The organism is Cryobacterium sp. 10C3, from assembly GCF_034314285.1.
Classification (GTDB): domain Bacteria; phylum Actinomycetota; class Actinomycetes; order Actinomycetales; family Microbacteriaceae; genus Cryobacterium; species Cryobacterium glucosi.
Genome location: NZ_JAVIWF010000002.1, coordinates 2235350 through 2291643 on the forward strand (window position 1 = coordinate 2235350; position 56294 = coordinate 2291643).

The window sequence follows — 56294 nt, forward strand, 5'->3', positions numbered from 1 at the left end:
TTCTGGCGGCCGTTCTGGTCGCCCTCGTGCGGCTGGCGGATGGAACCGACGACGGCGTCACCCTTCCGCAGGTTGTACTTCTTGACCTGGCCGAGGGAGACGTACACGTCGCTCGCACCGGGCAGGTAGCCGGAGGTGCGCACGAACGCGTAGTTGTCGAGGACGTCGAGGATGCCGGCGACGGGGATCAGCACGTCGTCGTCGTTCAGCTCGGGCTCGAAGTCGTCGCCGGCGGTGACGCCGCGGCGCTTGCGGTCACGGAACCGGTTGCGGTTGCTGCGGCTGTTCAGGTCGTCGTCCTGGCCACGGTCCTGCTGGTTGCGGTCCTGCTGGCCGCGCTCCTGCTGCTGGGCCTGACGGTCCTGGTTGCGTTCCTGGTTACGTTCCTGGTTGCGCTCCTGCTGGGCCTGGCGGTCCTGCTGGTTGCGGTCCTGCTGCGCCTGGCGGTCCTGGTTGCGGTCCTGCTGGGACTGGTTGTTCCGGTCCTGCTGCGCCGCGTTGTTGCGGTCCTGGTTGCGGTCCTGATTGCGGTCCTGGTTGCGGTCCTGGTTGTCCTGGCCGCGCTCGGCGTTCTGGTTCTGCTGGTTCTGGTTGCGGTTCGACTGGCGGCCGTTCTGCTGACGGGAGTTGTCGTCCTGCTCGCCGCCCGCCTGGTTCTGGTTGCCGCCCCGGTTGCGATTACGGTTGCGACCCTGGCGCGGCTGTTCGGCCTGCTCGGTGGACTCGTCGGAGTCCGTGTCGGTGTCCGTGTCGGCGGTGACCGTCTCGGCGTCCGCCGTGCGGTTGCCGGCGAAGTGGTCGACGGGAGCGTCTGCGGATGCCTCGGCGGTCGCGACGTCCTCATCGGTCGCGACGGGGATGCCCGCCGTGCCCTGTGCGAGTTCGTCGTTCAGGGCGTCGATGCGGCTGCGCGCGTCGATGCTGTTGCGGGCGGAACCGTTGCGTCCGTTGCCGCGGGCACTGCTGCGGCGCGAGCGGCCGGTCGTGACGGGGGCCTCGGTGACCTCGGCGGTCTCGGTGTCGGTCGCTGCGGCATCCGTCGCGGCGGAAGACGCGGGCGCTTCGCTCGTGGGAACCTCGACGACGGGAGCCTCGACGACGGGAGCTTCGGCGGAAGGCGCCTCGGTCGGGGCCTCGGTCGCTGCTGCTTCCGCGGCGGCCTTGACCGACACGGACGTGGCGCGCTTGCGCGCCTGGCGGACCGGCTTCTCGGCGGCGACAGGGGCCTCCGTGGTGCCGGTGCCACCGGCGTAGGTGGTGGGGGCCGTCGTGCGACGGGTCGTCGCGGCGGCGTCCGGGAGGATGAGGCCGATGCCGAGGTCGCCGTCAGCGTTGACGTGCGCGGCGGCGGGGGCAGCGGTCGCGGTGGTGGCGCGGCGCGGCGCACACTTGCGCGGCGGGGCTTCGACGAGAGTCGCGGTCGCGGCTGCTGCCGCGGCCGGCTCGGCGACGGCCGGCTCGGAAACGAGCTGCTCGGAGACGACCGGCTCGGTCGCGGCGAAGGCGGGGATTTCGAGCTCGGGGCTCACGGTGTCGCCACCGGCCTGGACGGCGGTGATGGCGGAGACGAGCTCGCCCTTGCGGAGCTTGGAGGAGCCGGGGATGCCCAGTTCGAGCGCGAGAGCCTGAAGCTCTGCGACACGGAGGGTTCCCAGGCGGGATGAATCCGCGGCACTTGCGCGGAGGTTGACGTCAGTCACGAAAATTTGTCCTTTCCCCCGGCACGAACATTTACGAAAACCGGGGAAGCTGTGGCAACGTCGGAGGCGCTGCGGGTGGTTCAATCCCACAGAAAGTGGATTGAAGTGAACACACACAGCCACGCACAGATGTCGCGATAGCAGTGAGTTACGGGAAATGCACCATCGAAAGGAACCGGTCGTTAGGCGATTTCTTCGGGTACGCCATCGACTCTAGCAGAGCATTCCGAGAACGGATGCCGCGCCATCCCCTGCCGCGGCACCCCCGTTCGCGCGCTTCAGGTCAGGCGGCGACTGCCGCGTCCGTGCGGGTGACGGTCGCGCCCTGGAAGTCCACGGCGAGCATGAGTGCCTGCCAGGGGTCTCCGAGTTCGCGGCGACGAGCTCCGCGGCGACGAGGCGCTGGCCGGGGTCGCTCGCGAGCACGAGGATCGACGGGCCGGCTCCGGAGACGACGGCCGCGAAGCCGTGCTCCCTGAGCAGGGTGATCAACCGGTTGGTCTCGGGCATCGCGGCGGCACGGTAGCTCTGGTGCAGCTTGTCCTCTGTCGCGGCGAGCAGCAGCTCCGGGCTCTGGATGAGCGCGGCGATGAGCAGCGCGGAGCGGGACAGGTTGAAGACGGCGTCCTCGTGCGGCACGGTCTCGGGCTGGAGGCTGCGGGCGAGCGCGGTCGACATGGCCTGCTCAGGCACGAACACGAGCGGCTTCACGCCGCGGTGCACCATCAGCTTCTTGTGCCGGGGGCCCTCCGGGGTCGTCCACGCGATCGTGAGGCCGCCGAAGAGTGCGGGCGCGACGTTGTCCGGGTGCCCCTCCATCTCGGTGGCGAGGGTGAGCAGTGCTTCGGAGTCGATGTCGACGATGCCCTCGAGCAGGCCCTTGGCGGCCATGATCCCGGAGACGATCGCTGCCCCAGAGGATCCCATGCCGCGGCCGTGCGGGATCTTGTTGTGGGCGACGAGCGCGAGGCCCGGCATCCGCTGCCCATAGGCGGCGAAGGTGTGCGCGATGGCCTGCACGACGAGGTTCGTCTCGTCGGTCGGCACCACGCCGGCGCCGACGCCCTGCACGTCGACGAACACGCCGGGTTCCTCACGCACGCTCACGTCGAGGCGGTCGTAGTAGGAGAGGGCGAGGCCGAGGGTGTCGAAGCCGGGGCCGAGGTTCGCGGTCGTCGCGGGAACCTGGACGGTCACCGAACGTCCGGCGAGGAGGGAAGGACCGGACACGGCTTCGGCCAGGGTCACTTCTTGGCCAGACCGAGGACGCTGGCGATTTCGGCGGTGTCGACGGGCACGACGGTCGGAGTGATCTCGGCGCCGTCCGCGGTGCGGAGCGCCCACTGCGGGTCCTTGAGGCCGTGGCCGGTGACCGTGAGCACGACCGTCGCGCCGGCGGGGATGAGCCCGGCTTCGGCACGCTCGAGCAGGCCTGCGACGCTGATCGCGGAGGCGGGTTCGACGAAGATGCCGACCTCTGCGGAGAGGATGCGGTAGGCCTCGAGGATTTTGGCGTCGCTGATCGCGCCGAAGTAGCCGTTCGTGAGCTTCTGCGCCGCGAGGGCGAGGTCCCAGGACGCCGGGTTGCCGATGCGGATGGCGCTCGCGATGGTCTCGGGGTGGTCTACGCGGTGGCCGAGCACGATCGGGGCGCTGCCGGCGGCCTGGAAGCCGAACATGCGCGGGAGCTTCGTGGTCGCGCCGCGCTCGAGTTCTTCGGTGTAGCCGCGGGTGTACGCGGTGTAGTTCCCGGCGTTTCCGACGGGGACGATGTGGATGTCCGGCGCGTCTTCGAGCACCTCGACGACCTCGAAGGCCGCCGTCTTCTGGCCCTCGATGCGGTCGGGGTTGACAGAGTTGACGAGGTGCACCGGGTAGTTGGCCGAGAGGTCGCGGGCGATGTCGAGGCAGTCGTCGAAGTTGCCCTGCACCTGCAGGAGCTGCGCGTTGTGCGCGATGGCCTGGCTGAGCTTGCCGAGGGCGATCTTGCCCTCCGGCACGAGCACGACCGCGAGGATGCCGGCGTGAGTCGCGTATGCGGCGGCCGAGGCAGAGGTGTTGCCGGTCGAGGCGCAGATGACGGCCTTCGCGCCGTCTTCGACGGCCTTCGAGATCGCCATCGTCATGCCGCGGTCCTTGAAGGAGCCGGTCGGGTTCATGCCCTCGTACTTGATCCAGACCTTCGCGCCGGTGCGCTTCGACAGCGCGGGGGCGGGAATCAACGGCGTGCCACCCTCGCCGAGCGTGATGATCGGGGTCGCGTCGGTGATGTTCAGGCGGTCGGCGTATTCACGCAGCACTCCCCGCCACTGACGGGACTGGGTCTTCACGGCCTGCGTGGACTCTCGTTCGCTGGACATCAGGCTCCTTCAACTCTCAAAACGGATGCGACGGTGGTGACAAATCTGTTGGCGGCGAGGTCGGTCACGGTGGCGGCGAGTGCCGCCTCCGTTGCCTCGTGGGTTCCGATCACAAGGGTAGCCGTGGACGGGACGGCCGCGTGACTGGACGTGAGGGGACGTGCGGGGGTCATCGACTGCTCGACGAGGGCCAGCGAGACGCCATGGTCACTGAACACCCCGGCCAGGGTCGCGAGCACGCCCGGCTCGTCGGTCACCTCGAGGGTGACCGCGTAGCGGGTCGTGATGCTGCCGATGTCGAAAACGGGCAGGTCGGCGTGGATCGAGGCCGCGACTCCGGGGCCGCCGGCGATGTGGCGGCGGGCGAGGGAGACCAGGTCGCCGAGCACTGCGGATGCGGTCTCGACTCCCCGGCGCCCGCGCCGTAGAACATCAGGCTGCCCGCGGATTCGGCCTCGACGAAGACGGCGTTGTTCGCTCCGTGCACGGCCGCGAGCGGGTGGCTGCGCGGCACCATCGCGGGGTAGACCCGGGCGGAGACCCCGGCCTGGCCGGTCGCGGCATCCGTGATGCGTTCGCAGATGGCGAGGAGCTTGACCACGTAGCCGGCCTTGCGGGCGGACTCGATCTGCGCGGGCGTGACCTCGGTGATGCCTTCGCGGTAGACGGATGCGAGCGGCACGTGGGTGTGGAAGGCGAGGCTCGCGAGAATGGCCGCCTTCTGCGCCGCGTCGTAGCCGCCGATGTCCGCGGTCGGGTCGGCTTCGGCGTAGCCGAGCTCCGTCGCGGTGGCGAGGGCTTCCTCGAGGCTGTCCCCATCGGTGTCCATCCGGTCGAGGATGAAGTTCGTGGTGCCGTTGACGATGCCGAGGATGCGGTTGATCTGGTCGCCGCCGAGGCTGTCGCGCAAGGGCCGCAGGATCGGGATGGCGCCTGCGACGGCGGCCTCGTAGTTGAGCTGGGCGCCGACCTGGTCTGCGACGGCGAAGAGTTCGGGCCCGTGGGTCGCGAGGAGAGCCTTGTTCGCGGTGACGACATCCGCCCCTGAGTTCATCGCCATCAGGATGTAGCTGCGGGCCGGTTCGATGCCGCCGAGCAGTTCGATGACGACGTCCGCGCCGAGGATGAGGGACTCGGCGTCGGTCGTGAAGAGCTCGTGCGGCAGGTCGACGGTGCGTTCGGCGTTGACGTCGCGCACGAGGATGCCGACGAGTTCGAGGCCGGCGCCGACCCGGTTGGCGAATTCCTCGCTCTGCTCGAGCAGCAGCCGGGCGACCTGGGCGCCGACGTTGCCGCCGCCCAGGAGGGCGACGCGCAGGTTGCGGTATTCGATCATCGGATGGCTTCCTTCGGTTGATCGGTGCCGGCGGGGGCGCGCGACGACGGCGGTGATCCCGGTGATCGCGGGAGAGCAGGTCGGCGATCGTCTCGCCGCGGACGAGCAACCGGGCGGCGCCGTCCAGCACGGCGACGACCGGCGGGCGGCCAAGGTAGTTGTAGTTACTCGCGAGGGAGTAGCAGTACGCACCGGTCGCGGCGACGGCGACGAGGTCGCCGGGGCCGACGTCGCCGGGCAGGTAGTCGGCGTCGACGACGATGTCGCCGCTCTCGCAGTGCTTGCCCGCGACGCGTACGAGCACGGGCTCCGCGGTGCTCGAGCGGCCCGCGAGCCGCACAGAGTAGTCGGCGCCATAGAGCGCCGGCCGGGCGTTGTCGCTCATGCCGCCGTCGATGCTCACGTAGAGCCGCGGCGCACCCGACACGTCGACGGCCTTGGTGGTGCCGACCTCGTACAGGGTGATGCCCGCCGGGCCGATGATGGAGCGGCCGGGCTCGAAGGCGACGATGGGCACCGGGATGCCGCGCGCCGCACACTGTGCCGCGACGATGTCGGCCAGACGGGCGGCGAGTTCGTGGATCGGGGTGGGCGTGTCCGCGTCGGTGTACGCGATGCCGAAGCCGCCGCCGAGGTTGAGCTCGGGAACAGGCCCGCCGACGAGGAGCGCGGCGTGCACGGCGAGCAGGCGGGAGGCGGACTCTGCGAACCCGTCGGCTCCGAAGATCTGGGAACCGATGTGGCAGTGCAGGCCGATGAAGCGCAGGGCCGGCTCCGCACGGATCAGGGCGACGAGGCGCGGGCCATCCTCGAGCGTGATGCCGAACTTCTGGTCCTCGTGCGCGGTGGCGAGGAACTCGTGCGTGTGCGCGTGCACGCCGCTGTTGACCCTGAGCCGCACGTTCTGCACGATGCCGTGCCGGGCCGCTGCCGCGGCGACACGGGAGATCTCGACGGTCGAGTCGATCACGATCGTGCCGACGCCGGTGGCACAGGCCTCGTCGATCTCGGCGAGGGACTTGTTGTTGCCGTGGAAGCCGAGGCGGGCGCCGGGCGCGCCGGCCGCGAGGGCGACGGCGAGTTCCCCGCCGCTGCAGACGTCGATGTTGAGTCCCTCGGCGAGCATCCAGCGGGCGACCTCGCTCGACAGGAAGGCCTTGCCGGCGTAGTAGACCTTGACCGTGGTGCCGATGCGGGAGAATTCTGCCTCGAAGGCGGAACGGAGGGCGGATGCGCGGGCGCGGGCATCCGCTTCGTCGATGACGTAGAGCGGGGTGCCGAACCGGGCGGCCAGGTCAGGCGCGGAGACGCCGCCGATGACGAGGTCGCCGGCAGGCGCGCGGTGCATGGTCGCGGGCCAGAGGCCGGCCGAGAGCGCGTTGGCGTCTCCGGGCAGGACGAGCCAGTCGGGGGCGAGCGGGTTGGTGGCCACGGGTGAAAACCTCACGGGAAAGTCGAGTGGGTGTCTCACTGAGTGGCGAGCGAACCCGGATTGGTCCCTGAAGCCAGTGAAGATTCCGCCGGTATGACAGCGAACCTGCACCGATTCTAGCGAGCAAGGGGTGCGCGCGCCGAATCAGCCGGCGGAGCAGGTGCCGAGGGTGGTCAGCGACTGCGCGGTGAGCGTCAGGGTGCTCGACTCCAGCGTAATGCGCGCCCGCCCCGGTGTGACGTCGACGCCGGCGAGGTTGACGCCCTCGGGGAGGTACCCGGCCACGCACACCCGGACCGGCTGCTGGCCGAGCACGAGCGGCAGGATTGCCGTCGCATCGAGGCTGCCCGCCCCGGTGGTGATCGTCGCATTGCTCGGTGTGAAGAGCAGCGAGTCGGCCGCAGCGGTCGGGGTGGCGGTGGCCTGGTAGCCGATGTCCAGGCCGAAGACGCTCACGCTGCCCTCGTACTGCACGGTGCCGTCGCCGAGCACGAGGTTGGCTGCGGGCGCCCCTTCGGCAGGGCCGCCGCGAGCAGGGTGTTGAGCGCCGCCTGGTCGAGGTCGACCGTTCCGCGCACGTCGCCGACCTGTTTGGCCTGGTCGACGGGCACGTCGGTCGCGACGAGGTGAACGGATGCCGGCACGCCGTTCACCGTGAGGGCGGGAGCGACCAGGGTGACCCGGTCGAAGCTCCCCATCAGGTACTGCGCGATCACGGACAGGCCGCCGATCGAGACGGACACGTCGCCCGTGACCGAATCGGGCAGGTGCGCCGCGATCTCGGCCTTCGCCCGGTTCTCGGCGTAGTTGCGCACGCCGGCATCGGCGACGAAGAAGGCGGCGACGAGGGCGAGCACCACGATCGTCGCGATGATGAAACCACTCAGGCCACGGCGCCTGCGCGTTGCGGCTCCCCTGCCCGTTGCGGCGTCGCGGTCCACGGTCACATCCGCTCGGGAGCAGCCACGCCGAGGAGGCCGAGGCCGTTGCGGATGACCTGGCCGGTCGCGTCGTTGAGCCAGAGGCGCGTGCGGTGCAGTTCCGTGACGGGCTCGTCGCCAAGCGGGATCACCCGGCAGTTGTCGTACCAGCGGTGGTAGTAGCCGGCGACCTCTTCGATGTACCGGGCGATGCGATGCGGCTCGCGCAGTTCGGCGGCGAGGGCGACCATGCGCGGGTATTCCTGGAGCACGCCGAGCAGGGCGGACTCGCTGTCGTGCACGAGCAGCTCAGGGGCGAAGTCGGTGCGTTCGACGCCCGCTGCCGCGGCGTTGCGGGCGACGGAGCAGGTGCGCGCGTGGGCGTACTGCACGTAGAAGACCGGGTTCTCGTTGCTGTGCTTGCCGAGCAGGTCGAGGTCGATGTCGAGCGCGGTGTCGCTCGAGGAGCGCACGAGCGAGTAGCGGCCGGCGTCGACGCCGACGGCGTCGACGAGGTCGTCGAGGGTCACGATCGTGCCGGCGCGCTTGGACATCCGCAACGGTTCGCCGTCCTTGAGCAGGTTGACCATCTGGCCGATCAGAATCTGCAGGTTGACCCCTGGGACGTCACCGAAGGCCTCGACCATGGCCATCATGCGGCCGACGTAGCCGTGGTGGTCTGCACCGAGCATGATCAGGTTCTGGTCGAAGCCGCGCTCGCGCTTGTCGAGGTAGTAGCCGAGGTCGCCGGAGATATAGGCCGGTTCACCGTTCGAGCGGATGATGACCCGGTCACGGTCATCGCCGAAGGTCGTCGTACGGAGCCAGATGGCGCCATCCGCTTCGAAGATGTGGCCGAGGCCGCGCAGGCGCTCGATGGCCCGGTTGACCGCGCCGGACTCGTGCAGCGAGTCCTCGTGGAAGTAGACGTCGAAGTCGACGCCGAAGCCGTGCAGCTTCTCCTTGATCTCGGTGAACATCAGGTCGACGCCGATCGAGCGGAAGGCTTCCTGCTGTTCCTCGCGGGGCAGGTCGGCGATCGGGGTTGTTCCGTCGTACTTCGCGACGACCTGGTCGGCGATGTCGCCGATGTACGCTCCGCCGTAGCCGTCCTCGGGGGTGTGCTCGCCGAGATAGGCGGCCAGGACGCTGCGGGCGAAACGGTCGATCTGCGAACCGTGGTCGTTGAAGTAGTACTCGCGCGTGACATCCGCACCCTCCGCCTGAAGCACCCGGGCGAGGCTGTCGCCCACGGCGGCCCAGCGGACGCCGCCCATGTGGATGGGGCCGGTGGGGTTGGCCGAGACGAACTCGAGGTTGATCTTGATGCCGTCGTAGAGGTGGCCGGTGCCGTATGCCGGGCCGGCTTCGACGATGGTCTTCGCGAGCGCGCCGGCGGATGCCGCTTCGAGGCGGATGTTGATGAAGCCGGGGCCGGCGATTTCGACGGAGGCGACGTCGGGCAGCGCCTCGAGCCCTGCCGCGAGTTCGGTGGCGACCTCGCGCGGCTTGTAGCCGAGCGGCTTGGCGATCTTCATCGCGATGCTCGAGGCCCAGTCGCCGTGGTCGCGGTTGCGCGGGCGTTCGAGGGTGACGTCGCCGGCGTTGGCCAGGACGAGGTCGAGCCCACCGGTGTCGATGCCTTCTGCGCGTCGGCGCTCACCCAACTGCTGGATCAGGGCGAACAGGGATTCGGAAAGCTCGGCGGGGGTCACGGAAACCAAGCTTACCGGCCCGGTTTCGAGGACCTCGCTTGGTAAGGTCAACCCGTGACTCTCTTCGATTCGCCCGCCTCCCCGTCCGCCCGGCGCTTGCGCGCCGGAGTCTTCCTCTGCGTCGGCGCGCTGAGTCTCATTGGCTTGTCCGGCTGCGCAGCGGATGCAGCGCCCTCGGCCTCCGGTTCGGCGAGCGCCCCCGCGACCGGGGGTTCTTCCTCGTCAGCGAGCGCATCGGCCGCCGCGACGGCAACACCGACGCCCACGCCGACCCCGGCAGGGACCGCTGTCGCGATGACGTGCACCGACCTGCTCACCCTGGACGACGTCTACGCGTTCAACCCGAACTACGGCACCGACCCCTCCTACAAGCCGACATCCTCATCGGCCAAGACCGCGGCCTCCTTCCAGGGACTCACGTGCGGCCTGCTCAACCAGTCGAGCGACGGCACAATCGAAATCTCGCTCACCCAGCCCAACGCGCAGCTCATGACGCAGCAGCAGGACAAGGCCGTCGCGTCGTCGAAGATCGTCCCGACCTATGGCACTCCCCCGACCGTCCAGGGCTTCTTCGCCGTGACCAACGGCATCGGCGAGGCTCAGGTCTTCACCGACACGTACTGGCTCACGATCAGCTCATCGAACTTCCTGGAGCCCGGCGACGCCGAGTCCCTCGTCTCCGCGGCCCTCGGCCACCTGAAGTAGCTCGCCCCACCCTGACGAAGAGGGCAAAAATCCCGCGCAACGGCGGAACTCCCGCGCTCGATTCCGCCCGCTGACGGCCGCTGTGCCGAGCGCGGGAGTTGCGCCTCAACGCGGGTGGCATACCACGAGCGCAGCGGCGGAACACCCGCGCCGGATGGCCGCAGCGCTCCCGATTAGGTGCCGGTGCGAACACCGGCCTCCCGGATGCTGGTAACCTAGTGTTTTCCCGGGCCCCCATAGCTCAGGGGATAGAGCACTGCCCTCCGGAGGCAGGGGCGGCAGTTCGAATCTGCCTGGGGGCACACCAATAAAAGTCCAGACCAGCGGCTAATCTGTCTCAGTCCCGAGGTTCTCAAGATCGTCGTGTGACTTCGATTTGACTTCAATTACTTTCACGGCCACCTGATTCAGCGCGACTGCAACACTGTCGAGGTCCGAATCAAAGAGGTCCGCGTAGGTGTCGAGAGTCTCCTTCGCGGAGGCGTGACCCAGCATTCTTTGGAGTGCTTTGACGTTGGCACCGGCCGATACAGCAAGGCTTGCGCATGTATGACGGAGCTCATGCGGAGTCAGGCCCGGGACGCCGATTTCCGCGGCTGCCGCAGTCAGGAAGCCACGGCGGAAGATGCGATTGCGGAGCACACCTCCGCCTCGTTGTCCGACGAAGACGTGGTCGCCTGGCTTCCGGTCCGCGATTGCCTGTTCCAGTCTCAAGAGAATGAATGCGGGAACCGGGATTGATCGCTCCTCATAGTCTTTGGGCGTGGATTCCTCGAGGTAGCCGTTGATCTCGATCATCGTGTGCCGCACCTCGAGCCGGCCGCGCTTTACATCAACATCAGCAACGGTGAGTCCGGCCAGTTCGCCCCAGCGAAGGCCGCAATAGCTCAACACGAGGACCACGAGTCCATATCCAACGCCTCGACCCTCGACGGCTTCCTCGAGGTCATGGACCTGCTCGTGAGTCAAGTACGTCTTGGAAACTTTGGAAACCTTGGGGAGCTTCAGGCGGGCGGCAGGATTCGTAGTGATCCGGCCATCGTCGACGGCCATCTGCAGCGCGCCCCCCAGCGTATTGACGATTTTGCGCACGGACCAAGGCGCTTGGGTTTCAGAGAGCCTTGAGGCCCATTCCTGGACGGTCATCCGTTCCAAGTCGCCGAGGGGAATGCCCCCGAGGTCGGGAGCGATATTGCGCCGGATTATGCCTTGGGCCCTATCGATGGTGGAAGGTCGGAGATCGCTACGCGTCGCGAGCCAGCGATCCATCCACTCGGCCACAGTTACCCGAGAGCGCGTGGGATCTACGTAGGAGCCGCGACTCTTCGACACTTCAACCGAGGCGAGGAACAGCGTTGCTTCCTTCTTCGTTGAGAACCCACGTCTGGTGGTAGAGCTGTGGTCGGGCTTCCGGTACTGAACGCTGTTAACGCCGACCGAAAATAGGGCCAGTATCGCCGATTGAAAACAGGGCCACCGACCATTATGGAAGGTGATCAATATGGATGATTGGGCGAAGATTCGCCAACTGTTTTCCACGGGCCAGCACTCGAAGCGGGAGATCGGCCGGCTCGTCGGGGTGTCTCGGGGAACGGTGGATCGGGCGTTGGAAACGGACCGGCTGCCGAAGTACCAGCGGCCCGCGGTCGGGTCGAGTTTTGACGCGTTCGCCCCGCAGGTTCGGGTGTTGTTGGCCGTGACGCCGACGATGGCCGCGTCAACGCTCGCGGAACGGGTCGGTTGGCTCGGGTCTGCGTCGGTGTTCCGGGACAAAGTCGCTGGGATCCGGCCGGAGTACGTGCCGCCGGACCCCGCGGACCGTCTCGTGCACGAGCCCGGACAGCAGGTCCAGTGCGACTTGTGGTTCCCCCACGAGGACCTCCCGCTCGGCCACGGGCAGCAGGGCACGCCGCCGGTGCTGGTGATGACGTCCACGTTCTCGGGGTTCTTCCAAGCCCTGATGCTGCCGTCTCGGAAGACACCGGATCTGCTCGGCGGGATGTGGTCCCTGCTCCAGGCTGCCCGCGCGGTCCCGCGACGGCTGCTCTGGGACAACGAGTCCGGCATCGGCCGTGGCAAGCTCACCGAGCCTGCGGCCGCGTTCGCGGGCACTCTCGGCACCGAGGTCAAGCTCCTCAAGGCCCGGGACCCGGAGTCCAAGGGCATGGTCGAGCGGCGGAACCGGTTCTTCCGCTCGTCGTTCATGCCGGGCCGAGTGTTCCTGTCGCCGCAGGACTTCAACGAGCAGCTCGCGTCCTGGCTGCCCGTGGCTAACGCGCGTCACTCTCGGTCCCGGCGCGCCCGCCCGGTCGACTTGATCGACCAGGACCGGGCCGCGATGCGGCCGTTGTCGCCGGTGGCGCCAGACGTGTTGTTCCGGAACACGGTGCGTCTGCCCCGGGACTACTACGTCCGGGTGCACTCCAACGACTACTCCGTCGCGCCGGCCCTGATCGGCAGGCTCGTGGACGTGAGCGCTGACCTTGACCAAGTCCACGTCGCCCACAACGGTGTCACCGTGACCTCTCACGACCGGGCCTGGGCCCGTCAGCTGACCATCACCGACCCTGACCATGTCGCCCAGGCCGCCGTGCTCCGGCGCCAGTTCCAGACCCTGCACCGCCATCAACGGCCCCAAGCCCACGTCGCGTTCGTCGAATCGGCGAGCCTGTCGGACTATGACGACGTGTTCGGTGTCGATATCGGGCCCGGCCTGCTCGAGTTGGGGAGGCTCGCGTGAGCGGGGCGGCGTCTCAGATCGAGTACTACGCCCGCGCGCTGCGCGCCCCGAGGATCGGTGACGCGTTCCGGCGCCTGGGCGACCAGGCCCGCGACGCGGGCTGGTCCCACGAGGAATACCTTGCCGCGGTGCTCTCCCGTGAGGTCTCCGAGCGGGAAGCGTCCGGTGCGGCCCTGCGGATCAAAGCGGCCCGGTTCCCCGGCCACAAGACCCTCGAGGACTTCAACTTCGATCACCAGCCCTCCGCGGACAGGAACCTGATCGCCCACCTCGGCACGAGCGTGTTCGCCACCGAGGCGAAGAACATCGTGCTCCTCGGGCCGCCCGGCACGGGCAAAACCCACCTCGCCGTCGCGCTGGGCGTCCAAGCCGCCAAACACGGCCACCGCGTCCTCTTCGACACCGCGACCGGCTGGGTCGCCCGCCTCCAAGAGGCCCATTCCCGCGGCAAGCTCGCCGCGGAACTGATCCGCCTCCGCCGTTACAGCGTGCTGATCTGCGACGAGGTCGGCTACATTCCGTTCGACCAGGACGCGGCGAACCTGTTCTTCCAGCTCGTCGCGAGCCGTTACGAACACGCGTCCTTGATCTTGACGAGCAACCTGTCATTCGGGCGCTGGGGCGAGGTCTTCGGCGACCCCACCGTCGCGTCCGCGATGATCGACCGCATCGTCCACCACGCCGACGTCCTCAGCCTCAAAGGCAACAGCTACCGGCTCAAAAGCCACCAGCCCGCCGCCGATACGGCATAGTAGAAACACACATAGTGGTCCTGTTTTCAAACGGCACTATTGGCCCTGTTTTGGGTCGGCGTCAACAAACGCGATATTTCTTTCCCGACGCAGTCGTGTATGAAGTCACACTTCCCACGTTCGCAACCCCTCTCCCAACAGATGTCGAAATCATTTTCTTCGAGGAATGCCCAGACGGTGATACCGCCTGGGCATCAAAAATGTTGCTCTTCAGCTGCTCGACAATGGTCGTCCTATTTTGCGAGCGATAGCGCCTGCGCCATGACGGAATCGGAAATCGCCAGATTCCCACCGAGGATCACGATCTTCGTTGGCTTCAACCGCGTTAGCTCGGCGCCGATCACTGCGGGAATACCGTTCGGCTGGACGAGGAGCACTGGACCGCCATTCACGACCGCTGCAGACCCGCCCGAAAGAGCATCCTGGTAGGTGGCCCCAGTTGCGAGGTACACCACCGGAACCCCGGTTGCAAAGGTTCCGGCCGATACGGCCGCTGACGTTCCGTACGCATCAGGTCCCCAAAGTCTGGTCGTCGGTGCGATTCCTGCCAGCGCCGCCGCAACACCGTCTGAAATGGCCAGGTTTCCACCCAAGATGATTATCCGTGCGGGACGAAGCCGGGCCAGCTCAGTTGCGATCACGCCTGGAATTCCGTTCGGTTGAACCAGCAGGACCGGCCCCTTGTTTATGCCAGCCGCGGGCGCGCCCGACAGGGCATCCTGGTAGGTGTCCCCAGTGGCGATGTAGGCGACCGGCACGCCGGGGGCGAACGTACCTGCCGATACCGCGGCTGACGTGCCGTAGGCGTCAGGACCCCACAATCTGGTCGTCGGCGCAAGCCCTGAAAGGGTCGCGAACACTCCGTCCGAGACGGCAAGGTTTCCGCCGAGCACGACGATGCGAGCCGGTCGGAGTCGCGCCAGCTCCGCGGCGATCACGCCCGGGATCCCGTTCTGTTGAACGAGAAGGACAGGCCCTTTGTTCACCCCCGCCGCAGGCGCACCAGACAGCGCGTCCTGGTAGGTTTCTCCGGTTGCTACGTACGCCACGGGAACCCCCGCGGCAAATGAACCCGCGGACACGGCCGCCGAGGTTCCGTAAGCGTCAGGACCCCACAACCGTGCGACGGTGGCCGCGGCAGCCGGGGCAACCGGGGTAGTCGCAGGGCTCGATGCTGCCACCGAGGGCAGGCCCGTCTGCGAGCCCGTGATCGTTACGGTCACCGCCTTGCCGACATCCCCCAGTACCGGCGTGTACGTTGCCGTCGTGGCTCCAGCGACAGCAACGCCAGCCACGAACCACTGGTATGCGAAGGTGACGGTAGCCGGAGCCCAAACGCCAGGAAGGGCCGTGAGAACCAGACCGACCCCAGGCACTCCGGAAATGGTGGGGATTGCAGACGTCACGGCGGTCGCCGGTGCGCCAACGGTGTCGTACAGGGCGTAGTCATCGGTGACCAGAGTGCCATTCGAGATAAGGTTGAGCCCGAAGCTGAGCCCGGTGGATCCTGCCGGGACCGGGGGCGTGTCCCAAGCCACCTGGGTATATGTCGTCGAGGGCAAGTACTGAGGACCAGACGTCCAATAGATCCAGCCACCGACGGCATTTCGGTAGTAAACATCGAACTGCGTGTTGGCCGTCGAGGTGTACCACGCCCGAAGCGAGTAGGTATGACCGGGAGTGGCCGTCGGCGCACAGGTGCCGAGGTCCTGCGTGAGTGCGAGCTTCGCGTCTCCCGTGACCAGACCTGTCACGACCAGTTGTTCAGCGGCGGTTCCTGTGTGTGCGGCGGTCACGGTACTGAACGTCCTCGTGCTGATACCGAATCCACCCGGCTGCCAGCACTGCGGCGTCTGTCCAACGGCTCCGGGCGTCTCGAGGCTTGGGTTGAGCACAGCGTTCTCGCCTGGGCCGGGAGCGGCGCGGAAAGTGTTGGTCGAGGTGACGAGGGGCTTGACAGCCCCGCCGATGACCTGCGCGACCGTCTTGACGGTCGTGTTGTTCGTGGCGGCGCGGAGTTTGAGCCAGTCAACGAATTGCTGGAGCAGCGTCGGGGTGATCGTCAGATTCAGCGGGTCACATGCCCCGGTGCAGACGTGGTGCAGAGTCAGCTGAACCCAGCCACCGCCCGCCGTCTCCGCATCGGTCACAGTCTTCTGCAGGTCCGCGAGCGTCCACGTTGAGTCGATCTCGTCGGGGGCACGAGTCTCGAAGGCATTCAGCGGCGGTATCGTCTCAGCGAAGAGACCGGCAGTACCGCCAAACCGCGTGAACGTGTCACCGAGGTTGCGGGCGCTATTGAAGCCGCAGGCTTGCACAGCAGCGGAGACGGCCGGGTTCAGACTCGCGTACGGGTAGGCAAAGTCCGTGGTGGGGTAGCCCCAGCCGGCGAGGGTATTCCTGCCCTGACAGATCTGTTTCGTGACCTCATCCGCTGGGACGAGCGTTAGGTCGGGATGGCTGACGGTGTGTCCCCCGATCTCGTGGCCTCCGGCCTTGAGAGTGGCCAGGTCAGCCTGGGTCATGTAATCTTGGGCGCCGATCCAACCGGTAGCGATGAAGAATGTGCCCTTCATGCCGGCGGAGTCGAAAATCGGCAGCGCGGCCATCTGGTCTGCGTTGCCATCATCAAAAGTGAAACTCACGACCGTGGGAGGATCTGTGATCGCGGCCTGCGCGGGCGCCATCCCGAGCGATAGAGCCAGCCCGACCCCGGTGAGTACAGCCATGTTGCGCAGCAGCATTCGGCGGCGACTTGAAAGTTCATACATGATGTCTGTGCTCCTCAATGGTGTTCGGCAGCTGGTCGACGGTGACGCGCTATCCCGGGAGTTGACGTGAGGTGAGACGCAGAAAGGTGCCCGGTGCCTCAGTCTTAGTTTCGAACAGGTGCCAGAGCAATGGCTCGTCGGGACTCTGCGGGTTTCGCGCTGGTATCACGCACACGCATGTGGTTAACCGAACGATCCTCTACTGGCGCGCTCGTTTAATGGCGTGTAGGGGTGCTCGAAGCGAGTTGAACGGGCAATTCCGGAACGAGCCAATCGTGTCTAAGGTGAAGCGTTGCCGATCCTCGGCAAACAGAGCGAAGGGCGAACCCGAGTTGCGCAGAAATCTCTACGTGTCGGTGCGGCTCTGGACGGAGAGCGCGAAGACAAAATCGAACGGTCAAATGGGCGCGAATTCAATTTGAGCTTCGAAAGCGGCATCCGTAAATGGCACTTATGCCCCGTTACTTTCTTCGTAGTCTTCTTCGCAGCCTCAATCGGCGTGACCTGTGCGGGCGTTGTAACCGGGCCTGACTGGCATCAAGTGATCGCTGAGAGGGGCTGGGTCGGGACTCGTCCCAGACCGTTCGCCATTTGGATGCCAAGACCTGATGCCGCGGTTCCAGGCTAGCGAAGCCAGGGATGGGAGCACTCATGACAGTGCGGTCGCCCTCAACCGGGCTGGCAGGCACCTTTTCGCCAAGGCCGTGCCCAACGAGGAAGCCAAGCTGCGGGACCCGGTCGGGCGGCAGAAGAGACACGGCCAGATCCTGTTCACCATGGACCGACCAGCCACGATCGGCGCGTTGCCGATCGGTGTCGCGCAGGCCGACAAAGTGCTCGTGGGTTCGGGCGGGCTTCACCATATGCCGGATCGCGGACCTCCACACTGCTGAAGCGAAGACCGACGCCCGGGATGGGGCCATCGTCGCGTAAACGGCTGGCCCTGCCATACGCTTGCGGTCCATCCAACTCGCCGCCTACGCCGGACTCGCCCCAGTAACCCGGCTCTCCGGTACATCCATCCATGGCTATCACCCATCCCGTCGAAAAGAGGATCCTCAAATGGGCCTTGTTTTTCTCTGCGCTCACCGCGCATCGAGATCCGGTCTGACGGACCTACGACCATCGCAAGGTCGCCCAAGGCAATAACACAACCACGCCCTCGTCTCCCTCGCCCGACGTCGCTATGACGTCCTTTACGCCATACTCCGCGTCGGCACTTAATAGCTCACGCCGGCCGCTAGCTCGTCGCTCGATGAAAACATAAGGGCGCCCTCCTGAACAGGAGATCTTGATCTAATTCTCTCGGTTGCCCTCGTCGACGCCGGGAGTTGGAATACCGAGCACCTTCAGCTGTTCCCGATACTGTTCCGCACGCAGGTCGCCAGCAGCGAAGCGCTCGTCCAGAATCAAACGGGCTTTGCTCGGCTGCGCGGCTCCCACATCGGGCATCGACGCCGCCTGCTGACCGTTGCGCTGCGCCGAGCCACCACCGGAGCGAACCGCCCAAATAACGAGCAGCACGATGCCTACGATGACCAGTAGCCCAAACGGCCAACCCCACGCCATGTTAATTCCGTTGCCCCACATCATTTTGTCTCCTTCGTTTGTTCGGTTTTGATTGATTGAGAGTCTCCGCGGCTTCCGCTGAGCCCGTCACTTTCAGGTGACGGTGAGTTCTTGGTACATCCCGGCGGCATAGTGGCCTGGCAGGTTGCAGATGACTTCGTACCGTCCCGGTGGGAGGTCGAGGGTCACCCAGCCGGCGCTGCCTGGGGCGATACCGGTACCTTCACCGGCCTTGCACGTGGCGGAGGCCTCGCCAAGGCTGGCGGTTTCGTCGATTTTGTGCTCGCCGGAGATCGACCGGCTACCCGCGACGTGCGAATCCACGAGCGGAAGTATGACGAGCTCGTGGCTGATGCTGCCGTCATTGGTGGCGAGGAAGGATACGGTTCCCGAACTGACGCTCGACCGGTCGAGGCTCAGATTCATGGCACCGCGGTGCATCATTCCGTTCCCGGTGTTGCCACCCATCATCCCGTTGTCGCCGCCCATCATGGAACCCCCCATGTTCCGCAGCGACACGTTCACGACGGTGCCAGCAAGCTGTGGCGTTGCGCAGGACGATCCGGCCGCCGCACCAAAATCCGGCCCCCTGCCGCTCATGGCGCTGACGGCACCGACGGACAGCCCGGTGAGACCGATGATCGTCGCGGCCGCGCCAGCGATCGCGGTAGCGGTGAGTATGCTCCTGCTCATGATGTTTCTCCTCCATCGAGTGGGTTGATGTTCCCCACTCTGCGCGTCCGCTGTGCAGTTCGACTGGCGTGCGTGTGGAGATGGTGTGGAGGTTTGCGGCGACGGAGTCTTCGCCCAAAGGACGCGCGTTAGGGTGAGGTATGCCCACCGTGCTGGTCGTCGAGGACGAGCGTGACATCCGCGACATCCTTCGCCGCTACCTTGAACGAGCCGGCTTCGCGGTGCTCACGGCAACGTCTGGTGTGGAGGCACTGCGCCTCCTGTCCGCGTGCGAGCTGGTGCTCCTCGATCTGGGTCTTCCCGATATCGACGGAACCGACATCCTCCGGGAAATCCACACTCTCGGAACTCTCCCGGTGATCGTCCTCACGGCGCGCAGCACGACGGAGGACCGCATCCAGGGGCTGGAACTCGGTGCAGACGACTATGTGACGAAGCCGTTCAGCCCCCACGAAGTCGTGCTGCGCGTGCAGGCCGTGTTACATCGGTATGGCGGTTCGACGACCACAACGGGGCCGACAAGCTACGGCGGCCGACGGTTGCGAATCGATGACAGTGCCCACCAGGCGTGGCTCGACGGCGCCGCGCTCGACCTGACTCCGACCGAATGGGGACTCCTCGCGGCGGTATCGACCGCTCCTGGGCGGGTCTACTCGCGGTATGAGCTGGTGAATCGGGTGCGCGGCTACGAATACGCCGGGTATGAGCGCACCATCGACTCCCACATCAAGAATCTGCGCCACAAGCTCGGGCCGGGCGGCGCCGACATCATCGAGACGGTCCTCGGCGTCGGTTATCGTCTTGCGCTCCGTCAGGACGAGCCGTCATGAGGATCCTGGGCCTCGGCTCGCTGGGACGCCGGCTCCTGCTCGCATTCGCACTCGTGGCCGTGTCGTCGGTGCTCGTGCTCAGCGTCGCCGCCCTGGTCGGCGTGGATCGAGGCGTGCAGGTCACGCAGCAGGCCGACCGACAGCAGATCGCGGACTCCGCGGCCGCAGCAGCCGCCGATGCTTATCGATCGGCCGGAGACTGGGCGACAGCGGAACTGGGCCGCACCCTCGCAATCGGTGACGCCGCATCCGCCGGGCTCACTGTGGTGGACATGACGGGTACGCCTGTCCAGCCGAGAGATGGAATGATGGGCGGCAACGCCGACGGGCAGGGCATGGGAATGGGGTCGGCTATGGGCCAGACCGTGGCCTCGGCACCGGTCATGGTCGACGGCGCCCAGGTTGGCACGGTTCGGATGACGTTCGGCATGATGGCCGGGACGACCGTGTTCGACGTCACCTGGTCCTGGATCGCCGTCGCCGCCGTCGTCGCCCTCGTGATCGCGCTCGGCGCGAGCTGGTTCGTCACCCGGCTGCTCGTCCGCCCGATCCGGGCCATGACGGATGCCGCCCGGTCGTTCACGACCGGAGACCGGCAGGCTCGGGCCACCGGGCCGGCTCCGGGTGAGCTCGGCGAGCTGGCCTCCGCGTTCAACGGCATGGCCGACGCGGTCGTCCGCTCCGATCGTGATCGGCGCACTCTCACTGCGGACGTGGCTCATGAGTTGCGCACCCCGCTCGCGGCCCTTCAGGCCGGCCTGGAGGAACTGCGTGACGGCCTCGTGGAGCCGACACCCGAAAGCCTCGCGGGGCTGCATGACCAGTCGCTGCGGCTCGGACGCATCGTCGCGGACCTGGCCGAACTGTCGGCGGTCGAGACGGCAGGACTGTCACTGCACCTCGCCGCCGTCGACCTCGCCCAGGTCGCCCGCGCCGCCCTGTCCGAGTGGGAGCCGCGGCTGCGGGCTGCCGGTCTCACCATCATCGCGGAGCCGGTCGGGCCGGCCTGGGTGCGCGCAGACGCCGACCGGATGCACCAGGCCGTCGGCAACCTGCTTGCCAACACCGCCCGCTACTGCCGGCCGGGCGATTACGTGACCGTGACCGTGACGGTCGACGACGGCCGGGCGGTACTGGCTGTCGGCGATACCGGCCCCGGCATCGCCGCCGACGAGCTCCCGCACATCTTCGACCGGCTCTGGCGGGGCCGGGAGGCGGCACACGTGTCCGGCTCGGGTATCGGCCTCGCCCTGGTCCGCGAACTCGTCATCGGGCACGGTGGCACCGTCGATGCGACGTCCGCGCCGGGAACGGGAACGGGAATCACCATTCGGCTGCCGGGAACACGGGCTCCCGGAATCGGGGCCCGATAACCACCGACGTCTCTGTTAACACGGTTCCCTGAGTGAGCTGGCGCGCGTTCTTGAATTTGTGTGACCTAAAGTGGGGCCTAATGTCCCAGAACAACGTAAGCAATCCAACAGTCGATGACGTAGCTCGACTGGCCGGCGTTTCCATCGCGACCGTGTCTCGTGTTCTCAATGGGTCCGCACGCGTCAGTGACGACAGGCTGACGCGGGTTCGCGCCGCGGTTAACGAACTCGGGTTCCGGCCGAACTCAGCAGCCCGTTCCTTGGCAAGCCGCCGTGCCAGCATTGTTGCGGTACTGGCCGGAACCACGTTGGCCTTCGAACAAGCGGAGATCATCCGAGGCATCGAGGAGAGTGCCCGAGAAGCGGGTTACCTCATGAGCCTCACCGCGGTCGGCGATGCCGACGACGACAGCATCGATCAGTCTCTGTCGCTCGTCCTTGACCAGGCAATTGCTGGTGTGATCGTGCTCACCTCCGATGCGGCAGGGGTTGCCACGCTCCACCGAATCCCAGAAGGAATCTTCACGGTCGCTGCGGCAGGATCGCCCGAAACAGTCGTACCGCACGTTCCACTGCATGACTCTGGAGCAGCGGAGGAACTCGTGGCCTACCTCCTGGGGCTCGGTCATACGACGGTGCACTGTGTCGGCGTTCGCGCCTCGCCGAATGAGGACGAACGGATCGTGGGCTGGCGCCGTGCCCTTCGTGCAGCGGGGGCCGCGATTCCGGAGGTCATTCATTCCAGTGAAGAACCGAACTCGGGATGCGCCATTGGACGCCAATTGGCCCGCTCGCCTCACGTCACAGCGGTCTTCTGTGGCAGTGACGTTCTCGCCATGGAAGTCATGCGCGGTCTCGCCGAAGGCGGAAGATCTGTCCCTGCTGAGGTCAGTGTCGTTGGTTTCGGCGACCATCCGCTTTCGGCGTTGTGGTGTCCCGCGCTGACGACAGTGAAACAAGACTTCGCCGGAGTGGGCAATCGCGCTTTCTTGGTACTTGAGGGGTTGATAGCGGGTTCCCTCGGGCGAGGGTTTGCCTCGGACGGTCCGGCTCTTGTCATCCGTGAGAGTGCGGCACCACCCGCCAAGTCGAGCGGTGCCGCACCGGTCTGATATCACGCGATCACTCTGATGCTGCGCTGGCCATCAGGCGTGGGTAGTCGACCGCTCCGCTGCCGTACTCGTGGAGCGAGAGGGGTCAATGGCCACGTCAAGCCCGCGGAATCCGCGGAGCCGGAGGCTGTTGCTGACCACGAAGATCGAGGACAGCGCCATTGCGGCGCCGGCGATCAGGGGGTTGAGCAGGCCGAGCATGGCGAGCGGGATCGCGGCCACGTTGTAGGCGAAGGCCCAGAACAGGTTCGCCTTGATCGTGGCGAGCGTGCGCCGGGACAGCCGGATGGCATCCGCTGCCGCGACGAGGTCGCTGCGGATGAGGGTGAGGTCGCTCGCCTCGATCGCGACGTCGGTGCCGGTGCCCATGGCGATGCCGAGGTCGGCGGTGGCGAGCGCGACGGCGTCGTTCACGCCGTCGCCGACCATGGCAACGACCCGGCCCTGCGCCTGGAGCGCACGGATGACCTCGGCCTTCTCAGCGGGGAGAACCCCGGCGCGCACGTCGTCGATGCCAACCAGGGTGCCGACGCTGCGGGCGATGGTCGCGTTGTCCCCGGTCAGGAGCACCGGGGTCAGGCCCAGGCGGCGGAACTCGGTGATCGCGGCGGCGCTCGTGTCCTTGACGGTGTCTGCAACGGCGAGGATGCCGCGGGCCACCCCGTCCCAGGCCACGGCGACACTCGTCTGACCTTGATTCTCACAGGCGGCCAGAGCGTTAGCCAGTTCGGGCGGGAAAGCGATGGCGGCGTGGTCGGTCAGCCACTGCGGGCGGCCGACCAAGACAATCCGGCCGTCGACGACAGCTTGCACACCGAGGCCGTCTGCGGATTGGAACGATTCCGCCGTGGGAAGTACGGCGATCCGGTCACGCGCGCCGGAAACGATGGCGCGGGCGACCGGGTGTTCGGAGCCCGCTTCTGCGGCGGCCGCGAACGCCGAGAAGCTCAACTTCACTGAGGGCGCCGATGGGTACGACCGCGACGAGGGTCATTTGCCCGGTGGTCACGGTGCCCGTCTTGTCGAGCACGATCGTGTCGACGCGCCGGGTGGACTCCAGGACCTGCGGGCCTTTGATCAGGATGCCGAGCTGCGCGCCACGGCCGGTGCCGACGAGCAGGGCCGTCGGGGTGGCCAGCCCGAGCGCGCACGGGCAGGCGATGATCAGGGTCGCGACGGCGGCGGTGAAGGCGACGACCGGTCCGGCGCCCAGGCTCAGCCAGACCACGAGGGTGCCCAGGGCGAGGGCGATCACGATGGGCACAAACACTGCGGATACCCGATCCGCCAGACGTTGGACATCCGCTTTGCCGGTCTGGGCCTGCTCGACGAGGCGCCCGAGTTGGGCGAGCTCGGTGTCGGCGCCGATCCGGGTAGCCCGGACGACGAGCCTGCCGCCCGAGTTGAGAGTCGCCCCGACAACGACGGCGCCCGGACCGACTTCGACCGGAACCGCTTCGCCGGTGAGCATGCTCGCGTCGATCGCCGACACGCCCTCGACCACGACACCATCCGTTGAAATCTTCTCGCCCGGGCGCACCACGAACAGGTCACCGACGACGAGCGAGGAGGTCGGCACGATGGTTTCGACGCCGTCGCGGAGGAGTGCGGTTTCCTTGCTTCCCAGCTCGAGCAGCGCACGTAGTGCCGCGCCGGATCGTTTTTTGGCGCGTGCTTCGAAGTAGCGTCCAGCAAGGATGAAGACGGTGACCGCGGATGCGACCTCGAGGTAGATCTCGCTCGCGCCACCATCAGCTCTGGCCGTGAAGCTGAATGCCATGGTCATACCGGGCATGCCCGCCGTACCGAAGAAAAGCGCGAAGAGCGACCAGCCTAGGGCGGCCAACACACCGATGCTGATGAGCGTGTCCATAGTGGCCGCACCGTGCCGAAAGTTCGTCCAGGCGGCCCGGTGGAACGGCCAGGCACCCCAGACGGCGACGGGTGCAGCCAGAGTCAGGGCGAGCCATTGCCAGTTGATGAACTGCAGCGGCGGAATTGCCGACATCGCGACGACCGGCGCTGCCAGAATCGCGGAAACGATCAGTCGTTGGCGGAGACTGGCGACGTCTCGGTCTTGCTGGCTCGGGGCCTCGTCGGCAACTGCCTCCGGCGGTTTCGGACGCTCGGCCGTGTATCCGGTTTCTTCGATCACGGCGATCGCCTGAGCGACAGTCGTGCCCTCCGGCACAAAGACGCTGGCCTTCTCGGTCGCATAGTTCACCGTGGCCTCGACCCCGGGCATGCGGTTGAGCTTCTTCTCAATGCGCGCAGCACACGAGGTGCACGTCATCCCGCCAACAAGAAGGTCGACGTGTTCGCCGCCCATCCGGACGCCGCTCATCAGGACTCAGCGACCAACTCGTAGCCGGCCTCGTCGATGGCCGCGGCGACAGCCGTGCGATCGAGCAGGGCGCCGGTAACAGTGACGAGGGAGACTCCGCCGGGGACGAGGTCAACGTTCACATCCTCAGGGCGAGCCAACTTGCCGATTTCCTTCGTCACGCTGGCCACACAGTGTGAGCACGTCATTCCCAGCACCCGAAAGGTGTTCGTCGCCCCGTCGGCCGGAGCGGCGGCCTGATTGGCCCTGGACTGAGTGTGTGTCCCGCAGGCGCAGGAGGCGTCGGTCAGGCCCAGGTCGTTTACTGTGGTTTCGCTCATGAGTGATACGTCCTTTCGGTTACCCCAACGGGGTATATTCCCACTATACCCCTTGGGGGTACCAAAATGCCACCGGGTCCGGTACGCGCGACGATTACGAACGCACTAGGCGGGCGATGGCGTCGTAGGCTTCCTTGATTTTGGCCTCTGCCTCGTCTCCACCGCGCACCGCGGCGTCGAGCACACAATGGTTGAGGTGGTCGTTGAGGAGTCCGAGAGCCACTGACTGCAGCGCGCTGGTCATCGCAGACACTTGGGTGAGGATGTCGATGCAGTATTTCTCGTCAGTGACCATGCCTTGGAGCCCGCGGGCTTGGCCCTCGATTCGACGCAGCCGCTTCAGATAGTCGTCCTTGTTGGAGATGTAGCCGTGCGGTCCGCTATGGAGCTCCGCACCCGCAGGTGTTGCGCTCACGTTTGTCATGGCTGGTTTACCCTTCCTTCGCACGATCGTTCATACCCCCTATGGTACAGGACGTTGGATCCCCAATACGGGTCTCAGAGCGTCGGGCATGACGACCGTGGACACAGCCCAGAAGATCGCTGATGCCGCCTCACACCTGGCGATCGCCGCGGTCAGGGATGGCTTGCGAGTGCACTGCGCGCACGGGCCGTGAGCATGCGACTTTGGAGACAAACCCGCGCACCTGCCTGCGCGCCACACCATACGACGCATCGCTGATTTTCGATCTCAGGCTCAGGATGCGGCTTGTCGGCCTGCCGCAGGAGATCCGATGACCGGGGGCTTTCCAGTCTGGGCCCGAACCCTTTGCATGATCCTGTGACCGAGCGGCACTAGCCTAGCGACACGGCAGACCTTCAAAGCGGCGCAAGTGTTCACTGTCCATAACCGCATGGGACTGTCTATGTCCAACACTAAGGAATTGAAATGGCGGCCTTGAGAGAATTCACGAAGACCAACCTGAATAAACAGGGATTTGGAGGTCTCGATGATGACGCCAAGTCCTGTTACGCAGGGCCCCTACGATTCACTCCGGCAGTAGGCACCGTCCTAATCCTTGTCGGATTGGCTCTACAGTCGCCTATCTTTCTTGGAGTGGGGGCAATCGTTCCCCTCACCGGGGCGTTATTCCCTCGTGGCATGATTCTCGATTTGGTTTACAACTTGGGCGTACGCCACATGTTTCGCGCGCCCCCGCTTCCCCCACGCCGCGTCCCCGGCAGTTTTCCTACCTCCTGTCCACCGTGCTCATTGCCGGTTCAGCCTTGTCCTTCTACTACGGAGTGTCAGCGTTGGGATTCGTCCTGGGAGGAGCGGTCGCTCTGGGAGGCACGATACTCACCACCACTCATTGGTGCCTCGGATCGTGGTTCTACAGACTTCTTTTCCCCCACGCAGCGACAAGGTAACCGGCGGGAACGCGTTCACAAGGCCATTATCCACAGCTTGAACACTCCCCGGACAGCCACCACCACCAACACCTATCAGCCTGAATTCTCCTGCGGCTGCCGCCCGGCTCAGGAAGTTGCCAGCTGGCTGCGAGTTCTCCGCGTACGCTAGGGGGTATGTGCTGGCTTTTCGCCGGCGACGCGGACACGGGAGAGGAGAGTCGCGCATGTCTCGACGCTCCGGTACTTCCGGTTCCCGACCACGCGCTCTGAGTCGTGCCCTCGCCGTTTCGCTGGCCCTCGTTGGCGTGCTGGTTAGCCTGCTCGCCTTGCATTCGATGCTCGACGCCCATGACGGTGTTCAGGGAGCGGTCGCCGGAGTCACTCAATTCTCGGCGCAGAATGGCGAGACCCCGGCCGTTGCGGACAACGTCTTAGCGACGTCGGAGGATCGGGTCGGCCCGCTGTCGGCGCTCAATACCTGCGGCACGGACTGCGCAGTGGGGTGCGCTCTGATGGCGGCAGGGTGCATCGTGCTGATCACGGTGGTCGCCATCGTCCTCCTTCTTCGGCGCCCTGCTCTCTTTCAGACGCTCAAGGACGGTGGCGGTGGCCTTGTCCGCGTCGTCGCCGAGATCCGCAATCATGTGTACTTTCCCTCACTGACACTTTTGTCGATTAGCCGTATCTGATCACGGTCATTGGCGGGGATATTGGTCTCCGTTCGCCTTCGGCGACGATCCGCACTGCTGTGTGCGTACACCCGGATCACGTCCCGATTGACCCGTCACTGTCACGGGTCCGGTCCCTCGAACCCTGAGCGGACCCCACATCGTTGGTCTTCACATGCTCCCCGCCTTCGGCGAGATTTCGGACACGTCTTATGCATTCCTCAGCGTCCCCGCGCTCCCACACCCATCGTGCTCGAGTTCACGACTCGGGCCGTCCAACCGCCTTCGGTGCGCCGGCTGAGCCGGGTACCCGCCGCGCTCGTCGCGAGTCGGAGCGTCCGCGCCGGGCTGCACCGCCGAGACAATCCACGGCTCCCAGGCGCCCGCACCCGTCCCTTCGACACCGAGTCGTAGCCTGGTCAGCGCTCCTCGCTGTTACCCTTCTTGCGGTCACGACGTCTCTGCCGGCGGTGGCGGTCTCAACGGAGGCGTCGACCACGGTGCCCTTTGTTCCCAGTGCTGCACGGCAGGGTGTTCAGTACTCGGAAGTCAGCAGCACTGTCGCAGCCGGCGTGATCACGCGCGACGGTTACTCGGTTCAAGTCATACCCAAAGTCGTCCCTAAGAAATCGTCGAGCGCCGGGCTCTCGGTGCGGTCGCTTGGCGGCCGCGATACCGGCCAGCTCCTCGGTCAGGCGTGGGCGCTCCCCGTGGCCGGATTCATCAGCGACCCTTTCGGACCGCGACTGGATCGACCCGTCGAAGGCGTCGGGCTTTTCCACGAGGGAACCGACCTGGCCGCCTCGTGCGGCACCCCGGTCGTCGCCGCCACCGGTGGCACCGTCGTGTTCGCTGCTTCGAATGGCAGCTACGGGAATTGGATTGTCATCGACCACGGAAACGGCGTCCAAACCGGATACGCCCACAACAGCAAAATGCTCGTCAGTGTCGGACAAAACGTCACCGCGGCCGAAACCATCTCCCTAGTGGGCACTACCGGTGCGTCCAGCGGCTGCCACCTCCACTTCGAAACCCACGTCGATGGCACCCAGATCGACCCGGTGCCGTTCATGAGCGCGCGAGGAGTCACTCTTGGTTGACTCGGCCGCACGTCGAGGTGGTCGCCTGGCTTCTCGTGAACCCGCGGCTCAGAGTCGCTCTTCCAAGCCGGGCCGCCCGACATGGGTCGCGGTCCTGACGGCACTGGTCCTTATTGCCTTCACGGGCATTCCGGCGCCAGCCCAAGCAACCGAGTACCCATCGTGGGGAGACGTCCAGAACGCCCGAAATAGTGAAACCGCCAAGCAAGCCCAGATCACTCAGCTCACGGATCTTATCTCGGCGTTGAACACGCAAGTAGAGACCGCGAAATTACTTCAGGCCCAGCGCAGCAGCAGAGTTCGAGGCTGCCCAGGGAGCGTTCGACCAGGCGAACTACCGTGCCGGCCAGCTCCAGGGACAGGCCGACGACGCCACTCAGCGCGCCGACGCCTCCAAAAAACAGGCGGGGCGGCTGGCATCGTCCTTGTCCCGTTCCGGTGGCGCCGACCTGAGCCTGACGCTCCTCCTCAATAGTGGGAAAGCGGACGAGTTGTTGTCAGAATTGGCCCGGATGGGCAAACTCACCGAGCAAACCGACGGGATCTACAAGAAGGCGGCCAGCGAGAGGAATTCCGCGCAAGCCTTGACCGACCAGGCCACCGTGGCCAAGAGCATTCTCGCTAGCCTCTCCGAAAAGGCCCAGACGGCCCTGGTAGAAGCCACGGCGGCCGACGCCGCACTGCAGGCGAAACTTGCTGAACAGCAAGACAATGCGACCACGATGGCGGCTCAACTCGTGGTTTTACAAGAAAACCGTCAGGCGACCGAAGCGGACTTCACCAAGGGCGAACAAGCCCGGGCTGCGGCTGCGGCAGCGGCGGCAGCGGCAGCAGCCGAGGCGGCAGCCGCTAGCGCCGCTGCGAACGCGAAAGCACATGGCAGTGGGACCGGCAGCGGGCGCGATTCGGGGCAGCTGAGCGCTCAGGGCTGGGCTCTTCCCGTCTCCGGTTGGATCAGCGACCCCTTTGGACCCCGACCGAATAAGCCGGTGGCCGGGGTTGGCCCCTTTCACTACGGAACCGACCTGGCAGCAGCGTGTGGCCGATCTGTGCGTGCGGCGACGGGCGGGACCGTCGTGTACGCCGGGTACCTCGGTTCCTACGGCAATTGGATCCTGATCGATCACGGCAACGGCGTTCAAACCGGCTACGCCCACAACAGCGTTCTCCACGTCAGCGTCGGCCAGAGCGTCGGCGCCGGCGAAGTGATCTCTGACGTGGGCACGACCGGCGCGTCAAGTGGCTGCCATCTCCATTTCGAAGTTCGCGTCGATGGCGCACGCATTGATCCGCAACCCTTCATGAGCGCGCGAGGCGTGACCCTGGGCTAACACTTCCCGAGCCTCCCGCACCTATCTGTTTCGAATGTTCCCCGCGCACCATCACCACCCCGAGAAAGCCGAACGAGTCCATGATTCTCTTCGCCAGCATCCCCAGCCCCGACATCAGTTTCTTCAGCATTGGTCCGCTCCGGATCCACTTCTATGCCCTGTTCATCCTCGCCGGGATCGCGGCCGCGGTGTGGCTGACGTCCCGGCGCCTCACCCGACGCGGAGGCGAGCCCGGCCTCGTGCTGGATATCGCGCTGTGGACGGTGCCCCTCGGCATCGTGGGCGGCCGTCTGTACCATGTCGTGACTCATCCGGGAGACTATTTCTTTCCCGGCGCCGACCTCTGGAAAGCTCTCTACGTGTGGGAGGGGGCCTGGCCATCTTCGGGGCGGTACTCTTCGGGGCGGCCGGGGCGTACATTGCGTGTCGCCGCTCCGGGCTGCGTTTCCTCTCGTTCGCCGATGCGCTCGCACCGGGGATGCTGCTGGCGCAAGCCATGGGGCGCCTGGGCAACTACTACAACCATGAACTCTTCGGGGCTCCCACCACGCTTCCGTGGGGATTGCAGATCGAATCGACCAACCCGGCGTTTCCGGCCGGACTGCCGGCCGGAACCCTGTTCCAGCCGCTTTTCCTCTACGAGATCCTCTGGAATCTTTTCGGCGTCGCCGTTCTCCTGCTCGTCGAACGACAGTTCAACCTCCGCTGGGGGAAAGCGATCGGCCTGTACCTGCTCTGGTACGGGATCGGTCGCACCTGGCTGGAGGCACTTCGCCTCGACCCGACCGAGTTCCAACTCGTGGGCCTGAAGATCAACATGATCACGGCGATGGTCATCGCCCTCATCGGGATCGTACTTATCGTCGTGCAGTCGCGACGCCATCCAGGTCCCGAGAACAGCCCGTACCTTCCGGGGCGAGCCTGGACGCCGCCGACGCCCGGCACGAGCGACCCGGCACCCAGCGCCCCGGCCGGCCCCGCGTCACCGGACGGCACGGGGAACCCATGACGCCCGACAGTACCGCCCAGGACAGGTCAGACAGCCTCAAGCGTCGACGACGCCTCTTTCTGAGATCAGGGCAGCTGGTGATGGTTGCGGGGGTCCTGATTGCTGTGACTCACTGGCTCGGGCACCTGGACCCGGCGACAGTGACGCATCCCCCGGTCTGGATTGAGCTCCTGGTCAGCTATCCGGTAGCGGCCGTTGTTGTGATCATCGGCGCCAACCTGTCATCGCACAAACCCAAGTGAATGGATGCCGGCCCGGGCCCAGCTCGGCCGTTCCAGGTCAGTCCCGGATTTATTAGTGGACCCATGCGAAGGATTCCTCGAACGTTTCCCGACCCTCGTCGTCATCGAACACGTTGGCGACGAGGTGGGTGAGGAACAGTGCGAATCCGATTGCGATTTCGCTGAATTGGGTTCCGTCGAACGGCCCGTACCAGGACACCGTGCACGGTCCTTCCGGGTCAAGGTCCAGGCGGTTCATCGAGGCTCCCTCGGGCGAGGCCAGGATGAGGATGCGCACGGAGATCCACGGGGGCATGCCGCCCATGATGTCTCCGAGGGCGATGCCGTCTGCCGCGTGGCCCGACAGTGCCAGCGACAGGAGCACTGCGAGGTCCGCGGTGACGTCGTCACCGGCCTCGTAGCGGAGGTAGCTCTCCCGATCGTTGGATACGAGTTGGATGGCGTCGGGCGCCCACGCCAGCTGGCGATAGGCGAGGATATCGAGGATGGCACGGACCAGGTCGGTGAGGACCTTGCCCGCGGTCACCGCGTCCGTGACGCCGTCATACTGAGGCTTTCCGGCATCCCAAATCGTGCGAACCGCGTCACGGGTAGTAGGGATGCGGGTCACAGACAACTCACTCCTTGGCGCTTTCAGCGGGCTGTGGCAGGCGAAGGCGCTTCAGCATCAGCGCGTTGACAGCGACAATCACGCTGGAACCGGACATCGAGATCGCCGCGATCTCCGGGGTCAACCGGATGCCGAACCCGGGGAAGAAGACACCGGCGGCGATTGGCAGGGCGATGGCGTTGTACCCGATCGCCCAGCCGAGGTTCTGACGCATCTTCCGCACGGTTCCCTTTCCGATGCGCAACGCGACAGGGATATCCAACGGATCGGAGCGCATCAGGACCACGTCCGCCGTGTCGATGGCGACGTCGGTGCCTGCCCCGATTGCGATCCCCAGGTCGGCCTGCGCCAATGCCGGGGCGTCGTTGACGCCGTCGCCGACCATGGCGACGCGTTTGCCGGCGGCCTGGAGTTCCGTGATCTTCGCGGACTTGTCTTCGGGCAGTACCTCTGCCATCACGGTATCGATCCCGAGCTGGGAGGCGATGCGTGCGGCGGTGGCTTCGTTGTCTCCGGTGAGCATGACGACCTGGATGCCGGCGTCATGCAGGGCCGCCACGGCGGCAGCAGCGGTCGGGCGCACGGCATCCGCCAGTGCAACGACGCCGGCAGCCTTGCCGTCCACGGCGAGCAGGACCGCGGTGCGTCCCGTTGACGCGAGCGCATCGCGTTGGACCTTGACTGGTTCGATATCGACGCCTTGCGCGGTCATCAATTTGCGGTTTCCGACCAGCACCCGACGCCCACTCACCGTCGCCCCAGCCCCGTGCCCGGGTACGTTCTCGAAGTCGACGGCGTCGCCCACGGTCACGCCCCGACCAGCGGCGAAGCTGGCCACCGCAGCGGCAAGCGGATGCTCCGACTCGCGCTCCACGGCGGCAACGAGTGCCAAAAGCTCGTCCTCGTCGATGCCGATTGCGACGAAGTCGGTCACTTCCGGCTTGCCCTGGGTGAGGGTGCCGGTTTTGTCCATCACGACGGTGTCGATCCGTGCGGCTGTTTCCAGCGCGGTCGCGGTCTTGAACAAGACGCCGCGTTTGGCGCCGAGGCCGGTCCCGACCATGATCGCCGTCGGGGTCGCCAGGCCGAGCGCGTCCGGGCAGGTGATGACGACTACGGTGATCGCGAACAGCATCGCCGCCGGCACGGTTGCGCCTGCCAGCAGCCACACTGCCAGGGTCACGATTCCGCCGATCAAGGCCACCAGTACGAGCCAGAACGCCGCCCGGTCGGCCAGGCGCTGGCCGGGAGCCTTGGAATTCTGCGCCTCCTGCACGAGCGCGACGATCTGGGCCAGTGCGGTGTCCGCGCCCACCTTCGTCGCCCGGACCCGGAGGGTGCCCGTGGTGTTCACGGTCGCGCCGATCACCGTTGAGCCGGCCGTCTTGGCCACGGGAAGACTCTCCCCGGTGACCATGGACTCATCGATATCCGAATCACCGGACTCGACCGCGCCGTCGGTGGGGACCTTGGATCCCGGACGCACAAGCATCAGGTCACCCGGAACAACCTCAGCCGTCGGAATTTCAACGGGTTCCCCGTCGCGGATCACGAAGGCCTGCGAGGGGGCCAGCTCGAGCAGGGTGCGGACGGCGTCATTCGCGCCGCCCCGCGCTCGCATCTCGACCCAGTGCCCCAGCAACACAAAACTGGCCAGCACGGTGGCGGCCTCGTAGAAGACGTCGCCGCCGCCGGTGAGGGTGACCACGACGCTGTAGAGCCAGCCCGCTCCCACGCCGACGGCCACAAGCACCATCATGTCGAGCGTTCTCGCCCGCAATGCCCGGTAGGCGCCGTCGAAGAAGATCCATGCGGAGTAGAAGATCACCGGCAGTGAAAGGATCAGGGCCGCAACGTCGTCACGGAGCCCGAAGGGTGCCGGAAAAGTGAACCCAATGACCTCGCGACCGATCGGCGATAAAAGCGTGATCGGAACGGACAGGACTGCGGCCACCAGGAACCGGTTGCGCATATCCCTGATCATGCTAGCCATCGTCATAGAGCCATGGCCGCCGCCGTGCCCCATGGCGTCCTGCATCGTCCTCGTCGGAGGCGCCGCATGCGCGGTGTGGGCAACCGAGGGTTGCTCAGTGCTCTCCGATGTCGCGCTGGAATGTGCAGGCGCCGTGACCTCGGGAACTGCATGGGCCGCGGCAGGGTCTGGGGTGGCACTGTTGGCGGCAAGCGGGTCGCAAATGTGATCCGGTACGGACTTCCCATCGCAGTGGTACCCGCACTCGCGCACCCATTGGGCGAGGTCATCGACCGATGTCTGCCTCGGGTCGAAAGTGATTGTCGCCGTCTGCGCGACGACGTTCGTGTCAACGCCCAGCACGCCGGGGCGTCGCGACAGGACCGTATCCGCGACGGCTTTGGATGACGCCCACCCCACGCCCCGTACTTGCATGATCGTGGTTTCGGTCGACTGGCTCATTCGAACGATCCTCTCTGAAACATAGATAGTGCCCGGCGCCGGTTCGCTGTGTCCCCGATTGCCGATACCCACCATCTTATACCCCCTAAGGGTATCCGCGTTCATGCGACCACCTCGATGAAGCAACGGGGCGCTTTTCTCCGCGTTGCGAAGCTGGGCGTTTCTTCGGGGAATTTGGTCGGCTCTCTCAGGCCACGGGGAGCATCCGTTGGCTACAGTGTGAGGATTGCCACGTCCGAACCGCGACGGGAAGAAAGCGACGGGAAGAAAGGGGACAGCGTGGTGGACGCCCAGGCACGTGTGCGCGCATTATCGGCCGCGCGGCTGCGCCGTGCGCTCCTCGGAATCCTCTCCCTTGCAGCCGTTGTCTTCGGCTTGGTGGCGATGCATGCGGAAATGGCGGTCGAATCCGAAGCCTCACCAAATGCCCACGCCATGCTTGCTGCGCATTCAGACCCTTCAGCCGCAAGCACCGAGGACTCAAAACTCGATTCGGAATTGGCCTCTTTCCACGGGACGTCGAACCTGCCGTCGACGTGTCTCGGCATGTGCACCGCCGATTGCCTCATGACAGGGTCCGCCTGTACTGCCGGCCCTATCGCGCACTCCCCCAATTCTGCAGCCCAACACGCAATTCCCATCGTTGTTGACCGCCCTGCTGAGCGCGCAGTTCCCGCTCTGGCGCGGCGCCTGCCTCTACAGCGACCACCCTCGCTGACAGTCCTGTCGATCAGTCGCGTCTGATCAACGGCCAGCAGCGCGTTTGCACCCGGCACGGGCGCACACTCTCCGTTCCCGACTTTTCCGTGACTCGCTCTGCCCGCGAGCACCTTCCTAACCTCCGGATCTCCCCTCGTGGACCAGATTCCCCCCTGTCTGACAGATTGGACTCCCATGATTTCCCTTCGCCTTCCCCTCCTGGCCGCCACCGCGCTAGCCGCGGCAATCGCCCTGTCCGCGTGCTCGGCTGGCGCCACCACGGCCGGCGGCGCCAGTACATCCGCATCCTCCGCCCCCGCCGCATCGACGGCGGTGTTCAACGATGCCGACGTCTCGTTCGCCATGCCGATGGTCGACCACCACCAGCAGGCGATCACCATGGCCCAGACCATGCTCGACAAGACCGGGGTCGATCCTCGTGTCACCGCTCTCGCCGAGCAGATCAAGGCAGCCCAAGGGCCGGAGATCACGATGATGAACTCCTGGGTCACGGCCTGGGGTGCGACCGCCACCAACATGCCTGGAATGGACATGAGCTCCGGTTCCATGACCGATGGCGACATGGCCGCACTGGACGCCGCGACCGGCCCGGCCGCCGACAAGCTGTTCCTTGAGCAGATGATCCAGCACCACCAGGGCGCGATTGACATGGCCAACGTCGAGCTCAAGGACGGGCAGAACCCGGAAGCACAGGCGCTGGCCACGAAGATCATTGCCGACCAGACGGCGCAGATCAAGCAGATGCAGGACATCCTCGCCACCCTGTAACCGCCCCGCCAACAGGCCGCGGAGCGTCATCGGCGCTCCGCGGCCCCGGGCGCCTAATTCCCTTAGGTGACTAGGATTAGATTGACCTTCATTTTCTGGTCCGTTCGCGAGTTACACCAACACTTTGAAGGGGCTCGACCATGGCGAAGTTCGGTGATCTGGAAAACGCGATCATGAACGAGGTCTGGCAGGCCGAGAACCCGCTCCTGGTACGGGAAATCCTCGACCGACTCAATCGCGGGCTCGCCTACAACACCGTGCAAACGGTCACCGAGATCCTTAACCGCAAGGGCTGGCTCAGCAAGGAACGGGACGGCCGCGCATTCCGCTATGGTCCCGCCGCCACCCGGGACGACTACGTGTCAGGACTCATCCGCGAGGCGCTGTCCTTCGCCGACGACCGGGCGGCAGCACTCGTAGGCTTCGTCGACGAAATGCCCAACGACGAAGCAGCAGAACTCCGCCGGCTGCTGGCCGCTGCGCATGAGAATGAGCCGCAGCCGTGATTGTCGCGATCACCCTGACCCTCTACGCGATCACGCTCTCCGTCGCCGCACCCCCACTCCTGCTGCGAGCGAACTGGGTTGATCGCGCCCCCGGCTGGCTATCGCAACCTGGCAGGCCCTGACGGTCGCGGTCGTGGGTTCTCTCGCCCTCGCCGGCCTGTCCTTTGCGATTCCGATCGCCGGCCTCGGCGGGAAGGGCCCAATCGAGGTCCTGCAATCCTGCGCAATGGCGCTGCAGCAGCAGTATTCGACACCGACCGGAGCCGCCGTCGGTATCGGCGGGGCGCTGCTGGCTGGCACTGTTGTCACCCGCAGTTTCTGGGGCCTGGCCTCTACGGGCGCCCGGATGTCCCGAGAGCGCAATGCACATCGTCGCGTTCTCGACATGGTCGGGCGCCCGGATGCCGATCGCGACATCGTCATCCTCGAATCGGCGGAAGCGGCCGTCTACTGCATGCCGGGAATCCACCGGCGCACCGTCGTCACCACGGCCGCACTGCATGCCTTGACGGACGAAGAACTCGTCGCGGTTTTGGCGCACGAGCGCGCACACCTCGCTGAGCGGCATGACCTCGCCCTGGCCTTCTCCGTGGCACTGTCCCAAGCGTTTCTGAGGCTCCCGCCTTTCCAGCTGGCCGCGCGCGAGACGGCCCGCCTGGTCGAACTTCGTGCCGATGATGTCGCGGCTGAACGAACGCACCGGCTCACGGTTGCGGCAGCGCTCCTGGCCGTCGTTGCCGTGCCCCCGCACGCGGTGCCGGCCGTCGCACTCGGAGCGGCAGGACCTGGGGCTGCGGCCCGGGTTCGCCGGCTCCTTCCTCCGCGCCAGTCAGTGGGCCGCTTCCCTGTGTGTGCGGTGTCGGTAGCGATCGCGCTCCTGCTGATCGCGCCCGGACTGGCCCTCGGCTGGCCGGCCGTCACAAGCGCAGATCACGCGTTTTGCCCCGCTGAGCCGGCAACCAGCCTGTCGGCATCCCTTTCTCCAAGATCCGGCAGCGCGCCCGCGCCGGCAACTCCCACCATGCACACCCCGTGTGCCGTCGACAGCATGGACGAGGGTCGCTTCTCCAGCTGACTCCCAGCTTCGGCACGCCAGCTAGACAATCGCTTCACAATCACCTAATCTCCTTAGGAGGATAGGTGAATGTCCGCGCAGGACGCGGCCCGAGTGAAGGCGACGAATATATGGAAAATCTACTGTTCGGCGGCACTCTGCTCGCCGCCTTCCTGGGGGGCCTGGTTGCCCTGCTCGCGCCCTGTTGCGTATCGGTGATGTTGCCCGCCTACTTGGCGTCGGGCATGCGTCGGCGTTCCGGCATCGTGGGAGCGACCCTGGTCTTCGCTGCCGGGGTCGCGACCATCATCGTGCCGATCGGTTTGGGAGCAACGGCCTTGATCGGCCTGATCTCCGGCCAGCACGCGATCGTCTTCACGATCGCCGCCACGGCAATGCTGATCGGAGGAATCGCAATGCTGTTCGGCTGGAAGCTGCAGCTTCCGATGCTCGCCCGCCGCGTTCCCGCCGGTCACGGCCTCGCCTCGGTCTACGGACTCGGAGTGTTCTCCGGCGCGGCCAGCTCGTGCTGCGCTCCGGTACTGATCGGCGTAGCGGTCCTCTCCGGCGCAACGGCTTCGTTCCCCGCGGCACTGGCCGTTGGCCTCACCTATGTGGCCGGAATGGTCGCCCCCTCGCCGTCCTGGCGCTGGTCTGGGACCGCAGGGACTGGGGCTCAAGCAAGTGGCTTCAGGGACGCCAGATCACCCTGCACCTGGGCCGGTACCGCCGCCGCCTCGCCGTCGGCAGCTTCGCCTCCGCCGTGCTACTCACCGTGATGGCCATCCTCACCTATATCCAGGCCGCGGTCGGACCCGGCATGACCTCAGGCGGCTGGCTCGCCCAGTTCGGCGCCGACCTCCAACACAGTGTCTCCGTCGCGACCAAGGCCCTCGGCTGGCTTCCCGGCTGGGCCGTGGCGATCGCGCTGGTTGCCTCCGGCGGCTATTTCGTGTGGCGCGCCACCCGCCACACCGAGCCAAAGCCCCCGGAACCAACCTTGGCAACACCCGACGGGCCGGCTCGGTCCGCCGACTCTGAATCCAGCTGCTGCAGCGATGCAGCCCTCGAAACCCCCGCACGCACAGGACAGGACACCACCAAATGAGTTCCGCCCCCAAAAACACGCAACAGTCCCCCAGCATCCGGTCCCGCCGCCCCGGCTGGTTCGGCTGGATCACCGGGCTGCTGATCGCCGGCATCGTCCTCGCCGGGCTATACGGCGTCTTCGCCAGCGCCAACGCCCCGAAGACGGCAGCCGCCGGTACGACGACGCAGTCGTCGTACGACGTCGGAACCCCCGGCATCGGTCAGGTCGCACCCGGATTCACCCTCGCCGACAACTCCGGCGGACAGGTGTCCCTGGCCGACTACTCCGGCAAAAACGTGCTGCTCTTCTTTCAGGAGGGCCTGGCCTGCGAACCATGCTGGACGCAGATCACCAGCCTGGAAACGGACGCCGCGAAGCTCCAGGCCGCGGGAATCGACGCCGTCGTGTCCATCACAACCGACCCGGCCCAGCAGATCGCTCGGAAAACCACCGACATGGGCCTGAAAACTCCGGTCCTGTCCGACCCCGACCTGGTCACTTCGAAAAAGTACCACGCCAACGAATTCGGCATGATGGGCACCAGCACCGATGGACACAGCTTCATCCTCGTCGGCCCCGACGGCACCATCAAGTGGCGCGCCGACTACGGCGGGGCTCCGAAATACACCATGTTCGTGCCCGTCGACCAACTCCTCCTCGACCTGAAGACCGATACCACCTCATGATCGCCCTGACCCTGCTCACTCAAAGCGACTGCCCCTCCTGTATCGCGGGAAAACGAGTGCTGGCCGAACTGTCCGCCGAATTCCCCCTCCAGATCGACGAGGTCGACGTGAACAGCGACACCGGTCGTGCGATCGCCCGTGAACAGCGCCTGGCCTTCACCCCCGGGCTCGTCGCCAACGGCCGGCTGATCGCGCACGGGCGCCTATCTACCCGCGCCCTCCGGCGAAAATTCACCACCATGCTCGAAACCACCGAATCAACACAACCAGAAGGATCCTGACATGCAGCAATTCCTCTATATCCTCCCCGCCCTTATCTGCCCCGTCGGAATGGGCCTGATGATGTGGTTCATGATGCGCGGACGCGGCCACGGTAAAACCGTCGACGGTCCCGAAGAACAAGAACTCGCCCGCCTGCGCGCCGAAGTGGCCGCCCTTCGTCCACAGGCCGCGGCATTCGATGATCGCCACCCCGGTACCGGACCGACCGCGTGATCCCCATTCTGATCTCCCTGGTCGCGACCGTCGTTGCCGCGGCTCTGACCTGGCGGTTCTGCATGCGCCCCATGCTGCGCAGCCGAACCGCCCCGGGTGACGCCGGGTGCTGCTCTAAGCCGGCGACGGACGTCCAGGCGGACATTCAGGCCGCCCGAGCCGAACTCAAGTCGTTACAGGTCACCGTCGGGTATATTTCACCTGAACCGAAGGACCGCTGACATGGCTCGTGAAACACCCCCACACTCGGACGACCACTCAGCTGGCGGAGGTCGCGAATCCGCGCCCGCAACAGTCAAACAGCAACGAGCCGTGCGCCGGGCAGAAAAAGTCGCCACCCTCAAGCGCGAACAATCAAAAGCGAAACGGAACCGAAAGATCGGAATCGCCGCAGCCTGGTCCGCTACAGGGATCGTCGTGCTCGTCATCGTCCTCGTCGTCACAACCAGCGGCGCCCCCAAGAACGCGGCAGCACCGACATCCGTTGACGGCGTACAAACCTTCCCGAACCAGACCTCCCAGCACGTCACCGGCACGGTGAAATACAATCCGCTGCCACCGGTGGGCGGAGACCACTCCGTCACGCTCCTGAACTGTGGCGTGTATTCCGACAACGTCCCCAACGAAAACGCAGTGCACTCGCTCGAGCACGGCGCCGTGTGGGTCACCTACGACGCTTCAAAAGTGAGGGGTGATCAGCTCGCAGCTCTGCGCAAAGAGATCCCATCGACATACGCGATCCTGTCTCCATTCGCCGGTCTCCCGTCGTCGATCGTCGCATCGGCATGGGGCACGCAGCTCGACATCAGCGACCCGGCCGATCCCCGACTCGCGGCATTCATCGCCAAGTACCGGGGCGCCGCAACTGCTCCAGAACCCGGCTCCCCCTGCACCGGAGGCCTGGACGGACCGGGCAAGTTGTTCTGACGTGCGGCGCCGCCAGTGAACACCAAATCCACGATTAAACGTCACGAGAAAGTGAGCACACCATGATGGGATACGGCGGAATGGGCTGGACAGGACCGTGGATGATCTTTGCGTGGATATTCGCAATCGGGGGCATCGTCGCCTTGGCTTTCGTCGTCTACCGTCTCTTCCGTGGAGATCGCCCCGAGCAGGGCAAGACGGCCGGACACAGCTCGGCTCGAACAATCCTGGATGAACGTTACGCCCGCGGTGAGATCGACGAAAACGAATATCGACAGCGCCGCGAAACCCTCAACGGCGGTTAGCGGAGCGACGATCGTGGGCACATTGATCGGGTACGCCCGAGTAATACCGCGAGACCAGAAGGTCGACCATCAGGAACGTACCCTCGTCGCTGTGGGCGTTCGTGTAGAGGACCTGTATGTCGACCGTGGTTTTCGCACGGAGCAGTCCCAGTTGGACCACGCCATCGGCGCCCTCCAGAAGCGAGACACCCTTATCATCACCACCTTGAGCCGCCTAGGTCGATCCACTCCCGACCTCCTGACGATTGCGGAGAGGCTGCGGGCGAGCGGGGCCGGATTCCGAGTTCTCGACATCACCGAGCCCCAGACAAAGCCAGCACCCTCGACGCGACCGCTGTCCTCACAGTCCTGACAGCTCTCGCTGGTATGGAATTCGAGGTCGCACGGGCACGCATCCGAGACAGCGTCTTCAAACGACGTCCTTCTGGCACGCGCCGCGTCGTCCGCAGGGCGACCTTCACCGAACAACAAATCCGGACCGCTCTCCAACTCATCGAATCCGGCGAACACCCCTCACAGGTGGCCCGTAGTCTCGGCATGTCCCGCTCCACGCTCTACCGCCGGATCAACGACATCCAGCATTGACGCGGTAGTCGTGGGTCAATCCAGGTGAGATACTCGTGCCCTACCTCTCCACAGGCCGCGATCCCGCAGTGACCGTTTGGATCGCAAAATGATCTACATTCGCCATCGTTCGCTTCAGGCGGTGTTGGGCGGCGTCGGCAACGCGTTCCGCCACGGACAAGGACGTATCGGCGACCACGATGCACCCCTCGCCGTGAAGGCGGTGCCCCACCCATCTCAGCCGGACTGTCGAAACGTCCAAAACGCCGGGAGTGCTGGTTAGTGCCGAACGGGCTCGGTCCACGAGTTCCGGTTCAATACCGTCCATGATGCGGCGTCCAATGCTTCGCACTGTCCCCCAGAGCAAAACGATAATCGCCGCGGAAATTACCAGCCCGACGATTGGATCGGCGAGCGGGAAACCCAGCATCACCCCGAGCGCACCAACAACCACGGCAAGGGAAGTGAACCCGTCGATCCGAGCGTGCACGCCGTCGGCGACAAGGGCCGCAGACCCGATCTGCTGTCCCACGCGTATGCGGTACACAGCAACGATCTCATTGCCGGCGAAGCCGATCAGGCCGGCGGCCAACACCCACCACAGGTTGTGCAGGGGCTGGGGGTGGAAGAGGCGGTCGATCGACTGCCACGCAGCTACGACGGCCGAAAGGGCAACCACGCCGACGATGAAGAGGCCAGCGAGATCCTCGGCCCTCCCATAACCGTACGTGTAGCGATGGGACGCAATGCGCCGTCCGAGGATGAACGCGATCCATAAAGGTATTGCGGTTAAGGCGTCAGAGAAGTTGTGAATCGTGTCGGCAAGCAGCGCCACTGAACCGCTCGCGAGTACAACCGCGAACTGCAGTATGGTCGTGCCGAGGAGGATGAACAGGCTGATTTTGACCGCTCGAATTCCCTGGGTACTTGCCTCCAATGCGTCATCGATCGAGTCTGCGGCATCGTGGCTGTGAGGCACGAAAAGCCCGTATAAGAACCCTGTGAACCCGGTCGGATGCTCGTGGTCGTGGTCGTGGTCGTGGTCGTGGTCGTGGTCATGGTCGTGGTCGTGGTCATGGTCATGGTCATGGTCATGGTCATGGTCATGGTCATGGTCATGCTCGTGCTCGTGGGATTGGGCTTGGGCGTCACGCGGACGATCATCCTCATGTGGATGCAGGTGCGGGGTATTCATGCGCTGGCCTCGTCCCGGGTGTGATGATGACGAGGGGTGCCTCCCAGGGTGTGTTCCGCTTGGAAGATAGCATCCGACACGAGCTGACTCGCGTGCTCGTTTTCTAGCCTGTAGAACACTCGGGTCCCCTCGTGGCGAGTGGTGACCATCCGCGCCAGGCGGAGTTTGGCCAGGTGTTGAGATACGGCTGCCGGCGACTTGTCGACAGCATCCGCCAGTTGATTCACGGATCAGCTCACCGTTGCGCAGACCAAGAATTATCCGCACGCGGGTGGCGTCAGCCAGCATGCCGAATACTTCGACCGCGAGCTCCACGAACTGGCTGTCGGGTTCGCGGCCACAAATCTGCTTATCTGCATCCATACGCAGATTATTGCACGATGAGTCCCGAGTGGCCAACAAAATGTTTCGATATATAAGTCAACGGCTTCGCGCCGACGGGGCGAGTGATTTGCTACGCCGTTGAGTTGCTTTTCGTCGCGCCCTTTCGATTGCTGAACCCTTGAGAAGAGGGAGCGAATGCGCGCCAGACGACTCCCTTAGAAGCGGCCACGGCCGCCCGGACGACTTGATCGGAGCCGCTGCGCGGCCGGGTTTTTCTTGTTTTGTTGACCTTTCGGCTGCCGATCGTAGCTCGCTTCGATCCTGCGTTCCCAGATTTTCGGGCGCGGTCGCAAGCTCCCTTATTTCGCCCGAAATTCTGGGCACTCCGGCTCTCTCGCTCGCTATCGATTCTCTCGCCGGAAGGCAAACAAAATTGTCGGTTGACCAGAGGGAGCGAGATCATGACGTACACCAGCGTTGTCGAAACACTCAGCACCACAACCAGCACTTCCCTAACCCGGGACACAGCCGCCCGGATTATCTGGGCTGCCCTGGCCGAACCCGGAGACCCCCGCGTCGGCGCCCTCGTCGCTGCAATCGGGGCCGAGCCAGCCCTGGAGCTACTCGTGGACGGGCCCAGCAGTGCGGTGGTGGGTTTCGGCATTTCCGGGCTCCGCGCGCAGCTCCGGGCGTGCTTTGACCGTGCGGCGGCCGTTGAGAGCATCCGAGCCAGCGCCGAGTCCGGGTACCACGTGCTCACCCCGTCCCACCCTGACTGGCCGGTCCAGCTCGAGGACCTACGTCTGGCGTCGCCACTGATTCTGTGGGTGCGCGGCGACCCTGCGGTGCTCTCGATGCGGAGCGTTCTGGTGACCGGGGATCACGACTCGACCGGGTACGGGCGTCACATGGCGATTGACTTAGCGTCCGGGCTCGGGGCCCGCGGGTATGCGATCGTGTCCGGTGCTGCCCGCGGCATCGACCACGCCGCCCTGGCCTCGGCCGTCGCGTCCGGCGGGCACCCGATCGCCGTACTCGCCGGCCGCGTCAACACCCGCTTCCCCTCTGACCGCGGCGCACTCCTCGACGACGTCGCAGAGAGCGGTGCCGTCATCAGTGAGGTGCCACCGGGGGCGACGCCGATTTGGTGGCAGTTCGCTCGGCGCGGCCAGCTGATGGCCGCCGTGTCGTCGAAGACCATCGTCGTCGAAGCAAGCGTTTCATCCGATGCTCTCACTGCGGCCGAGTACGCGGTCGAGCTAGGCCGTCCCCTCGGTGCAGTGCCCGGGTCGGGGTCAGACTCGACGGTGGCCGGCTACCAGCTCCTCGCCAGCGAATTCGGTGCGAGTGTAGTCACGAGTCAGCACGACGCCGACTGGCTCTAACCTTCGCACGTTGGTCACACGATTGAGGAGTCCCGGTACGTCGGCCGGGCCGGCTCCACCAGTCCCGCGCCCTCGAGCCGGACGACCCACTGTGGCAAGCCCCGGGTTTTGTAGAGGCTCTATTGGGCCCGTTTCATCGGTGTGATGTCCGGGTGTGAGTAGAAGTTTGTCTCAGCTTCGACGGGCGGGATCAGGCCGATCTCGCCGTGGAGTCGGCGGTTGTTGAACCAGTCGATGTACTCGGCGACGGCGAACTCGAGGACGTCGATGCTCTGCCAGGGCCCGAGGTTCCGGATCAGCTCTGCTTTGAAAAGCGAGTTGAAGGCTTCGGCCATCGCGTTGTCGTAACTCTCGCCCTTGGACTCGACCGAGGCCACGGCCTCGCGGTCGGCAAGGCGTTCGGTGTAGCGAATCGCCCGGTATTGGACGCCGCGGTCGGAGTGATGCACGAGCTGGGACAGGTCCCGGCCGGCGCGGCGGCGGGTCCAGAAACCCATCTCAAGGGCGTCGAGGGCGAGGTCTGTGTGGAGGGAGGTCGACAGTTGCCAGCCAACCACCCGGCGGGAGAACACGTCGAGCACGAACTCGGCGTAGACCCAGCCGTGCGGATGTAGGTGATGTCCGCCACCCAGAGGCATGCCGGTGCCGGCGCGGTGAAGTGCCGTTTGACGAGGTCCTCGGGGCGCTCCGCGAGGGGCCCGGGAATCGTAGTCCGGGGGCCTTTCGAGCGTCGCACCCCGCGCAGGCCCTCGCGGCGCATCAGGCGTTCGACGGTGCAGCGGGCCACCGGGTGCCCGTCGCGGTGGAGTTGCGCGTGCACCTTCCGGGCCCCGTAGACCCCGTAGTTGTCCTTATGGACGGCGTGGATCCGGGCGGCGGTCACTTCATCGGACACGGACCGTTTCGATGGCGGCCGGGACGTTGCCGCGTAGTAGCTGGACGGGGCGACCTGCAACTCCCACATATCGGCTCGACCCCGAACTCGCTCTTCTTCTCGTCGATGAACATAACTACCTGATCTCGGGGCGGTCGAGCTCCGCCGCCAAGAAAGCCGACGCGCTCCGCCAGATCGCGTTCGCCCGCCGCAACTCTTTGTTCTCCCGCTCGAGCTGGGCCAGCCGGGCCGTGGCGTCGGTCGGCACGCCCGGGCGGGTGCCCTCGTCGATCTCGACCTGGGCGACCCACTTCCGCAACGTCTCCGACGAGATGCCCAACTGCTGGCTCACCCGGGCGCACGTGCCTCGACGTCCGCCCGGCTCGTCACGGGAATCCAGGACCAACCGGATCGCTCGCTCTTGCAACTCGTCCGGATATTTCCGATGTGGAGTCATGATTCTCAACCTTCCAAGGGATCAAGAACCTCCATTAAACCCGGGGCGCAACACTGCTGTGCCTTCAGTGCCCACGGGAACCCCGGACCCGGACAGTGCTCCGAGGGCCCAGCGGATTGCATCCATTTCTGCCAGTCGCACGACCAGTAGCCAGTTGACCATTGCCTCGTCACGGTCTGTCCACTGCACCATCGTCGCAATCTCCGTCCGCTCTGAAACGCCTGATTTTCTGACCTAGCTCGTCCTGTTTTCCTTGTTCCTTGTTCTTGTTTTTTGTACTTAGTTTTGTTTTTTGTTTTTTGTTTTTTCTCTTACCTATCTCTCTCATACACTTCTTCCTCTTTCCCTGTCCCACCACTACCCCTTTACTTCCCAACCCCCCACACAAAGCCGTTGGGTGTGGGGGTTGGGAAGCGAGCGCAGCGAGGGGGTCGCGGTGGGACAGGGAAAGAGGCCCCATACCTATTCGTTTGGGTATTCGCTCTCAACGAATACCCAAACGAATACCCAAACGAATAGGCAGCCCCAAAAACCGACCTCCCAGACCGCCGATTCCTGCCCGGAATTCGTGCGCCGAAATCACCCTGCAGACCCGCTTCGGAGGCCTCCGGAGCGGGTCTAGGAGTAGTCGTACCAGCGGATGACGCCGTTCGCAGTCAGCGCCAGCATCACGGCGTCGTCGGCCTTGTCCGCGAGGTCCGCGGCGTCCCGGAGGGCCAGCTCGGCCCGGATCACGCCGGCGACCTGTCCGGCACCGCGACCGTCTTCACCGTCGTATTGGATACCATCCTGGGTGCCTGCGTGCCAGGTGGCGAGCTGCTCGAACACCTGCCCCAGCAAGCATTGGGCGTTCATCAGCCGGCCGAGCAACTCGTAGGAGTCCCCCGGATGCTCAACAGTTCGGGTGCTGTGAGCGAGTTCGCGGGCGGCCCGGCGGAGTTGCTCGGCGCTGATCAGTTGCGCGCTCTCGGCGCTGATGTCCATCAGAATCTCCTTCACAGATTGGGGCGTGCGGACTGCACAGCCCGCCCACCCGCAGGTCTTCTTGAGCGTCATTACTCGTCAGTGTCGGGTGTGCGGGTACGGCGAACCTGGGCGACGGCACGGTTCAGATCGGGTCCGACGACATCCGCCTGCAGCACACGGCCGGAGCGCCGGGCTTCGGGACCGCCCCAGATCTCGGTGTGTTCACGGCCGACGACCACGACCGGGTCGCCCCGGTGCAGGGTCGCGGCGACGTTCTCGCCGAGTTCGAATCGGGCCTCGACGAAGTGCGTCGTCGCCGCCTCGTGCGCGTGCCAGGCGCCGGCACGGTACTCGCCTGTGTTCTCGATCACCCGGAACTTCGTGACCAGGATCGATCCGGCCGGTACGACCTCCGGATCGGCGGCCAGGTTGCCGGTGATAGTGCGTATGGACATGGTGTGCTCCTTCTCGATTGGCGGTGCGTGGGTACTACTTGGAGTCGGACGGGGTGGGCCGAATTTCGCCGTTTGAGAGGTCGAGACGCGTTCTGAGGGAGTTGATTAGGTCGGGCCTGTATCCGCTCCAGGACACCCCTGGCACCTCTACGACGGGCGCCTGGACGTGACCGAGGCCCGTGACATACTCGAGCGCGACCGGGTCCTGCGCGACGTCGATGAGGGTGAAGTCGATGCCGTGCTGGGTGAGCTTGCGGACGGTGGCGGCGCACTGCACGCAGCCAGGCTTGCTGTAGACGGTGACGATGCCGTTCATGGTGTTCTCCTTGTCGAACCATCTCGGTGTGCCTTTGGCGTCAAGTCATGAGGTGCCAGCGGAGTTATCCACAGGCTGGTCTCGCGCGCGCATACTGCTTCTGTTCTGTTCTTCCTGTTCTTTACTGTTAAGGGGGCCAATAATTGGTCCCCGAATTGACAACTTTTTGGTCCCCTAAGGGGGCAACTAATTGGTCCCCTCAGGGGGCAAATTTCCGACCCCCTAGCGGGTCCTCGGGGAAAAGGTCGATCTCGGGATAGGTGCGGTGCGGGGCCGGAGGTTTGGCGCTGTTCAGGTTCAATTCGAACTCGGCGGTCATACCGACTCCCCCGGATCTGAGGCGAGTGATGACGCCCGCGTCGACTAGTTCCTTCACCGCACGCTTGACGGCCCGATGAGCGGGCGTGGATGCGTTCGATGGCGCCACGAACCCAAGTGCGATCGCCGAGGACTCCCGTCCGCCGAAATAGCGTCGCGGAGGCTGCTCGCCCGGGTTGTCGGCGTCGTCCCAGCATTCCAAGGCCATGTGCAGCAGCAACCGGGTCGCCGTGTTTCCCAGTCCCAACCGGGCAGCGACCAGGACCGCGTTCTTCGCCGCGAACAGGCCCACCGGGCCCTCACCGCAATTCACGGGGCGACGCCAGTGCAGTGTCGGAGGTGCTCGATAGCATGTGCATGGATCGACTCCTCTGCTGGTGACGATCTCGGGCCCCGGGCGGCCACCCGGGGCCCTTCCACGTCACCGGCGTCGGCTTCGGTGACGTGAGGCCGGTTAGCGGCTGCGGACCGGATCCGACGTGCTGGTCGTGGCGCTAGCCTCGACCCAAGCGAGTACCTCGGACCTTTTGTAGAGCACCGTGCGGGGTGTGGGCTTGTAGAACCGGGGCCCCCGCCCCAGATAGCGCAGCTGAGCCAGAGCGCCCACCTTCAATCCGGTGATCTCGCCCACGGTGGCCGGGAGGATATAGTCGTCGTCCATAATCATCCTGTCTCTATAACAGCCATTCGGCTGTTCCAATGTTGAAAACACAATATGGCGACTTCCAACATTTGACAAGGGTTTGCATAGTATCTTGTCTGCATGACAGATTTTCGCACTGAGGCGAGCATTGGCACCCGGATCCAAGCCGTGCGCAAGCACCGCGGCATCCGCACCACCAAGGAGCTCGCGGACATGATCCCCGGCGGTAATGTCACTGAAGCGATCCTGCAGAACATCGAAGCCGGCCGGAAGTCCGACCTCGCCGTCAGCCAGCTCCTCAACATCGCACACGCCCTAGGCGTCACCCCACTCTTCCTCCTGGCCCCCATCGGCAATCCAACGAACGAACTCGACCTCGCCCAACCTCAGCGACGCCTTCGACAGCATGACCGTTATCGAATTCGACGCCTGGATCTCCGGCGAAACCGACGGAGCCTACCGGTGGACCACCACCGACGAACGCTCCGAACGCACCCAACTCCAAGCAATGCGCGAACTCGACGCCCTCCACCGCGAAGGCAAACGCCTCGCAAGCAATGTGGCCGTGGAAACAGCGCTCAGCGCCCCTGGAGGCCTCGACGACGAGAGCCGGGCGTGGGACACCACCCAACAACGACTCGACGACATCAACCGCCGCATCGCCCAGCTCACGTCATACCTAGTATCAGCAGGATGGAATCTCGACAGTTGAACCCAACAGGACGGTTGCCAGTTGCGCCGCGTATTCGGCGAAATACGCCACGCGTTCCTCGGCTGGCAACAGCGCGCTGCCTAATGCTTCCCAGCAATAGCAACCAACGGGAGGACCGTCGCATTACCTAGGAGGGAGCCTCAAATGCTGCGTGTCGGAGACCTACCGCGTGACTTCAATTTGACTTCAATTGGTGCAATTTCGAGGTGATTCCATCACCTCCGCATGACCCAAGTGGCCAGTAAATCATTGGGATACGGACAGAAATCCCGCTGTTCTCCGGGCTCGTTTTGCCCTCCGGAGGCAGGGGCGGCAGTTCGAATCTGCCTGGGGGCACACTGTCGCGTGGCACGTTTGCTCGGAATTTTGCCACAAAGTTCGGACGATCTTGTCCAAAACGCATGTGGGCGTCACAGGCCCGTATCGATCCACACGCATCGACCGCGGTACAAGTAGGCGCTGAAAATTGTGGCTTAGTTCTGCTCGTGGAGTGCTCTGAGCGTCGAGCTCCTGTGCGCACGACGGATGCCTTTCGCAAGGCCAGGTTTGGCCCCGGGTGTGCATCCCCAGCTCCTGATGATCCGAATTGGCCATTGACAATCGGCGTTGATAACGTTTGGCTATGCCATTCGCTCCCCAGACCATCGCCGAACTGGCGGATGAGCTGGGTCTCGGAGTTGACGACCTCGAGCCGTATGGTCGGGGAAAAGCAAAGCTGTCGCTCGACCTGCTCAACCGCCCCGCGAACGGCAAGGGTCGACTCGTGCTCGTTACCGCGATTAACCCGACGCCTGCGGGTGAGGGCAAGACCACGGTGTGTATCAGCCTGGCGATGGGTCTGCGTCGATTGGGACGGAACGCCGTTCTGGCTCTGCGGGAACCATCACTCGGTCCGGTGTTCGGCGCGAAGGGCGGAGGCACTGGAGGCGGCAGAGCCTCGCTCACCCCCGCGGACGACATCAATCTTCACTTCACCGGCGACATTCATGCGATCACCACCGCCCACAATCTACTGTCGGCGCTCGTCGACAACGCAATCTTCTTTCGAGAAGAGATCCCTGGCAGGGGCGTGATCGATCCCGGTCAGGTCACCTGGGGACGCGCGCTCGACATGAACGACCGTGCTCTCCGGCGAAGCATTGTTGGCATTGATCCCAAGACCGACGACGTCTCGCGTCAGGAACACTTCGACATCACGGCGGCAAGCGAGATCATGGCGATCATGGCCCTCGCGTCAGGTCTAAAGGATCTGGAGGACCGCCTGTCTCGCATCGTGGTGGGGCGAACACATGCCGGGCAAGCAGTCACAGCAGGAGACCTCCGGGCTTCGGGCGCAATGACGGTGGTGCTTCGCGACGCGTTGCGACCGAATCTGGTGCAAACCGAGGAGGGCGGCCCCGCGATCGTGCACTGCGGGCCCTTCGGCAACATCGCGCATGGCTGCAATAGTGTGGTCGCGACACGCCTCGCGATGAAGCTCGGCGATTACGCGATCACCGAGGCAGGGTTCGGGTTCGATCTCGGTGGAGAGAAATTTCTCGATATCAAGTGCCGTCTCGCAGGGATCTGGCCACGCGCCGTCGTCATCGTGGCCACACTGCGGGCTCTCAAGATGCACGGGGGCGCGCCGGTCGCGATCTGCGGTGAGCCAGATACCGCCACGCTCATCAAAGGACTGCAACACCTCGAGCATCATCTCGCCACGGCGAGCGCATTCGGCCTCACGCCGATAGTCGCGATCAATCTCTTCCCGAACGATACCGAGTCGGAACTTCTACTGGTCGAAGAAGCCGTCGCTGAGCGCGGAGTTCGATTCGCCCGAGCCGACGGCTTCGCGCGCGGTGGCGAAGGATCGCTGGATCTCGCCCGGGTGGTGAGCGAAGTGGTCGATCCCACCGACGTGGCACCTCCGCAGCCGCGGTTCATTTACAACGAATCGGATTCCCCGCACGACAAGATCCGCAAGATCGCCACGGTGGTCTACGGCGCCAGCGATGTGGTGTTCACCCCGACTGCTGAGATGGACATCGCCCGAATCGCGGAGTTGGGCTACGCGAATCTCCCCATCTGCATGGCGAAAACTCACCTCTCCCTCACTGACGACCCCAGAATTGCCGGTCGCCCCCGTAACTTCATCATCACGGTCCGGGAGGTTCGTCTTTCGGCGGGGGCGGGATTCCTGATTCCGATGACGGGATCCGTACTGACCATGCCCGGGCTTCCAAGAGTGCCCGCCTCGCGCAACATCCGATTGCTTCCGGATGGACGCATTGCAGGACTCATGCAGAACGACTGATGCGTGTGCATACTTGGGCGCGATAACTCGCTCCGTGTTTAGGTCCGGGGAGCCCAGTACCTGAATCCCAGGACATCAACTCGAGAATAGTGATTCGGCTTGGTCCTTATGACAGAGGTGTCCTGGGTGCCCTCATATCAGCAACGGTCGTACTGAGGCACCCGTCTTGATCCCTATGCGTGTTCACGTCAAGCGCGGTCCGGGGCGATCGTCCTCGCCAGTAGGCTCAAGCCATGATTCGCCTGCGTAAGACGCGTTGGAAGGTCGCATACATCCTTATCGGGGTGATCGCGCTGGCCGCAATCGAAATTGCGATCCAGCCGTTCAGGTTGCCGAATCCGCTGTACGCCGTGGTGGCAAACTCGCTGAGCATCCTGCTCATTTTCGGAGGGGTGCGGTCCTTCCGCGGATTGGGCGAACCGATAGAACCACCCCGCGCCTGGTGGAGGATGACGTCCCGGCCACGAGCCGGGTACATCGTCGGATCCCTGTTTGTTTTGAACTCCGCCAATGGCGTGGTCGTTGCGACCACAGGGCCACCGGAGTTGATCTTCAACGTCGCGATCAGCGTGATGGTCGACGCATCACTGGCGTTCTTGTACTTCAGGTCCTCGACCCGGCTGAGAAAAGCGCCTCCGCGTACTGTGCAGGAAGTGCCACGCTGGAAGCCGCTCAAGACCTAGTCGGCCTTTCCCTCGGGCACGGATGCCTCCTATGGTCGGAGCATGTCCTTCCCTCACTCAGACCGGTTGACCTTTCGGAACATGACCGATGCTGACCTCGATGACATGGCCGCCATGCTGGCTGACGCGGACGTAATGGAGTACTACCCACGACCCAAGAGCCGCGAGGAGGCCCAGGGGTGGATCGACTGAAACAAGCGCAACTACCTCGAGCGTGGCTATGGTTTGTGGGTCATCGAGACGAAAGCGGGTGAGTTCGTCGGCGACTGTGGCCTCACCTGGCAGGCCGTCAACGGCCGACCCGAACTTGAGGTCGGCTACCACGTGCGGGCAAAGATGCAGGGACGAGGCTACGCAACCGAGGCCGCTTCGGCTTGCCTCGACTTCGTGTTAACGCCGACCGAAAATAGGGCCAGTATCGCCGATTGAAAACAGGGCCACCGACCATTATGGAAGGTGATCAATATGGATGATTGGGCGAAGATTCGCCAACTGTTTTCCACGGGCCAGCACTCGAAGCGGGAGATCGGCCGGCTCGTCGGGGTGTCTCGGGGAACGGTGGATCGGGCGTTGGAAACGGACCGGCTGCCGAAGTACCAGCGGCCCGCGGTCGGGTCGAGTTTTGACGCGTTCGCCCCGCAGGTTCGGGTGTTGTTGGCCGTGACGCCGACGATGGCCGCGTCAACGCTCGCGGAACGGGTCGGTTGGCTCGGGTCTGCGTCGGTGTTCCGGGACAAAGTCGCTGGGATCCGGCCGGAGTACGTGCCGCCGGACCCCGCGGACCGTCTCGTGCACGAGCCCGGACAGCAGGTCCAGTGCGACTTGTGGTTCCCCCACGAGGACCTCCCGCTCGGCCACGGGCAGCAGGGCACGCCGCCGGTGCTGGTGATGACGTCCACGTTCTCGGGGTTCTTCCAAGCCCTGATGCTGCCGTCTCGGAAGACACCGGATCTGCTCGGCGGGATGTGGTCCCTGCTCCAGGCTGCCCGCGCGGTCCCGCGACGGCTGCTCTGGGACAACGAGTCCGGCATCGGCCGTGGCAAGCTCACCGAGCCTGCGGCCGCGTTCGCGGGCACTCTCGGCACCGAGGTCAAGCTCCTCAAGGCCCGGGACCCGGAGTCCAAGGGCATGGTCGAGCGGCGGAACCGGTTCTTCCGCTCGTCGTTCATGCCGGGCCGAGTGTTCCTGTCGCCGCAGGACTTCAACGAGCAGCTCGCGTCCTGGCTGCCCGTGGCTAACGCGCGTCACTCTCGGTCCCGGCGCGCCCGCCCGGTCGACTTGATCGACCAGGACCGGGCCGCGATGCGGCCGTTGTCGCCGGTGGCGCCAGACGTGTTGTTCCGGAACACGGTGCGTCTGCCCCGGGACTACTACGTCCGGGTGCACTCCAACGACTACTCCGTCGCGCCGGCCCTGATCGGCAGGCTCGTGGACGTGAGCGCTGACCTTGACCAAGTCCACGTCGCCCACAACGGTGTCACCGTGACCTCTCACGACCGGGCCTGGGCCCGTCAGCTGACCATCACCGACCCTGACCATGTCGCCCAGGCCGCCGTGCTCCGGCGCCAGTTCCAGACCCTGCACCGCCATCAACGGCCCCAAGCCCACGTCGCGTTCGTCGAATCGGCGAGCCTGTCGGACTATGACGACGTGTTCGGTGTCGATATCGGGCCCGGCCTGCTCGAGTTGGGGAGGCTCGCGTGAGCGGGGCGGCGTCTCAGATCGAGTACTACGCCCGCGCGCTGCGCGCCCCGAGGATCGGTGACGCGTTCCGGCGCCTGGGCGACCAGGCCCGCGACGCGGGCTGGTCCCACGAGGAATACCTTGCCGCGGTGCTCTCCCGTGAGGTCTCCGAGCGGGAAGCGTCCGGTGCGGCCCTGCGGATCAAAGCGGCCCGGTTCCCCGGCCACAAGACCCTCGAGGACTTCAACTTCGATCACCAGCCCTCCGCGGACAGGAACCTGATCGCCCACCTCGGCACGAGCGTGTTCGCCACCGAGGCGAAGAACATCGTGCTCCTCGGGCCGCCCGGCACGGGCAAAACCCACCTCGCCGTCGCGCTGGGCGTCCAAGCCGCCAAACACGGCCACCGCGTCCTCTTCGACACCGCGACCGGCTGGGTCGCCCGCCTCCAAGAGGCCCATTCCCGCGGCAAGCTCGCCGCGGAACTGATCCGCCTCCGCCGTTACAGCGTGCTGATCTGCGACGAGGTCGGCTACATTCCGTTCGACCAGGACGCGGCGAACCTGTTCTTCCAGCTCGTCGCGAGCCGTTACGAACACGCGTCCTTGATCTTGACGAGCAACCTGTCATTCGGGCGCTGGGGCGAGGTCTTCGGCGACCCCACCGTCGCGTCCGCGATGATCGACCGCATCGTCCACCACGCCGACGTCCTCAGCCTCAAAGGCAACAGCTACCGGCTCAAAAGCCACCAGCCCGCCGCCGATACGGCATAGTAGAAACACACATAGTGGTCCTGTTTTCAAACGGCACTATTGGCCCTGTTTTGGGTCGGCGTCAACACTTCGCCCGAAACGTCTTGGGGGCAGCTCACCTGGTCGCGATCATCCACCCCGATAACCGGGCCTCAAGAGGCGTCGCGGAAAAGATCGGCCTTGAATTCGAAGAGGATGACCGTGGCGGAGCTATAGACGTCCGCTCCGTCTACGGGTTACGTCTGTGACCTGTCCTTCCTAGCCGGATGCTCCGCGAACTGAATTCGCATTAGGTGTGCGTCGTCGCAATGATCGTGACCACAACCACCGCAACGGTGAAAACGGCAAGAATCAGCCATCCCTGCCACGTGCGCGGACCCCAGCCGCCACCCAGTTTCTTCGGACCAAACCACGGTTCATGTTCTGCCACTTCGTCCCCCAAGAAAAGTTGAAATCTTCGTGACGCCGCCGCGGTACAATCGCACAGTCCCCGCGCTCGCACTCTGCGCGAGCGACACGATGAGGCCACTCTAGTGAGCGCCCTGACCTGACGACTATCCCCCGTTGTCGCGTTCCGCGTGCCCCCGGAGGAAACCCACCCATGCTCCGTTGTTATCGAAGGCCCGAACCACGGTCGCCTTCGGTTCCTCCGAGCTGTGCGCTCGTGGCGAACCGCCCGGTCTTCGCATGTCTGATGCACTTAGCTGTTGAGCGTGACGCACACACTCATCCTTGGCGGGACGGCCTGGCTCGGCCGCGAGATCGCCCAGCAGCTGGTTGAGGCGGGCGAGGACGTCACCTGCCTGGCGCGCGGCGAGTCGGGATCGGTAGCCACGGGCGCGACCCTCGTGCGCACGGACCGGCGAGCGTCGGACGCTTACGATGCAGTCAGGAATCGCACCTGGGATGACGTCATCGAGCTCAGCTGCGAAGCCGGCCTCGTAACCGGGGCGTTGGAGGCTCTGGCCGGCACCACCCCGCATTGGACGCTGGTATCTTCCGTCTCCGTGTATGCAAGCAACAGTGAAGCGGATGCCGATGAAGACGCCGATCTCGCCGAACCAACCGACCCGGCTGAGTACGCCCACGCCAAGGTCGCCGCCGAACGGGTCACATCCCGGGCCGTCGGCGACCGTCTCCTCATCGCCAGACCCGGTCTCATCGTGGGGCCGGGCGACACCAGTGACAGGTTCAGCTACTGGGTGGCTCGCCTGGCCCTGGCCTCGCATGAGCCTGTTCTCGTACCCGATGCTCATGGCCGTGCCGCGCAGTTCATCGACGTCAGGGACCTCGCTGCGTGGATCATCGCTGCCGGTCACCTCGGTCTCACGGGCACCTACAACGCTGTCGGCGTCCAACGGGAGCTCGCAGACGTTCTTGCTGCCGCACAGCAGGTCGCAGGCCACGATGGCGAACTCATCCCGGCGGAAGACGACTGGCTGGTCGCACACGGAGTCAACTATTGGGCTGGGCCCCGCTCCCTGCCCCTTTGGCTTCCCCGCAGCGCGGATGCGTTCTTCCAACGCAGCCGCCAACGGTTCCTCGAATCCGGGGCGATGGAACGAAGCATCCACGAGACCGTGCACGATGTACTCGCAGACGAACGAATTCGCGGCCTGGGCCGAGAGCGACGAGCGGGACTCAGCCGAGAAGACGAACTCCGCCTTATCGGCGAACTCAGCGAATGATGAACGAATAGGTCGGGTCCGAAGGCGGTCCGGGCGCTGTCGCTATACTCGCGGCATGCGGATCCGCCCAATAGACCTCGTCGACGTGCTGGTCTATCTCGTGGTGCTGGGAATGTTCATCGAGCTGTTTCCCGACGTCATCTCCGAAAGCTTCCTGTTGGCACTGCTGACGGCGATCCTGCTCAAGGTCGTCCTTGAACTCGTGCTCTTGGTCAAGAAGAATATCGTCGCGCGGATCCGCTCGGCGGAAACTCGTTGGGTTCGAATCGTCAACGTAATCACTCTGGTGCTGCTGCTGCCGGGGAGCAAGTTCCTGGTGCTCGAACTGGTCGCCCTGGCATTCGGAGATGCCGTCCGTCTCGGCGGTTTCTTTCAAGTCACTGTGCTGATCATCGTTCTCATGCTCGCGCGAGGCGGAATACGACGGGCGTTCAGGGTGGCCGACGAGACCGCAGGGTCCGGGATCGATCCGGTTCAGTAGCATGAAACGCATGTCCATCAAGCTTGAGAATGTCGGCATCGCCGTTCGCGACCTCGAAGCAACGATCGCCTTCTTCACCGACCTCGGTCTCACGGTCATGGGCCGTGACGAAGTCAGTGGCGAGTGGACCGACACCGCCGTCGGCCTCGATGGCAACCACGCCAGAATCGCGATGCTGCAGACGCCAGACGGTCACGGGCGTCTCGAGCTCTTCGAGTACATCCATCCCGAAGCGATCGAGACGGAGCCCACTCGTCCCAACGTGATCGGCATGCATCGCATCGCCTTTTCCGTCGACAGCCTCGACAAAGCCCTTGCGATAGCCGCGACGCACGGATGCTTTCCGCTTCGCGGCGTCGCGACCTATGAGGACGTCTACAAGCTCACCTATGTCCGCGGCCCCAGCGGCATCATCGTGATGCTCGCTGAGGAACTGAAAAAGAACTGAAGAAGACCTGACCGACTCACAGGGTCACGGAATCAGCCGCCACATTCAACGGCGCCGGTTCGTGCCGCAGGTAGGCGCGACGGA

Annotated in this window: 55 protein-coding genes, 1 tRNA gene, 9 pseudogenes and 1 other annotated feature (2 of these 66 running past the window's edge); of the genes and pseudogenes, 39 read left to right on the top strand and 26 right to left on the bottom strand. The window is 65.1% G+C overall.

Annotated features, from left to right (window positions below):
- The 8 genes and pseudogenes from rho to argS all read right to left on the bottom strand — a co-directional run.
- Positions 1-1700, bottom strand: the 5' portion of a protein-coding gene (gene rho, locus RGU41_RS11545; protein ID WP_322136264.1) for a transcription termination factor Rho. 958 nt of this gene lie to the left of the window's left edge; 1700 of the gene's 2658 nt are visible here — the first part of the coding sequence; the start codon lies at positions 1698-1700; the stop codon falls past the left edge of the window.
- Positions 1701-1983: 283 nt separating this feature from the next.
- Positions 1984-2930, bottom strand: a pseudogene (thrB, locus tag RGU41_RS11550) (homoserine kinase).
- A 14-nt stretch (positions 2931-2944) separates the two neighbouring features.
- The gene (thrC, locus tag RGU41_RS11555; protein WP_134448137.1) at positions 2945-4060 is read right to left on the bottom strand and encodes a threonine synthase; all 1116 of its coding nucleotides are present in this window, start codon (positions 4058-4060) and stop codon (positions 2945-2947) included.
- Positions 4060-5396, bottom strand: a pseudogene (locus RGU41_RS11560) (homoserine dehydrogenase). The gene thrC and the pseudogene RGU41_RS11560 overlap by 1 nt, the downstream one beginning before the upstream one ends.
- Before the next feature lie 64 nt (positions 5397-5460).
- Positions 5461-6828: pseudogene (gene lysA / locus RGU41_RS11565) on the bottom strand (diaminopimelate decarboxylase); the annotation flags it as partial.
- Between the two features lie 144 nt (positions 6829-6972).
- Entirely contained in the window at positions 6973-7284 is a 312-nt protein-coding gene (locus RGU41_RS11570) for a hypothetical protein (protein ID WP_322136265.1), read from the bottom strand.
- Positions 7281-7769, bottom strand: coding sequence for a DUF2993 domain-containing protein (locus RGU41_RS11575; protein WP_322136266.1), 489 nt, complete (start codon positions 7767-7769; stop codon positions 7281-7283). Before RGU41_RS11575 ends, RGU41_RS11570 begins: the two co-directional genes overlap by 4 nt.
- Positions 7770-7771: 2 nt before the next feature.
- Positions 7772-9463, bottom strand: coding sequence for an arginine--tRNA ligase (gene argS / locus RGU41_RS11580; RefSeq protein ID WP_134564081.1), 1692 nt, complete (start codon positions 9461-9463; stop codon positions 7772-7774).
- A 54-nt stretch (positions 9464-9517) separates the two neighbouring features.
- Between argS and RGU41_RS11585 the strand changes: the two genes are divergently transcribed.
- Together RGU41_RS11585 and RGU41_RS11590 are read left to right on the top strand one after the other, a co-directional pair.
- Positions 9518-10168, top strand: coding sequence for a hypothetical protein (locus RGU41_RS11585; protein WP_322136267.1), 651 nt, complete (start codon positions 9518-9520; stop codon positions 10166-10168).
- Between the two features lie 230 nt (positions 10169-10398).
- Positions 10399-10470: transfer RNA gene (locus RGU41_RS11590), tRNA-Arg, on the top strand.
- A gap of 25 nt (positions 10471-10495) precedes the next feature.
- Here the strand turns inward: RGU41_RS11590 and RGU41_RS11595 are convergent.
- Positions 10496-11668 carry a site-specific integrase gene (locus tag RGU41_RS11595; protein ID WP_322136268.1) on the bottom strand — a complete coding sequence of 391 codons (1173 nt, stop codon included), beginning with the start codon at positions 11666-11668 and terminating at the stop codon, positions 10496-10498.
- Between the two features lies 1 nt (position 11669).
- Here RGU41_RS11595 and RGU41_RS11600 point away from each other — a divergent pair, with 1 nt between their 5' ends.
- Both RGU41_RS11600 and istB (RGU41_RS11605) read left to right on the top strand, forming a co-directional pair.
- Positions 11670-12908: a Mu transposase domain-containing protein gene (locus RGU41_RS11600; protein ID WP_322136269.1), complete on the top strand. Its 1239-nt coding sequence runs from the start codon at positions 11670-11672 to the stop codon at positions 12906-12908.
- On the top strand, positions 12905-13660 hold the full coding sequence (gene istB / locus RGU41_RS11605; protein ID WP_322136270.1) for an IS21-like element helper ATPase IstB: 756 nt from the start codon (positions 12905-12907) through the stop codon (positions 13658-13660). The genes RGU41_RS11600 and istB (RGU41_RS11605) overlap by 4 nt, the downstream gene beginning before the upstream one ends.
- Positions 13661-13893: 233 nt before the next feature.
- On the opposite strand, the gene RGU41_RS11610 is transcribed toward istB (RGU41_RS11605), so the two are convergent.
- Entirely contained in the window at positions 13894-16431 is a 2538-nt protein-coding gene (locus RGU41_RS11610; protein WP_322136271.1) for a cell wall-binding repeat-containing protein, read from the bottom strand.
- Positions 16432-17135: 704 nt separating this feature from the next.
- Between RGU41_RS11610 and RGU41_RS20905 the strand changes: the two genes are divergently transcribed.
- The gene (locus RGU41_RS20905; protein ID WP_416173149.1) at positions 17136-17324 is read left to right on the top strand and encodes a hypothetical protein; all 189 of its coding nucleotides are present in this window, start codon (positions 17136-17138) and stop codon (positions 17322-17324) included.
- 76 nt (positions 17325-17400) lie between these two features.
- A pseudogene (locus tag RGU41_RS20910) lies at positions 17401-17655 on the top strand (transposase); the annotation flags it as partial.
- A gap of 72 nt (positions 17656-17727) precedes the next feature.
- On the opposite strand, the gene RGU41_RS11620 reads toward RGU41_RS20910, so the two are convergent.
- Together RGU41_RS11620 and RGU41_RS11625 are read right to left on the bottom strand one after the other, a co-directional pair.
- Positions 17728-18024 (bottom strand): SHOCT domain-containing protein, encoded by a 297-nt coding sequence (locus RGU41_RS11620; RefSeq protein ID WP_322136272.1) that lies wholly within the window; start codon positions 18022-18024, stop codon positions 17728-17730.
- 69 nt (positions 18025-18093) lie between these two features.
- Entirely contained in the window at positions 18094-18693 is a 600-nt protein-coding gene (locus tag RGU41_RS11625) for a sulfocyanin-like copper-binding protein (RefSeq protein WP_322136273.1), read from the bottom strand.
- Between the two features lie 140 nt (positions 18694-18833).
- Between RGU41_RS11625 and RGU41_RS11630 the strand changes: the two genes are divergently transcribed.
- The 3 genes from RGU41_RS11630 to RGU41_RS11640 all read left to right on the top strand — a co-directional run bounded on the left by RGU41_RS11630 (position 18834) and on the right by RGU41_RS11640 (position 22008).
- Complete coding sequence (locus RGU41_RS11630; RefSeq protein ID WP_134558775.1) at positions 18834-19523, top strand: response regulator transcription factor; 690 nt, start codon at positions 18834-18836, stop codon at positions 19521-19523.
- A complete protein-coding gene (locus RGU41_RS11635; protein WP_322136274.1) occupies positions 19520-20896 on the top strand; it encodes a HAMP domain-containing sensor histidine kinase in 1377 nt (458 codons plus the stop codon). The genes RGU41_RS11630 and RGU41_RS11635 overlap by 4 nt, the downstream gene beginning before the upstream one ends.
- A gap of 80 nt (positions 20897-20976) precedes the next feature.
- Positions 20977-22008, top strand: a complete 1032-nt coding sequence (locus tag RGU41_RS11640) for a LacI family DNA-binding transcriptional regulator (protein ID WP_134564075.1) — start codon at positions 20977-20979, stop codon at positions 22006-22008.
- 33 nt (positions 22009-22041) lie between these two features.
- On the opposite strand, the pseudogene RGU41_RS11645 reads toward RGU41_RS11640, so the two are convergent.
- From RGU41_RS11645 to RGU41_RS11655, 3 genes and pseudogenes are all read right to left on the bottom strand, one after another.
- A pseudogene (locus RGU41_RS11645) lies at positions 22042-24352 on the bottom strand (heavy metal translocating P-type ATPase).
- Complete coding sequence (locus tag RGU41_RS11650) at positions 24352-24672, bottom strand: heavy-metal-associated domain-containing protein (protein ID WP_322136275.1); 321 nt, start codon at positions 24670-24672, stop codon at positions 24352-24354. The pseudogene RGU41_RS11645 and the gene RGU41_RS11650 overlap by 1 nt, the downstream one beginning before the upstream one ends.
- Positions 24673-24766: 94 nt before the next feature.
- Positions 24767-25096, bottom strand: a complete 330-nt coding sequence (locus tag RGU41_RS11655; protein WP_134558771.1) for a metal-sensitive transcriptional regulator — start codon at positions 25094-25096, stop codon at positions 24767-24769.
- Positions 25097-25761: 665 nt separating this feature from the next.
- On the opposite strand from RGU41_RS11655, the gene RGU41_RS20915 reads away from it, so the two are divergent.
- The 6 genes and pseudogenes from RGU41_RS20915 (at position 25762) to RGU41_RS11680 (ending at position 30375) form a co-directional block, all read left to right on the top strand.
- Entirely contained in the window at positions 25762-26043 is a 282-nt protein-coding gene (locus RGU41_RS20915) for a DUF4395 family protein (protein WP_416173184.1), read from the top strand.
- Between the two features lie 206 nt (positions 26044-26249).
- A complete protein-coding gene (locus RGU41_RS11660) occupies positions 26250-26714 on the top strand; it encodes a hypothetical protein (protein WP_322136276.1) in 465 nt (154 codons plus the stop codon).
- Positions 26715-27265: 551 nt separating this feature from the next.
- Positions 27266-27793, top strand: a complete 528-nt coding sequence (locus RGU41_RS11665; RefSeq protein ID WP_322136277.1) for a M23 family metallopeptidase — start codon at positions 27266-27268, stop codon at positions 27791-27793.
- Between the two features lie 512 nt (positions 27794-28305).
- Complete coding sequence (locus RGU41_RS11670) at positions 28306-29124, top strand: M23 family metallopeptidase (RefSeq protein WP_322136278.1); 819 nt, start codon at positions 28306-28308, stop codon at positions 29122-29124.
- An 80-nt stretch (positions 29125-29204) separates the two neighbouring features.
- Positions 29205-30133 (top strand): annotated as a pseudogene (gene lgt / locus RGU41_RS11675) (prolipoprotein diacylglyceryl transferase).
- Positions 30130-30375 (top strand): hypothetical protein, encoded by a 246-nt coding sequence (locus tag RGU41_RS11680; protein ID WP_322136279.1) that lies wholly within the window; start codon positions 30130-30132, stop codon positions 30373-30375. Before lgt ends, RGU41_RS11680 begins: the two are co-directional and overlap by 4 nt.
- Before the next feature lie 52 nt (positions 30376-30427).
- Here RGU41_RS11680 and RGU41_RS11685 read toward each other — a convergent pair whose 3' ends face one another.
- Together RGU41_RS11685 and RGU41_RS11690 are read right to left on the bottom strand one after the other, a co-directional pair.
- Positions 30428-30985, bottom strand: a complete 558-nt coding sequence (locus RGU41_RS11685; protein WP_134558764.1) for a hypothetical protein — start codon at positions 30983-30985, stop codon at positions 30428-30430.
- Positions 30986-30992: 7 nt separating this feature from the next.
- Positions 30993-33419, bottom strand: coding sequence for a heavy metal translocating P-type ATPase (locus RGU41_RS11690; protein ID WP_322136280.1), 2427 nt, complete (start codon positions 33417-33419; stop codon positions 30993-30995).
- Between the two features lie 894 nt (positions 33420-34313).
- On the opposite strand from RGU41_RS11690, the gene RGU41_RS11695 reads away from it, so the two are divergent.
- The 13 genes from RGU41_RS11695 to RGU41_RS11755 all read left to right on the top strand — a co-directional run bounded on the left by RGU41_RS11695 (position 34314) and on the right by RGU41_RS11755 (position 40555).
- Positions 34314-34907 carry a DUF305 domain-containing protein gene (locus tag RGU41_RS11695; protein WP_322136281.1) on the top strand — a complete coding sequence of 198 codons (594 nt, stop codon included), beginning with the start codon at positions 34314-34316 and terminating at the stop codon, positions 34905-34907.
- Between the two features lie 140 nt (positions 34908-35047).
- Positions 35048-35413 (top strand): BlaI/MecI/CopY family transcriptional regulator, encoded by a 366-nt coding sequence (locus tag RGU41_RS11700; protein WP_243013566.1) that lies wholly within the window; start codon positions 35048-35050, stop codon positions 35411-35413.
- Positions 35410-35535, top strand: coding sequence for a hypothetical protein (locus tag RGU41_RS11705; RefSeq protein ID WP_322136282.1), 126 nt, complete (start codon positions 35410-35412; stop codon positions 35533-35535). Before RGU41_RS11700 ends, RGU41_RS11705 begins: the two co-directional genes overlap by 4 nt.
- Before the next feature lie 11 nt (positions 35536-35546).
- Positions 35547-36488 (top strand): M56 family metallopeptidase, encoded by a 942-nt coding sequence (locus tag RGU41_RS11710; protein ID WP_322136283.1) that lies wholly within the window; start codon positions 35547-35549, stop codon positions 36486-36488.
- Between the two features lie 110 nt (positions 36489-36598).
- Positions 36599-37246, top strand: coding sequence for a cytochrome c biogenesis CcdA family protein (locus tag RGU41_RS11715; protein ID WP_322136284.1), 648 nt, complete (start codon positions 36599-36601; stop codon positions 37244-37246).
- Entirely contained in the window at positions 37231-37575 is a 345-nt protein-coding gene (locus RGU41_RS11720) for a hypothetical protein (RefSeq protein ID WP_322136285.1), read from the top strand. The genes RGU41_RS11715 and RGU41_RS11720 overlap by 16 nt, the downstream gene beginning before the upstream one ends.
- Positions 37572-38243: a peroxiredoxin family protein gene (locus RGU41_RS11725; protein ID WP_322136286.1), complete on the top strand. Its 672-nt coding sequence runs from the start codon at positions 37572-37574 to the stop codon at positions 38241-38243. Before RGU41_RS11720 ends, RGU41_RS11725 begins: the two co-directional genes overlap by 4 nt.
- A complete protein-coding gene (locus RGU41_RS11730) occupies positions 38240-38524 on the top strand; it encodes a hypothetical protein (protein ID WP_322136287.1) in 285 nt (94 codons plus the stop codon). Before RGU41_RS11725 ends, RGU41_RS11730 begins: the two co-directional genes overlap by 4 nt.
- Position 38525: 1 nt before the next feature.
- Complete coding sequence (locus RGU41_RS11735; protein WP_134558755.1) at positions 38526-38738, top strand: hypothetical protein; 213 nt, start codon at positions 38526-38528, stop codon at positions 38736-38738.
- 312 nt (positions 38739-39050) lie between these two features.
- Entirely contained in the window at positions 39051-39665 is a 615-nt protein-coding gene (locus RGU41_RS11740) for a DUF3105 domain-containing protein (RefSeq protein WP_322136288.1), read from the top strand.
- 101 nt (positions 39666-39766) lie between these two features.
- Positions 39767-39970 carry an SHOCT domain-containing protein gene (locus RGU41_RS11745; protein WP_322136289.1) on the top strand — a complete coding sequence of 68 codons (204 nt, stop codon included), beginning with the start codon at positions 39767-39769 and terminating at the stop codon, positions 39968-39970.
- Complete coding sequence (locus tag RGU41_RS11750; RefSeq protein WP_322136290.1) at positions 39897-40322, top strand: recombinase family protein; 426 nt, start codon at positions 39897-39899, stop codon at positions 40320-40322. Before RGU41_RS11745 ends, RGU41_RS11750 begins: the two co-directional genes overlap by 74 nt.
- 14 nt (positions 40323-40336) lie before the next feature.
- Positions 40337-40555, top strand: a complete 219-nt coding sequence (locus tag RGU41_RS11755; protein ID WP_322136291.1) for a helix-turn-helix domain-containing protein — start codon at positions 40337-40339, stop codon at positions 40553-40555.
- 40 nt (positions 40556-40595) lie between these two features.
- Here the strand turns inward: RGU41_RS11755 and RGU41_RS11760 are convergent, their stop codons facing one another.
- Complete coding sequence (locus RGU41_RS11760; protein WP_166790631.1) at positions 40596-41513, bottom strand: cation diffusion facilitator family transporter; 918 nt, start codon at positions 41511-41513, stop codon at positions 40596-40598.
- 36 nt (positions 41514-41549) lie between these two features.
- Here RGU41_RS11760 and RGU41_RS11765 point away from each other — a divergent pair, with 36 nt between their 5' ends.
- A complete protein-coding gene (locus tag RGU41_RS11765; protein ID WP_322136292.1) occupies positions 41550-41753 on the top strand; it encodes a hypothetical protein in 204 nt (67 codons plus the stop codon).
- Here RGU41_RS11765 and RGU41_RS11770 read toward each other — a convergent pair.
- Positions 41726-42092, bottom strand: a pseudogene (locus RGU41_RS11770) (ArsR/SmtB family transcription factor). The gene RGU41_RS11765 and the pseudogene RGU41_RS11770 sit on opposite strands and share 28 nt — an antisense overlap.
- Positions 42093-42514: 422 nt before the next feature.
- Here RGU41_RS11770 and RGU41_RS11775 point away from each other — a divergent pair.
- The gene (locus tag RGU41_RS11775) at positions 42515-43438 is read left to right on the top strand and encodes a DNA-processing protein DprA (protein ID WP_134558751.1); all 924 of its coding nucleotides are present in this window, start codon (positions 42515-42517) and stop codon (positions 43436-43438) included.
- A gap of 119 nt (positions 43439-43557) precedes the next feature.
- Here the strand turns inward: RGU41_RS11775 and RGU41_RS11780 are convergent.
- The 6 genes and pseudogenes from RGU41_RS11780 to RGU41_RS11805 all read right to left on the bottom strand — a co-directional run bounded on the left by RGU41_RS11780 (position 43558) and on the right by RGU41_RS11805 (position 47779).
- A pseudogene (locus RGU41_RS11780) lies at positions 43558-44769 on the bottom strand (IS3 family transposase).
- Positions 44379-44491: a sequence feature (AL1L pseudoknot), on the bottom strand. Its footprint overlaps the pseudogene before it by 113 nt.
- A 618-nt stretch (positions 44770-45387) precedes the next feature.
- Positions 45388-45753 (bottom strand): hypothetical protein, encoded by a 366-nt coding sequence (locus tag RGU41_RS11785; protein WP_322136293.1) that lies wholly within the window; start codon positions 45751-45753, stop codon positions 45388-45390.
- Positions 45754-45824: 71 nt separating this feature from the next.
- Positions 45825-46190: a single-stranded DNA-binding protein gene (locus RGU41_RS11790; RefSeq protein ID WP_322136294.1), complete on the bottom strand. Its 366-nt coding sequence runs from the start codon at positions 46188-46190 to the stop codon at positions 45825-45827.
- Positions 46191-46224: 34 nt separating this feature from the next.
- Positions 46225-46506: a glutaredoxin domain-containing protein gene (locus tag RGU41_RS11795; RefSeq protein WP_322136295.1), complete on the bottom strand. Its 282-nt coding sequence runs from the start codon at positions 46504-46506 to the stop codon at positions 46225-46227.
- 199 nt (positions 46507-46705) lie between these two features.
- Complete coding sequence (locus RGU41_RS11800) at positions 46706-47116, bottom strand: hypothetical protein (RefSeq protein ID WP_322136296.1); 411 nt, start codon at positions 47114-47116, stop codon at positions 46706-46708.
- 162 nt (positions 47117-47278) lie between these two features.
- Entirely contained in the window at positions 47279-47779 is a 501-nt protein-coding gene (locus tag RGU41_RS11805; protein WP_322136297.1) for a hypothetical protein, read from the bottom strand.
- A gap of 94 nt (positions 47780-47873) precedes the next feature.
- Here RGU41_RS11805 and RGU41_RS11810 point away from each other — a divergent pair, with 94 nt between their 5' ends.
- The 9 genes and pseudogenes from RGU41_RS11810 (at position 47874) to RGU41_RS11850 (ending at position 56210) form a co-directional block, all read left to right on the top strand.
- The gene (locus RGU41_RS11810; RefSeq protein WP_322136298.1) at positions 47874-48179 is read left to right on the top strand and encodes a hypothetical protein; all 306 of its coding nucleotides are present in this window, start codon (positions 47874-47876) and stop codon (positions 48177-48179) included.
- 622 nt (positions 48180-48801) lie between these two features.
- Positions 48802-50475 (top strand): formate--tetrahydrofolate ligase, encoded by a 1674-nt coding sequence (locus RGU41_RS11815; RefSeq protein WP_322136299.1) that lies wholly within the window; start codon positions 48802-48804, stop codon positions 50473-50475.
- Between the two features lie 233 nt (positions 50476-50708).
- On the top strand, positions 50709-51158 hold the full coding sequence (locus RGU41_RS11820; protein WP_322136300.1) for a hypothetical protein: 450 nt from the start codon (positions 50709-50711) through the stop codon (positions 51156-51158).
- A gap of 42 nt (positions 51159-51200) precedes the next feature.
- Positions 51201-51587: pseudogene (locus RGU41_RS11825) on the top strand (GNAT family N-acetyltransferase).
- Between the two features lie 36 nt (positions 51588-51623).
- The gene (locus RGU41_RS11830; protein WP_322136269.1) at positions 51624-52862 is read left to right on the top strand and encodes a Mu transposase domain-containing protein; all 1239 of its coding nucleotides are present in this window, start codon (positions 51624-51626) and stop codon (positions 52860-52862) included.
- Positions 52859-53614 carry an IS21-like element helper ATPase IstB gene (istB, locus tag RGU41_RS11835; RefSeq protein WP_322136270.1) on the top strand — a complete coding sequence of 252 codons (756 nt, stop codon included), beginning with the start codon at positions 52859-52861 and terminating at the stop codon, positions 53612-53614. Before RGU41_RS11830 ends, istB (RGU41_RS11835) begins: the two co-directional genes overlap by 4 nt.
- Before the next feature lie 692 nt (positions 53615-54306).
- Positions 54307-55281, top strand: a complete 975-nt coding sequence (locus RGU41_RS11840) for an NAD-dependent epimerase/dehydratase family protein (protein ID WP_322136301.1) — start codon at positions 54307-54309, stop codon at positions 55279-55281.
- 55 nt (positions 55282-55336) lie between these two features.
- Positions 55337-55762, top strand: coding sequence for a hypothetical protein (locus RGU41_RS11845; protein ID WP_134447153.1), 426 nt, complete (start codon positions 55337-55339; stop codon positions 55760-55762).
- A 10-nt stretch (positions 55763-55772) separates the two neighbouring features.
- Positions 55773-56210, top strand: a complete 438-nt coding sequence (locus RGU41_RS11850; RefSeq protein WP_322136302.1) for a VOC family protein — start codon at positions 55773-55775, stop codon at positions 56208-56210.
- 16 nt (positions 56211-56226) lie between these two features.
- Here the strand turns inward: RGU41_RS11850 and RGU41_RS11855 are convergent, their stop codons facing one another.
- Positions 56227-56294: the final stretch of an elongation factor G-like protein EF-G2 gene (locus RGU41_RS11855; RefSeq protein ID WP_322136303.1), read on the bottom strand. Its footprint extends 2071 nt past the window's final position; only the last 68 of its 2139 coding nucleotides appear in the window; the start codon falls outside the window, past its right edge; its stop codon occupies positions 56227-56229.

Coding starts and splice junctions, on each gene's coding strand:
- thrC (WP_134448137.1), bottom strand. CDS start 4,060: ATGTCCAGCGAACGAGAGTCCACGCAGGCCGTGAAGACCCAGTCCCGT.
- RGU41_RS11600 (WP_322136269.1), top strand. CDS start 11,670: ATGGATGATTGGGCGAAGATTCGCCAACTGTTTTCCACGGGCCAGCAC.
- RGU41_RS11610 (WP_322136271.1), bottom strand. CDS start 16,431: ATGTATGAACTTTCAAGTCGCCGCCGAATGCTGCTGCGCAACATGGCT.
- RGU41_RS11620 (WP_322136272.1), bottom strand. CDS start 18,024: ATGATGTGGGGCAACGGAATTAACATGGCGTGGGGTTGGCCGTTTGGG.
- RGU41_RS11625 (WP_322136273.1), bottom strand. CDS start 18,693: ATGAGCAGGAGCATACTCACCGCTACCGCGATCGCTGGCGCGGCCGCG.
- RGU41_RS11630 (WP_134558775.1), top strand. CDS start 18,834: ATGCCCACCGTGCTGGTCGTCGAGGACGAGCGTGACATCCGCGACATC.
- RGU41_RS11635 (WP_322136274.1), top strand. CDS start 19,520: ATGAGGATCCTGGGCCTCGGCTCGCTGGGACGCCGGCTCCTGCTCGCA.
- RGU41_RS11640 (WP_134564075.1), top strand. CDS start 20,977: ATGTCCCAGAACAACGTAAGCAATCCAACAGTCGATGACGTAGCTCGA.
- RGU41_RS11650 (WP_322136275.1), bottom strand. CDS start 24,672: ATGAGCGAAACCACAGTAAACGACCTGGGCCTGACCGACGCCTCCTGC.
- RGU41_RS11655 (WP_134558771.1), bottom strand. CDS start 25,096: ATGACAAACGTGAGCGCAACACCTGCGGGTGCGGAGCTCCATAGCGGA.
- RGU41_RS11660 (WP_322136276.1), top strand. CDS start 26,250: ATGTCTCGACGCTCCGGTACTTCCGGTTCCCGACCACGCGCTCTGAGT.
- RGU41_RS11670 (WP_322136278.1), top strand. CDS start 28,306: ATGGGCAAACTCACCGAGCAAACCGACGGGATCTACAAGAAGGCGGCC.
- RGU41_RS11680 (WP_322136279.1), top strand. CDS start 30,130: ATGACGCCCGACAGTACCGCCCAGGACAGGTCAGACAGCCTCAAGCGT.
- RGU41_RS11690 (WP_322136280.1), bottom strand. CDS start 33,419: ATGAGCCAGTCGACCGAAACCACGATCATGCAAGTACGGGGCGTGGGG.
- RGU41_RS11695 (WP_322136281.1), top strand. CDS start 34,314: ATGATTTCCCTTCGCCTTCCCCTCCTGGCCGCCACCGCGCTAGCCGCG.
- RGU41_RS11700 (WP_243013566.1), top strand. CDS start 35,048: ATGGCGAAGTTCGGTGATCTGGAAAACGCGATCATGAACGAGGTCTGG.
- RGU41_RS11715 (WP_322136284.1), top strand. CDS start 36,599: ATGGAAAATCTACTGTTCGGCGGCACTCTGCTCGCCGCCTTCCTGGGG.
- RGU41_RS11725 (WP_322136286.1), top strand. CDS start 37,572: ATGAGTTCCGCCCCCAAAAACACGCAACAGTCCCCCAGCATCCGGTCC.
- RGU41_RS11730 (WP_322136287.1), top strand. CDS start 38,240: ATGATCGCCCTGACCCTGCTCACTCAAAGCGACTGCCCCTCCTGTATC.
- RGU41_RS11735 (WP_134558755.1), top strand. CDS start 38,526: ATGCAGCAATTCCTCTATATCCTCCCCGCCCTTATCTGCCCCGTCGGA.
- RGU41_RS11745 (WP_322136289.1), top strand. CDS start 39,767: ATGATCTTTGCGTGGATATTCGCAATCGGGGGCATCGTCGCCTTGGCT.
- RGU41_RS11750 (WP_322136290.1), top strand. CDS start 39,897: ATGAACGTTACGCCCGCGGTGAGATCGACGAAAACGAATATCGACAGC.
- RGU41_RS11755 (WP_322136291.1), top strand. CDS start 40,337: ATGGAATTCGAGGTCGCACGGGCACGCATCCGAGACAGCGTCTTCAAA.
- RGU41_RS11765 (WP_322136292.1), top strand. CDS start 41,550: ATGCTCGTGGTCGTGGTCGTGGTCGTGGTCGTGGTCGTGGTCATGGTC.
- RGU41_RS11775 (WP_134558751.1), top strand. CDS start 42,515: ATGACGTACACCAGCGTTGTCGAAACACTCAGCACCACAACCAGCACT.
- RGU41_RS11785 (WP_322136293.1), bottom strand. CDS start 45,753: ATGGACATCAGCGCCGAGAGCGCGCAACTGATCAGCGCCGAGCAACTC.
- RGU41_RS11790 (WP_322136294.1), bottom strand. CDS start 46,190: ATGTCCATACGCACTATCACCGGCAACCTGGCCGCCGATCCGGAGGTC.
- RGU41_RS11795 (WP_322136295.1), bottom strand. CDS start 46,506: ATGAACGGCATCGTCACCGTCTACAGCAAGCCTGGCTGCGTGCAGTGC.
- RGU41_RS11810 (WP_322136298.1), top strand. CDS start 47,874: ATGACCGTTATCGAATTCGACGCCTGGATCTCCGGCGAAACCGACGGA.
- RGU41_RS11815 (WP_322136299.1), top strand. CDS start 48,802: ATGCCATTCGCTCCCCAGACCATCGCCGAACTGGCGGATGAGCTGGGT.
- RGU41_RS11820 (WP_322136300.1), top strand. CDS start 50,709: ATGATTCGCCTGCGTAAGACGCGTTGGAAGGTCGCATACATCCTTATC.
- RGU41_RS11830 (WP_322136269.1), top strand. CDS start 51,624: ATGGATGATTGGGCGAAGATTCGCCAACTGTTTTCCACGGGCCAGCAC.
- RGU41_RS11845 (WP_134447153.1), top strand. CDS start 55,337: ATGCGGATCCGCCCAATAGACCTCGTCGACGTGCTGGTCTATCTCGTG.
- RGU41_RS11850 (WP_322136302.1), top strand. CDS start 55,773: ATGTCCATCAAGCTTGAGAATGTCGGCATCGCCGTTCGCGACCTCGAA.